This window comes from Paenibacillus sp. FSL P2-0089 (genome assembly GCF_038595095.1).
GTDB lineage: Bacteria > Bacillota > Bacilli > Paenibacillales > Paenibacillaceae > Paenibacillus_AQ > Paenibacillus_AQ silagei.
Genome location: NZ_CP152006.1, coordinates 1325167 through 1382837 on the forward strand (window position 1 = coordinate 1325167; position 57671 = coordinate 1382837).

The window sequence follows — 57671 nt, forward strand, 5'->3', positions numbered from 1 at the left end:
ACAGCCAATTTTTCAGGCGCACCCAGAGCTTTATGATAAGCTCAGAAAGAAGTCGAACGGAAATCCTGATCTAGAGTTAATTCGATTAGATGCAGTTGGATATAAACCGATTCCCGATTTACCAAAACACAGAACTTGTAAGTACAAAGACTCTTTTCTTCTTATTGATAGATACCTCAACTCAATGGTTCCTTCTTATTTAATACATAAATATGGCACCAAAAAATTATACATTCGAGTCGATCCACACATTGTATCTAAAAAGGCGCCGCCACTATCATTAGAAGAAGAGTTTATTCAACCCCCTAACCCGTATTGGATCGAACGATTAATAATTCATCCTGATCAACATGAAGGTAGCGAGTTGTTTTTACCAGAATATACTGCTGAAGATATACAAGGAGATGAATGGAAACGAAAGCAGTGGTGGGAATACCAAATTGATGGCATTCGTAAATTACAAATTGTAGCCACGATGAAGAATGAAGGCAACCAGAAACATTTCAGCATGTCACTAGAGGAACTTTCCGAAGAATCAATTGGTGACGGGATGCTGATTGGAAGAATGATTCACTTGGATGCAATGGATTCGTATGACACACCATTCGATCAGGTGAGACTTAATCATTTGGATCTTGCGATTAACATTTATACAGGGGACAGTATCGAAGAGCGAATGAATTCTACCTTGACCAAAGGCAAGCGAATTACAGACGCGAATTATCGCACTCATCTGATTCGAGCTGACGACATTATGTTCTCCGACCTGCTCGTGATAACCCAAATCTTTTTTCAATCAAAGACAATGGTTAAGGAATGGATTGATAGTCAGTTTCAGTTCCGTTCCGAGTAATGCTTACAAGGTGCAGGGAAAATCTGCACCTCTTTTCTTGTTTGCGTGCCCAGAGGCACGCATTACCTAGTTGGTGAAAGTCCAACCAAAGGAGGGACCAAGCCACCTTTGTAGCTAGGATGCTTGCGCATGGCGAAATCTGTGTGTAAAAGCGCATCGACAAAAGTACCAGTCAGAGACTGGGCGAGCAACAATCCAGGCCGCAACATGAAGTGAATCTTGCCGCGTCGTCAAAAAGGCCCTGCGAAGGGGAAGAGAGGATGCCGAGTCTCGAAACAATAGACGAAGGCCAAGGAAACTGTTCAGAACTTGGAACAGCAGTGAAGAATCCTCCGGCGTATAGGGAACGGCATGGATTGAAAGATAATGCAGTGAACTGGGGAGACCCTCCCCACACGGGAGAAAAAAATTTTTTTTAAGGAACCCGTAGAGAGACGCTCTATAAGTCCAGAAGACGAAGTGAACCGTCTGTGGGAAGGGAGTCCGAGGGGCTTATAGTACCGAAGAACCTAAGGACAACATAACCTTAGGGAGGGAAGGAGCCCTGCTTTGTTTACGCTTTTGGAGGAGGTACGAGTGAGTGAATGCCAAACGGCTAACGACACCCAAGGAAAAAGTTCAAGAACTCCAAGAAAAGCTAGGTCATGCGGCCAAGGAGAACAACAAGCGTAAATTCCACGCCTTGTATGACAAAGTCTACCGGTGGGATGTGCTGTGCGAAGCCTGGAGACGGGTGAAAGCGAATAAGGGAGCTGCGGGAGTAGATGCCGTAACGCTCGCTGAAATCGAGAAACAGGGAGTGACGAGATTTCTCAAAAGATGTGAGCGAGAACTGAAAGCAGGCAGCTACCATCCGCAGCCGGTACGGCGGCACTATATCCCGAAGAAAGACGGGAAGCCAAGACCGCTAGGCATCCCCACCGTGCGTGACCGAGTAGTGCAGATGGCAACCAAGCTGGTGATTGAACCCATCTTTGAAGCCGATTTTAAAGAAGTCTCCTACGGATTTCGTCCGAAGCGAAGTGCGAAAGGAGCGCTGGAACGAATCCGGAAAGCCTGCAACCGCAAAGAAAATTGGGTAGTCGACGTCGATATCCAAGGCTACTTCGACAACATTAATCAGGAGAAGCTCATGAAATGGGTACAAATGCGTATCAATGACAGGCGAATCCTGAAATTAATACGGAAGTGGCTTCATGCGGGAGTGATGGAAGAAGGAAACCTACGGCGCTCCGATCTAGGTACACCCCAAGGTGGCGTCATCTCGCCACTGTTGGCGAATAGATATTTGAACTACTTTGACCGGTTATGGGAGAAACACGGAAGTAGGTTGGGAGAACTGACGAGGTATGCAGACGACTTTGTCGTGGTCTGTAAAACCAAAAAGGATGCAGAACATGCATATGAACTCATCCGCAACATTATGGAATGTCTAGAACTCACGCTACATCCGACCAAAACCCGCATTGTAGGTCTGTGGACAGGAGACGAAGGCTTCGACTTCTTAGGAATGCACCACCGAAAAACGAAAGCAGAAACTTCTCAAGGGAAGTTGTACTATACCACCCAGCAGTGGCTAACGAAGAAGGCAGAGGAACGCATCCGAGGCGTGGTCAAAGACCGATTAGCACCGCCTGGCATGCGCTGGAAATCGTTTGAGGAACACGTGGAATGGCTCAATCCAAAGATACAGGGATGGAGAAATTATTACTACACGAACTACAGCCAAAAGAGGTTAGCGAAGCTGGATTGGTATATTTTGCAGCGATTCACCCGGTGGTATGCAAAGAAGAGAAATCGGAGGAGATGGATGAGTTCATTCCCGGAGGTCAAGTATATGGCCAATAAGTGTGGACTAAAAACGCTATTGTAATCTGCATGCCCATGAATGACAAACATCGGAAAGCCGTATGAGGGAAAACCTCACGTACGGTTTGATGAGGAGGGGCTGGGTCATACCAGCCCTTTACTCTAGATGACTTGTGTACTGTGTTTAATCCTAATCCTAGACTCACATAGTTCAATCACAACTGTGAATCACATATCTCCAATTACTTATGCAAATGCTTCCAGTTCAGTATAATGAGCTTATGCCAATATTCTAAGGTGGTTATCCGAATGAAAGCATCGCAGGAATTTATCAAGCAATTGGAGCTATTATATGAGCAGTATGAGCAAGAAGTAACGGAGAAGCTGAAGGCGGGTCAACTTGAACCTAGCGCGGCTAAGACGTACCTACGTCATTCATCTACATTTGTCAGATGGTGTCGGAATGACTTTGAGACAGGGGTAAGAAAAGCAGGCAGGGGTTAAACTCAAAAGAACAGGGGCGGTGTTATAAGAGTCACCATCCCTGTTCTTTTAATTTATAAAGTTGATTACAGCTTTTCGTACATTTGCTGATTCTGCGGCGTTTTCCCTAATATCTTAAGGGAATTGCTTGCATGCTTCTCAGCGTAGTTTAGGAACATGGAGCCAAGCTTAGTACGATTACCCTTTGCGATCCGGTTCCACTCAAAGCCCCGAAACAGATCTTTGACAAGGAAGACCTCACCTTGAACCAGACTTGGAACAGTTGCTTTGGCAATGTTCATCAAGTCTTCCAAAGAAGTGTTCTTATCGATTAGCATTTTACATCCTCCGTTCTGTTCGAGATTTTCTCGTAGTAGCTAATAGCATATAGCTAGTAGCTATATGCTACACCTGTCATACATATCCGTCAATCCGTTTATCAGGGCATGCTCGATAATTTACTTGCATTAAACCTCCGTCCAAGTTAGAACGGTTACAACCTCAATGGAAGGGGTTATCCCCAAGCTCGTTGAGAACATCGATTCTAATTGGAGGTTAATATGGACCGAAAAGAAGTCGTTAAGGCGCTGAGCGACCATCTAGGAATAGAGCCTAAGTACATGGGAGTTCCGAGCTTCGCTTACCAGATTGAGACTGATACGGAGATTTACTGGATTGACAGAGCGGGTAAAATCACCACATCGAATGGCACGGAGGTTGCTCTCGACAGCTTACTGACCAGTCAGGTTATTGAGAAACAAGAGAAACCTTTAAAATCAGAAGAACCAGTCAGACTAGTCGGACATGTTGATTCAGGTACTCCAGACAAGCCCGCGGCAAACACGAATGTTTCACTGGAAGTAGTTGTCCCGCTGGAAGGTCACACAGGGATAACACTTAGAAATTTGATTAATTTGCTTTACGGCAAACAAGTACTTGTAAAGAGATCGCTTGGTATTGAAGCGAATTTTATCGAAGATAGTTTTGCTAAAGCCATCAATGATGCTAATGTCGATACAATGGAAAAATTCAAGACAGCGATATTTGAAATTGGCAAACAATATTACCCAGGCATCACCTTCAGTTTTGACAGCAGCACGATCAGTTTTGAATTTTTCCCAACTGAACGCACACCCGAGGAGATGCATGTCTATACGCAGCTTGTTGGATTGCTGAACCAGACCGCGATGAATAATGTCTGCAATCGCATCATATGAGTTGCAACTGATAAGAAAAAGGACGATCCGAGGCAGATTGGGAAAAGTTAGAAATGATAAGAAGATTATGCCCATGCGTGTAGCCCCATTTGGTTTTGATAAGTATGAGGAAGGTCAACTAGTAGTAAATGAAACTGAACGTCAGTATGTTCAAATGATTTATGAATGGTATGTACTTGAGAAACTTACTTTGCGTCAAATCGGAGACCGTCTTTACGGTAAAGTTAAACCTAAACGAGCCGAAAGTTCAAACTGGGGAGCATCCAGTATCAGTAAGATCTTGACTTCAGAAATTTATATTGGAAAGTACTATTACAATCGCTGAGAAACTAAGAAGGTTAAAGGCGAACTCACTGATGGAGGTAATCCCAAAAAATCATACACCTTTCGAGACCGTAAGGATTGGTTGACCGTCGATGTTCCCCCGCTTATAGATAGCGAGATGTGGAAACTGGCACAGATGCAACGAGTTCAAAATGATACAAATAAATACGTAGGCAATAAGAAGTATCAGTACTTATTAAAGTCTTTATTGAAATGTGGACATTGCGGAAGAACATATGATGCGACCACTACTAAAGGTGCTAAAGATAAGGAAACCGGTGAGATTGGTAAAAGTCGAAGATATCGTTGCCCTAATACGGTTCCCAAGAAATATGGACCCGAGATTGAAAAATGTATAGCACCTTCTTTTAATGCTGAGCAAATTGAGGACTACATTTGGGGGCAGGTAATCTGAATAATAACTGATCCTGTGAAGTTTGTTAATCAGATCAAGGGTTCCCCCTCCCCCAGAAACACTACACCCCCAACCCGTAACCCCGGGGAGGTACTTCTACTTCTCTTACACAAACTTCTTGACGCTACCCTTGCGGCTTTAAGATATCGGTTAAGTTATATAAAAAACTTATCGAGTATCTATCATGACTGTCCAATAATATCTCAGCAACTATCCGATCAGAGATATCGCTTGTTTTTTACTTGCAAAAAACAGTATGAAGAGCAGAGACAGCCGAATGTACGGTGGTGTGAGAGGAGGGAGGCTCACCGCCTCCTCCTACTCGATTTATAGCATATTCTTGGCGACAAAGCCTATGGCTCCGAAGCGATTCGGAATTGGATCACAGCTAAACAGGCATCCTACACCATCCCGCTTAAAGCGAATAGTCAAAACCCATGGAACGTCGATTGGTATCGGTATAAAGAACGCCACTTAGTGGAGTGCTTTTTCAATAAAATCAAGCACTTTCGCCGTGTGGCTACTCGCTACGATAGACAAGCCAAGTCATTCTTGGCATTTGTATACGTGGCTTCCATTTTTAAATTGACTCAATGAAGAGTTTTCAGACACGACCTAAATGTGAATAGTATAAAAAATTCTTTCTCACAGAAGTAAAAAAGGCTTAAGCTTCCGTTTATCTTAATTAGGAGAGAAAAACTGTGGACATTATTTGTATAAGATTTACATTACTTGAACAAATAACTTCAATAAGTGAATATATGGTTTACTTAAAGTTTTTACCTGAAGAAAAGTGTGAACGTTTAAGTCGATACATTCGTAAAGGGGACTTTCTCCGGTCGCTGGCCGCAGACCTTCTTATCCGTGTACTTCTCGGTAAGCAATTAGGTTTGAAAAATTCAGATATTCAAATTGAATCAAATGCTTATGGTAAGCCATATTTAGCGACATATCCGGTAGAATTCAATGTGTCTCATTCTGGAGAATGGGTTGTAGCTGTAGTTGGTCAAAGTCCTGTCGGTATAGACGTGGAGAAGATTCAACCAATAGAGATGGATATTGCTAAAAGGTTCTTCGCGGAGAAATAATATAAAGAATTAATTTTAAAGGATGAAAAGGAGAAAATTCAGTATTTTTATGATTTATGGACATTAAAGGAAAGCTATATTAAAGCTTATGGTCAAGGCTTGACCATCCCATTAAATTTAGTATCATTTTCGGTTAACGGTAATGATATTTTATTTGAGAATAGGCACAGCCCTGAGCGTTATTATTTTCGTCAATATCAGGTACATCCTCAGTACAAGTTAGCTGTGTGCAGCTTAAGTGAGGATTTTCCGCCAAAATTCATAATATGGGGTCTTGATCAATTATTAGACGCTGTAAGGCAGTTGGAAGATAGTTTTGGAGAGCATGTTTGAGTAAGGGATGAACAAATATTGATCCAATTTGTCTTATACCTGATGCCCTCACGCCCTGATATGAACAAGGTGGGGGCATCAGGTATTTGTATTATCAATAAAATAACAGGGTTTGGGAAATATGATATTTAGTACATTAAACTTTAAAAAAACAAAGTAATATGAATAATAAGGAAATATTTTGATTAATATGGGGGGGATATTATTAGGGAGGCAAGAGTTTGGAAATTAAATTGTATATGAAGTATCCAATTATTGATTGCTATCCAAATCATGCAAACTTACTATCGATAATCTCACAAAATAAGAATTATTTAGACTGGGTTTTTAATATTTATCTGCAATTATTCGCCGACAAAAATGACTATATAAAAGATATTCTGAGATTAGACTTTTATACAAATAATCATTTCCATTTTTGCTCATGGATTAATCTGCAAAAAGTGTCAAGAAAAATGGTGGATAGGCTTTACAGGTCTTTCACTGATTTTCTTAAAGATATTCTAAAAAGTCTTATGTGTATCTGCTGGTTGATACTTTTTATATTTCGAAATACACCGACACTTTCCAACAAACACATCAGGAACATGATATTTTATCTTTGGAGTAGATACTGACAGAATGGTATTTTATACTGCAGATAACTATGCTAATGGAAGACATAGCTATACAGAAGTTTTGTTTAGCGAATTGAATGCAGCCTACGAAAGTTTTAATATTTTGGATCTTGAAGATTGGTTGGAAGGAATTAAACTTGTCAATTACGAGGTGGAAAACTACTTTGGGATTTAAAGAATGGGAACCGTAGAGAGATATTGTAATCCTAATGATCAATGGATGAGTCATGTAAGTGATATGGGGTTTATATGGGAAAATATCACATTATGGTTAACTTTTTAATGTGTGCCAAAGAGGTTTGGAATAAATGTCCTTTATATGTATTGTGGCAGCACAAAAAAGTTATGTTAATGAGATTAGAATATTTGGAACCAAAAAGAATAGTTACGAATTCCTATATTAGCGATTACTTGGAGATTGAACGTGATTCTCACTTGGTCAGCAAATTATATATTAAGTATATATTTACAAAGAATGAATCGTTAAAGATAAAATAATCAATAACCTACAAAAAATTCAGTCGCACGAAAGGGAAGTACTAGCTAAAGTATTGAATGAATTGATGTGTGAACGCGATATATCTGACATTGCTGCAATACAATAATCATACTGAAGAATTTAATATTGTAAACGCAAACATTGGACTAATAAAGTTGGAACAATTCCCTGCCAGTAAAGCCAATACTCTTAAATTAGTGAAGGTGATCTCCTGTGGGTTGGTACGCATTGTATGTTGAAAGCGGTAAGGAAGAAATAGTAACCGACTATTTAATGAAGCAGCATCCGAGTTACAAGTTTGTCCTGCCTAGACGTTATTTGACGGAAAGGAGAGGCGGAGAAACGGTTGCAACGTTAAAATTATTATTTCCAGGCTATATTTTTGCGAATATCGATTCAGGACTAAACTTCCAGAAGTATTACGACTTAAAAAAAACACCTCATTTATACCGTTTAATTAATTACGATACAGAATATTTAAAGCTAGAGTTAAAAAACGTGAAGAAAGTTAACAAAGAGTACTGTGAAACTTTAAAAAGTGAAGCATTTCAAAATAGTTATTTTAAAGAGGTGGATGAAAAGGATTTATTATTTATAACTAACTTGCTCGATGATGGCCATATTATTCAGCCCTCTAATTTTAGAATTAAAGACGGTATAATAGAAGTGGTTTCCGGGCCTCTGGTAGGAAAAGAATATTTGATAAAAAAGATTGATAAGCGCAAGCACAAGGTGAAAATACATGTCTCATTACTTTACGAAGAAAAGGATTTTTACATAGAAGGTAATTATATAGACAACTAATAAGTGTAGTAGAGTTTTTTGAAGTTTCCCGCAGAATTAACACATTTTAAAAATGTTCCATTTTTGTCGAATTTATCTATTGATATATATATAATTCAAGCTGATAATTTAATAGAAGTCTCTATAAGTTATACGTTGTTTCGGCACGATAACCGCTAATGGAGATCATATATTTATAGTTCCCGTAGTGCAGGTGGATACTTGGATGACATGGTGAAACTATGTCTTTATAAGGCAATCAATTAATAAATGCATCTCTGAAACGAAAAAGGTGAGACACCCAGTGTCTTGTCTTTTTTTTATATTATTATATGTACGGAGGTAGTTAGTTATGGAGGAAAGGGACGTACAATATTATCCTTTAACCCATCCTCAACGCAGGGTTTGGGTTATTGAGGAAATTTATTCAGGAACATCCGTCCATAATATTGGCGGCCCGGTAAACATTGGAGGGATGGTTAACTTCAAATTAATGGAGCAAGCTATAAAATCCGTCATCAGAAGCAACGAAGGAATCCGGGTACAGCTAAAAAAAGTAAACGGCGTTGTCATGCAGTTTATAGCGGAATATAGAAGTGAGGATATTGACATCCCTATTATTGATTTCCGCAGTCATAAAGTACCGGAACAAGCATTCGATGACTGGGTGAAGGAAGAAGCGCAACTGCCATTCTTCAAAGAAAACAGTAATCTTTTCCGTTTTGTGATGTACATATTAAATGATAGACAATGCGGTTATTTTGTTAAATTACATCATATTATAGCGGATGGCTGGTCCATCCATTTGTTAACAAATCAGATTGCAGATCACTATAAGCAATTTACAGGAATTCAGGAATATGCGGGTGCAGACGCACTGCCGTTCAGTGAGTATATTGCAATTGAAAACAATTATTTATCTTCAAAGCGGCGTTTAAAGGATAAAGCGTTCTGGTGTGACAAGTTTAACATCATACCAGAAGATTGTAGCTCAGTCCATTTAGAGGTAAAGAAAGGGTGTAGAGAATCATTTATTCTAGACCCGCATACAGCTGCTCAATGGAAACAATATGTTAGAGATAATGAAATTACAATTAACACATTCTTTATAAGTATGTTCGTTGCGTATTTTTATTTGTATTTAAACAAGTCTGAACTGGTAATCGGAACTCCGGTATTGAACCGTTCAGGGAAAAAGGAAAAAGGAATCTTCGGTATGTTCACAAGTACGATGCCGTTCAGGTTCAGGGTGGAGCCTAGTACATCTGTATTGGAGACATTTAAATCCATCCAAAGGGAACTCAAGGAATGCTACTTCCACCAGAAGTATCCCTATGACATGATGATTCACGACCTCAAAGAACGACACCCACATATAAACGGACTGATGAAAATAAGCATCAATTATTACAATACGGCGTTGCCTAATGCTATCAATGATCTGAAAGTTGAAAATAAGGAATTCTACAATGGATGTCAGCTGTACGACCTGCATGTCATCATCAGAGATTGGGACGCAGACGGCGCTCTTACAATTGATATTGACTACAAAACAGATTTGTATTGCAGGGATCAGATCAATCATATGTATGGGACAATTACAGATATCGCGGAACAAATGATAAAGCATCCTCTTAATAGCATACTTGGCCTTCATGTCCCGACTGAGAGTGATAATATCCGGGAAGAGTATAACCGTACAGAATCCGCATATCCCCGGAATAAGCTTGTCTATCAATTATTTGAAGAGTATGTGGATGAATGTCCGGATGCACGGGCTGTAAGCTTCGGCTCAGAGGTTATGACGTATGACCAACTGAACCGGAAGGCCAACCAGCTTGGAAGATTTCTGAGGTCAAGGAATGTGGGTGTGGAATCGGTAGTAGGCATCCTTACCCGACATTCCATTGAGACGGTTATCAGTATACTTGCAGTCTTGAAGACGGGAGGCGCATATCTTCCTTTGGACCCGTCTTATCCGCCGGATCGAATAAAGTATATGCTGCAGGATGCGAATGTACAGATACTTCTTGTTAATAATACATCGTTTCCCGACAATGATTTCTGGGGGGAAGTCGTCCATGTTCAAGACTCATCCCTGTACAATGGGGAAGACAGGAATTTGAACGTTGTGAATTCCCCAGAAGATCTTGCGTATGTGATCTATACTTCGGGATCAACCGGGAGACCCAAAGGTGTCATGATTGAGCATCGCAATTTGGTGAACTATATCTGGTGGGCAAAGCAAGTTTATGTTAAAGCACCCCGCGAGGTGTTTGCATTCTATTCTTCACTCGCCTTTGATCTAACAGTAACCTCCGTCTTTACGCCATTGTTGAGCGGCGGCGAGATCGCAGTGTATGAGGATAATGCGTATGAATATGTTTTTTATCGGATATTTAAAGACAAACATGCGACGGTTGTGAAGGCCACACCCTCACATTTGAACTTAATAAAGGACAAAATATATAAGGAGTCCTGTGTCCATACATTAATCGTCGGCGGTGAGGATTTGAAGCAGGCGTTGGCACAGGCCGTCTATGACAATTTTGACGGGAACATCCGCATTTACAACGAATATGGTCCGACAGAAACGACGGTAGGTTGTATGATCCACCGCTTTGAGCCGCAACTGGAAAGGGCTGCGTCGGTCTCTATCGGGAAACCCAGCCATAATAACCGAATCTATATACTCGATGAAAAACAAAGGCCAGTTCCTACAGGGGTATCCGGGGAGATTTATATCTCAGGGGATAGTGTCGGGAGAGGCTATATGAATCAACCAGAGACAACTAAAGATAAATTTATGGAAGATCCGTTTAATAAAGGGAACCGGATGTACCGCACAGGAGACTTGGGAAAATTATTAGCCTCAGCCAGTTGCTTGGAGTATCTCGGGCGGATGGACCAGCAAGTGAAGATTAGAGGCTTCAGGGTGGAATTACCGGAAATTGAGAACCTTTTGCTGAAGCACAGGAATATTGAGCATGTGACGATTGTTGACCATAATATCAACGGGGCTGTTGCTTTAGTCGCTTATTATGTTGCCAAGAAGGATATTAACGATAAGGACCTTCGACGTTTTGTATCCGGGCAGCTGCCGGATTATATGTGTCCGCTTTACTTTATCAGGATGGATACAATGCCCCTTACCCCCAACGGGAAAATTGACCGTTCGGCACTTCCGGTTCCTGAGCAGGGTGCTTCTGATTCAACGGAGCGCCTAGTGACAGAGAGGGGAGCAGCGGAACATGACATCAGCGGGTTATTTCTTTCTGTCGTCCAAAATATTCTCAATGTCTCCCAATTATCCCTAAAGGATAACTTTTACCATGTGGGGGGCGATTCCATAAAAGCTATTCAAATTGCTTCCGCATTATTAGACCAGTTCGGCTTAAAAATAAGTGTACGGGATATCTTGTCGTTTCCTGTTATTGAACAGATGATAGATTGTTTAGAATTGAATACTGGTAGCGTACAGGAAGTGCTTCAAGGAAATATTGAGGATACACCGATTGTGCGCTGGTTTAAGTCGCAGCAGTTAGCCAGCCCGGGGCACTATATGCAATCGGTGGTACTTAACATGAAGCGGAACACCGATAAGAATATGCTGCAACGGGCGGTTCAAGAGCTCATCCGTGTACATGATGGCTTAAGAATTAACCTGGACAAAGAATCGGGTAGCATGTTCTATAATAACCGGCATTTAAACGTTCCGTTAGTAGTTGGCTCTTATGACCTCAGCGGGCTGTCCGCAGGGGAGCAAGCTGAGCAAATGGACCACATCAGTTTCCAGTTAAACAGGGCTTTTGACCTGAATAATGACCTCTTATTGAGAGTATGCTTGGCGGATTTAGGCGCACAGAGACAAGTATGTATGATCGTGGCCCATCATCTTATCATAGACGGAGTATCCTGGCGGATCCTCTTGCGCGACCTGGACGGACTGATCGGGAAAGGGGGAGCTTTTTCTGCCAATTCCTTGGTGAGAACCCATTCGCTTAAAGAATGGTCCGATGCGATGATTTGCAGGCTGGACGATCTGGAGCAGGAAGAGCAAGAATATTGGAGCGTGGTTGCCGCTAAGTCGGCTTCTTTTCAAGGGGATGATCAGGAAGTAGCCCGGGAAGATGATATCATCGCAAATTGTATTGTGCATGAATGGGGATTCAGTGAGGAAACCACGCTTCATTTGACCACTGCAGCCAACGTGAGGCTTCATTCTTCTATGAATGAATTGCTATTGTTGTCCTTTATAAGGACCATGAACGATTTAACAGGGGAACTCGATATAGTCTTTGAATTAGAAGGGCATGGACGAGATGGCCTGGATACGGATATTGATTTGAGCAGGACGGTGGGATGGTTCACTTCCATTTATCCGGTGAGAATAACGTTAGGGTCAGGCAGCCTGCAGAACCAACTGGGCGAGTTGAGAGACCAACTCCAGGCAATTCCGAATAAGGGTAACGGATTTGGTCTTTTACAATATCATAAGGGTTTGTTTACAGGGACATGCCAGAAATATATCCGGTTCAATTATCTGGGAGATCTGGCGCTTGACATGGACAGTTTTGATCTCGACCTAACCAAGCGGAAATATGAGAATCACCCGGGCAATCAATGTACATCCCTGATGGACATCAATATTTATATAATCAACCGCCGGCTTTTTACAGAAATATGCTATAACCATAAGCGCTATACAATGAAGTCTATTCACCGGTTAGCGGCAATCTTCAAGGAGAATATTGAGAGGATCGCCCAATGGGGGGCAGATTCAGGGGCAGCAGGCAGACGTTCCAATTTAGATTTTCATTCCGTCGATTTAACGCAGGATGAGGTGAATTACATTCTAGATTCATTATAAGTGAGGAAGGAACGTCATAATGAAGAGGATTGTTTTTAGCAATGGGGTTATAGTTGCGGCTGTTTGCATTATCCTTTTGATGTCTGTATGTACAGGGTATGCATTTGCTTCCGGAGGCAATAGTGGCGATCCTTCCAGTCAACTCGAAGAGATTGAAGGGTATATCAATAAACAAATGCGCGAGGGGAGAATACCCGGTATTTCCGTTGTCGTAGTGAAGGATAACAAAACTATATTAAAAAAGGGTTACGGATATGCGGATAAGCAGAACAAAGTCAAGGTGTCTCCTGATACTCTCTTTGAATTGGGCTCGACAAGCAAAGCTTTTACAGCGATAGGAGTTCTTCAATTAGTAGAAAACGGATTAATCCGCTTAGAGGATCCTGTGACCAAATATCTGCCGTGGTTTGAGGCAAGCTATTCCGGTGAATATAAAGGGCACCAAATATCGGAGAAGGTCCCAATTACCCTTGAACAGCTGCTTCATCACACAAGTGGCATTCCTTTTAAAACGATTGGGGATATCCCTATTGACAGCACATCCATGGCGCTGGAGAACACTGTTAAAAATGTGAGTGGCGTTCATCTTGATTTTTATCCGGGTGAGCGTTTTTTGTATGCGACTATTAATTATGACATTCTTGGGCTCATCATAGAGAAATGTACCGGCCAGTCCTTCGAGGACTATCTGCAGAATGAAGTCATGCTGAAACTGGGAATGAATCAAACCTACCTAGGCCGAAATAAATCGGACAGTGGACGGATTGCAGAGGGCTATAAGCTGAAATTTTTAAGAGCTGCAGCCTATCAGGCGCCGGAATACCGCGGAAATACACCTGCAGGCTATATTATTTCTAACGCAAGTGACACTGAGCGTTGGCTGCAGATCCAGCTTGGAAAAGCCGAACTGCCATCTTCATTGGCAAAACTGATTAGTGCATCTCATGAGCCGGACAGATCGGTTATGCCTGGGCCGAACGGTTCTTCCTATGCCGCAGGGTGGAACGTTTTTCAGAAGGGCGGAGGGGAGCTTTCACATGCTGGCTCGAACCCCAATTATTCTTCATTCTTTTCAATTCGTCCCTCGGATGGCGTGGGAGTAGCTGTCTTGGCAAATCTGAACAGCTCATATACAGAGCTGATCGGGCAAGGAATTACAGAAATTCTACAGGGCTATGAACCTTCGAATGCTATAACCGGAGATACTTACAAGTCGGCTGACACAATATCCTTTGTAATCTTTTGTGTAGCGGTACCGGCATCTTTAGCTATTATGTTCTTTTTGATCATGTCTCTGATTCAAATTCACAGGCAAGGCTGGAGAGCAAAGGGGAATTTCATTCAATCCTTTTTAAAAGTATTATTTGCCCTTATTGTTCTTCTCTCCGTCGGTTTTTCCTTATACAAAATGCCGGCCCTCTTGTTTTGGGGATTGCCTTGGAGTTTTGTTAACGTATGGGCACCAAACAGCGTAATTTACGCTGTTGCTCTGCTATACGTTACGGTGGGTTTGTTTGTTGTCTATAGTCTGATTTCTTCAATCTTTGAAGCGAAAGAAAAAAGACAAGGATTGATATTCTCTCTGATCTCCTTAAGTTTACTAAGCGGGTTTGGCAACGCCCTAATCATCTTTGTCATCAACGAAGCGCTGAATCGTAATGGTGATACAGATACAGCTTTGGTTATGTATTTTGTTCTGGGGATCTTGATTTATGTATTCGGTCAGAGGATTGTAAGATCTAAATTTATTCATATAACAAATAACCTGGTGTACGAAAAAAGATCCGAGCTGATTACCAAAATTCTAGGTTCGGATTATGAGCAGTTCGAGAAGATCGATAACGGCAAGCTGTATGCCGGGCTTAATAACGATACAGAGAACATCAGCAATTTTGTGAATATTTTCGTTTCGTTGATTACAAATATTGTAACGTTGCTTTGTTGCTTTATCTATCTCGGTGTTATCAACTTTTATGGTCTTTTATCCTCAATCATTTTTATTGCTATTGCTGCGGGTTTGTATTTTGCCACCGGTAAATCAGCGAATAAATTATGGGAGGAAACCCGAGATTCGCAGAACCTTTTCTTCGGTTTCATTCGTGACATGGTCGACGGATTTAAAGAACTCAACTTGAATAGGAGAAAACGCTCCGAATTTCATGAGGATATGATGGAATGTTGCGATAATTACAAAAGAAAGCAAATTGCCGGGAATTTGAAATTCACGAACGTTTTTGTTATTGGGGAGCTATTGTTTACTTTTGTAATTGGTGTCGTAGTATTTTTGTTTCCGGTCATATTTGATAATGTGCAAAATAACTCTTTGCGCAGCTATGTATTGGTCTTTCTTTACATGACAGGTCCTGTTAACGGAGTTCTGAATGCGATCCCTAACCTGTTTCAGATCAGAATTAGCTGGAACAGATTAAATCAATTGATTGATCTGCTGGGGAACGGGACGGTGGATTCAATAGAACCCGCTCCGGCAACCCCTGACAGAGAGCGAAAGAGAATAGACCTCCAGTTAAAGGAAGTTGCATTCAGATATAATACCGAAAGTGGGCATGAGTTTCTGCTCGGTCCCCTCTCTTGTTCGTTTAAGTCTGGAGAGGTAACTTTCATAACAGGAGGAAACGGGAGCGGCAAATCCACTCTGGCCAAAATAATCACAGGGTTGTATTCCCAACATTCCGGCAGCATCTCGCTTAACGGGGAGGAGTCAGGGTCAGAGCAATTGAAGGGTTTATACACAACCGTCTTCAACGACTATTATCTGTTCAAAAAGCTGTATGGAATGAACGAAGATAACCGGTTGAAGGATGCCTTAGTAGATGATCTGCTTGCTGAATTGCAGGTTGCGGACAAAGTAAGAATTGAAAACGGAGAGTTTAGCACCGTAGATCTCTCTACCGGACAACGAAAAAGATTGGCGCTGTTTGTAAGTTATATAGAGGATAAACCGATTTTTCTTTTTGACGAATGGGCGTCTGATCAAGACCCCGAATTCCGCAGCTACTTCTACAGTCATTTGTTGTTTCAGTTGAAGGAAAAATCGAAATGTGTAATTGTCATTACTCATGATGATCAATACTTCCATCTGGCAGATCAAATTATAAAGATGGATTTGGGGAAAATTGTGCCCCAATCGCAATACATAGCATCAGCTCTTATCTTTGCCGCAAAGGATGAATTAGTTCAATGAATGAAAAAATGCGCATCTATTGTCTTCCTCATGCCGGGGGTTCAGCGATGATGTACCACAAGTGGAAAAAATATTTCAATCCGGAGATAGGGATCATGCCTATCGAATTGGCCGGAAGGGGCAAACGGTTTACAAATGCTTTGTATGATCGGTTTGATGAGGCGGTCGAAGATGTATTCCAACAAATAACGTCAACCTTGGACTCCGCCCCTTTCTTTCTATTTGGACATAGTATGGGTAGCTGGCTGGCACTCGAGGTAACCTATCAGCTGATTGAGCACGGTTATCCTGAACCCAAAGGATTATTTCTGTCAGGCAGAAGGCCTCCTCACGTAGCGGGCGATAAAACAGTGTATCACACTCTTTCCAACGATAAATTTATCGAAGCGGTGTTGAAACTGGGAGGCGCGAACCCGGAGGTATTTGAGAATGAGGATTTAGCCAAAATCTTTATCCCCATTTTACGGTCCGACTTTAAGATGCTTGAGAATTACACATATAACAAGAAGAATAAGCTTACCTGTGATCTGTATGCTTTGATGGGTGAAGAGGATGCACTGGTTTCTTATCCGATCATGGAGCAATGGAAGGAATATTCAGATGGACCTACGGAGATTCGGTTATTCAACGGCGGACATTTCTACCTAAATGATAGAGAAGAGGAACTGATCCGATACCTGAACAGCCGAATCCTTGTGTCACAATAAGAGGGTGGGGATGAAATTGGCGCCTAGCCGCGAAATCGAGGACATATTGGCATTAACGCCCTTACAGAAGGGGATACTCTTCAATTGCATCAGCAACCCTGATAGCCAATTGTATTACCAGCAGTTATCATTGCAGCTGATAGGCACTCTTGATGTGAATATGTTTACGGCAGCTTGGAATATGGTTGTACAGCGGAATGAAATGTTGCGGACGATATTCCGCTGGGAAAATATTAAAGAGCCGGTACAAATCATTTTGAAACATATGCAGGTCCCTGTGAAGGTCTATGAATATTCAGCTGTTGAGGCTGAGACAAGGAATTCCTTGGTCAATGATTTGAAGACGAAAGACCGGAGGGAATTGATTGATCTCCAAAAAGAACCATTGCGGCTGAAGCTGATAAGACTGGCAAAGGATACTTATGAAGTATTGCTTACCTATCACCATATCTTGTTTGATGGTTGGAGTAATGTGATTTTAATAGATGATCTATTTACTGCTTATGAAAGTTTAGCGGGCTATTCCGAGTATTCCAATAACAAGAGCAGCTTTAAGGATTATGTTAAAGCCAGTAAACAGAGCAATACAGCAGAACAGCGGGAATATTGGCGTGCTCATTTAATTGATTTACAAGAACAGGTACTCCTGTTTCCCGATAAGGACTCCAGGAGACAAGAACATAACCTTAATCTCAAGCATACACATGTCGTTTCTACGGAAATTAAAGAAAAGATGGAGAGCGTATGCAGAAATCTTGAACTGACTGCAGCTTCTTTTCTATATTCCGCTTGGGCTATTGTCATAAGTAAGTATAAAAATACCGATTCCGTGATATTCGGAACAACTATAAGCGACAGACCCGTCAGCATCCCGAGAGTAGAGCAAATGATTGGACTGTTCATCAATACGGTACCTATGCAAATCAATCTCATTGAAGAGCTAACGGTGCAAGAGCTATTGCTGAAAGTGAAAGGAGAATTAATCGAACGGAGGCAATATCATAACACACCGCTGATTGACATCAAACAATTCTGCAATGCCACTGTTCCCGGGGAACTGTTTGATACCAATATCATCATTGAGAACTACCCCATTGATTATATAAACAAAAAAACATACAATCTGCCGTTTCGGTTGGGAAATTACTCGATGTTTGAAGGCAGTGATTTCGATATTACCTTGCAAGTGGTCCTGACCGATGTCATAGAATTGCATTTCCTAGGGGGACCCAAAACACAAGTTACGGCAGAGGCCTTATCCGGCCTTGCAATGCAATTTGAAAATACACTGAGACAAATGGCCGCTGATCCAAATGAATGGGTGGAGTCCATTGACATACTAACAACAGCCGAACGGCATAAGCTAATTCATGATTTCAACCAAACGGATAACGGGGACGGGGAAAATACTTCATTTCTTAGTCTTCTTCAGGATTCAGTCAAACAATATCCGAATTCCATCGCAGTGGAGCAAGGGGAGAACCGATATACATACGAGTATATTGATAAAAAATCAAACCAGGCTGCCCGATTGCTGCGTCGCCATGGAATAGGGGCCAATCAGGTTGTCGGTTTATTGGTTGGCAGGAAGCCGGAACTGCTCATTGCCCTTTTGGGCATTCTCAAAGCCGGCGGATCGTACTTGCCGCTTGATCCTCAATATCCTAAGGAAAGAATTACAAGTATTCTTGAGGATAGCGGGACAAAGCTTATCATTACCGACAAGAGCGGATATGAAGATGTATGTTCAAAGTTTGATACAATTTCTATGGAAGAACTCGTTCAATCTTCCGAGGATGACTCCGTGCTTACCCATGGGCATCCTCTTCCTTCGGATATAATGTATTTGATATACACTTCCGGTTCAACCGGGACTCCCAAGGGGGTAATGATTCAACATAAGGCATTTTATAATTTCATAGAGGGCATGCTACAACGCATTCCAATGGATGAGACTAGTGTAGTTGCCGCAGTCACTACGATTTCATTCGATATTTTTGCCCTGGAGGGTTTGCTGCCGCTGGCAGTCGGAGCAAAAATCGTTCTTGCCAGTGAAGTTGAGCAGACGGATATGGAACGGTTGGGCCAAATGATTACGGAAAAGAAGATTGATTTTCTTCAGAGCACCCCGTCCCGCTTAAGGCTGTTGCTGAACAAAAATGCAGGTAAAGAATCACTAAACGCGATCAAGCATTTGTTGATCGGCGGGGAGCCCCTTCATGAACCGCTCCTGGAAGAGTTAAAAAATAGCATGAAGGGCGAAATATATAATATGTACGGTCCGACGGAAACAACTATATGGTCCACAGTCAAGCGGCTGACTGACAGCGCGGAACTCAGCATAGGAACCCCGATCCGTAATACACAGATCTATATTCTGAATCATAAGTTTCAACCGCAACCAATTGGAGTGGCCGGTGAATTGTATATCTCCGGTGAGGGACTGTCACAAGGCTACTTTAACCGCCCGGATTTAACAAAAGAAAGGTTTATAGAGCATCCCTTTAAAGAAAACTGCAGAATGTATAAAACCGGAGATGCCGCAAGGTGGCTTCCGAATGGGAGTGTCGAGATTCTTGGAAGGCTCGATAACCAGATTAAAATCAGAGGTTTCCGGGTTGAGCTTGAGGAAATTGAAAGGTTTATAGCAAGGTTCGGGGGCGTAAAAGAGGCGGTTGTGATTGCGAAGAAGAACAAGCATGGAGAGGACAATCTTCATGCATTTTTTACATCCGATCAACCGCTGGATACAACCGGCCTGCGTAATTATTTGGTTAGCTTCCTGCCCGTTTATATGATTCCTTCGACTCTGGTACAGCTTAATGATATCCCTAAAACTCCAAACGGTAAAATAAACCGTCAAGGACTGTTTCAGATAACCCGTCCAGAGGAGAAGAGGATTGAGCGGTCTGCTCCCAAGAGCAGTTACGAACAAAAGGTAATGGAATTATGGCGGGAAGAGCTGGAATGCAGTGAGATCAATACGCAGCATAATTTTTTTGATCTTGGCGGCAATTCCTTCTCCGTAATGAGGATCATGAACCGGATCAATCAGGAATACCAGTTGAATCTGCCGGTAACAACGTTGTTCCAGTATCCTACGATAGAGGCATTATCGTCACATTTGAGTGGCTTGACCATGGCTGAGTCTGACGTTCGGCTTCCAGTTCATAAGATGGGCCCTCATCATGAAACAGACATAGCCATTATCGGTATATCAGGCATATTTCCTGGAGCGGGAGACCTTGATACATTCTGGAGCAATCTGGTGAACGGCGTTGACAGTATTAGCGTTTTCCCGAAAGAGCCGGGGAGCGCAGCGAGAACATATTCTTCGGGAGTCATTTCTGACATCGATATGTTTGACGCCGGTTTTTTTGGCTATACGCCGATGGAAGCGCAGTTAATGGACCCGCAGCATCGTATTTTTTTGGAATGTGCCTACCATGCCCTTGAGAATGCGGGTTATCATTCAGAGATGTATTCCGGTGAGATAGGTGTATTTGCCACCACAGGAATGAATACATATCTGTTAAACTCCAGCCAAGCTTGGGGCATCGCAAAAAAACATGGGGTTCTGCAGACCATGCTTATGAACGACAAGGATTTCCTCTCCACCAAATTGTCTTATAAGTTGAATCTTAGCGGGCCAAGCATTAATATTCAAACAGCTTGCTCATCATCATTGGTGTGTGTCCATGAGGCCTGCCTAAGTCTTATTAACGATGAGTGCAGCATGGCTCTGGCCGGCGGTGTGGCTGTGAAAATTCCGCAGGATGAAATTGTGTATCATGACGAAGGCGGAGTTATTTCTAAAGACGGGCAGTGCAGGGCTTTCGATGAACGCGCGAATGGAACTGTCAGCGGGAACGGTGCAGGTGTTGTTGTACTGAAACGGTTGGAGGATGCTCTCCACGATCATGATCACATATATGCTGTGATCAAGGGTTCAGCCATTAATAATGATGGAGCCGAGAAAATCGGATACACTGCTCCTAGTGTCAACAGGCAATCCAAGGTAATTGACAAGGCAATTGCACGTGCAGGTGTGGACCCCCAATCCATCCAATATGTCGAAGCGCATGGAACCGGAACGATATTGGGTGATCCGATAGAGGTTGCGGCATTAACCCAGACTTACCGGAACTATACAAATGAAATCCAATACTGTGCAATCGGATCGGTAAAAACCAATATCGGCCATCTTGATGCAGCGGCGGGTATTGCCGGGTTAATAAAAACAACCCTTATGCTTAAAAACGCAATGCTTGTCCCAAGTTTGCACTATCAGTCTGCGAATCCGAACATTGATTTTCAAACAAGCCCCTTCTACGTTATCGACCAAGCGAAGCCGTGGAATGTTCATGAGGGCCCGCGGAGGGCGGCTGTCAGTTCGTTTGGTATTGGCGGAACGAATGCGCATCTTATTCTGGAGGAAGCACCAGCTGTACATTCGTCAAAAGAATCCAGGAGGTATCTGCCAGTTATTCTGTCCGCCCAAAAGTGGGAGAGCTTAACCGATACAGTGGAGGGGGTTATCGGTCATCTTCGAAACCATGCGGAGTTATCGCTTGCGGATGTCGCCTACACTTTGGCTGTGGGGAGAAAGAGATTCAAAGAATCCTATATGCTTGTTTGCAGTGATGTAAATGAGCTGATCGAAGTACTCGAAACCAAAGACCCGCTGGAACTTCATTATCTGAAGCGTGCAGATACGCAGCATGGCGTCGCATTTATGTTCCCGGGCTTAGGTGAGCATTATACCGGTATGGGACAGGATTTGTACGAGAACGAGCTTGTTTTCCGTGAAGCAGTTGACCGCTGCGCTAAGATTATTATGCAGCATGCTCGGTTTGATATCAGAGACATAATGTTTAGACGGCAAGCGGATGAATGGAGTACATGTCAAATACACCTTTCTCTATTTGTATTGGAATACGCAATTAGTGTTCTCTACATTCACTGGGGCGTTGTACCGAAAGCAATGATTGGGTACAGCATTGGCGAATACGTAGCGGCATGTTTGTCAGAGGTCATTACGCTTCAAGATGCCTTATTTCTCATTATGAAGCGCGGACAGATAATAGACAGGGTCACGGAAAAGGGAGGGATGCTTGCTGTTTGCATGGGTGTTGAGGAGACACTTCCGATCTTAACCTTGACGCCGGGACTGTCCGTTGCAGCAGTAAATAGCCCTAGTATAACAGTTGTGGCAGGTTCATTAGACGAACTTGATATTCTTAAGGTGTCACTTCAGCAACAGGGAGTGGCCTATCAGGCCATTAAAGGTTCCAAGGCTTTTCATTCACACATGATGAAATCTGCCCGGGAACAGTTTTTGGAGCTCCTTCAAAGCATTCCGTTAAAAAAACCCACGATACCTTATATTTCAAATGTAACGGGTCATTGGATGAAGGATGAAGATGCGGCAGACCCAGAGTATTGGATCAGGCATATGTGTGAGACTGTGAACTTTTCAAAGGGGATTCAGTCGCTTTTGAGAGAAGGCTTAGGTGTTGCGCTAGAAGTAGGTCCAGGACGTTTTTTATCAAGCCTGATTCAACAAAATGTCGAGGAGCCATCGGCTGATGTCCCATGTATTGCCTCCATGGGACATGTCGTCCGGGGATACAGTGAGCATTATAGTCTCATAAAATCGGCAGGGATGCTAGCGGGAATGCATGTTCCGTTTAATTGGGAACGTTTTTATCAGAATGAAGAGCGCAGGAGGGTGCCTTTGGTACCATACCCCTTCTTCAAACAAAGATATTGGCTTCCTCAAGACACGCTTAGCCGCCGTGAGGGAGATGAATCACAATCGCTGTATTCACTTACCTGGAAGAGAGCTTCGTTGGGGGGCTTGCGGGTTAAGCAAAATACCAGACGGGTATGTATCTTCGGGTACCCTTCAGAGCTTATTGACTCCATTCAAAGGCAATTGGTTGACGAAGGAAATGAGGTATACTGCATTTTCCCTGCAGAGGACTTCTCTGAGGCGGACGGGATATATTACATCAACTCCACAAGAATGAATGATTATATCAGCATCATGGATCGAATTGGCTCCCTGCCGGATGAAATATTGTATATGTGGGGTCTCAATGAGGAGGAGGCAGTTGTAGAACAGTCGCTGTCCATTCTGGAACGGCTCTTCCGGGAGGTGCTGGTTAATGAGATTCTCCGGATCTATCTCATCGGGTCAAGATTGTTCCATGTGATAGGAAATGAACCGACAAGAACGGATGCGTCCATCTACAACAAGTGCTGCTTAACACTCAATAACATATCAAAGAATCTACGCTGCAAGCTGATTGATATGGAGATCGAACAGCAATACCAGCAGTGTGCGGCGCAGCTTCTTATGGAGCTTGAGCAGGGACAGGATTCGACCATCGCGGTATACCGCAACGGCTATCGATGGGTTATAGAATGGACCGAAGAGAACAGCGTCTGTTCAAGCTCTGCCGGAGATGAAGCTATGTCCTTGTTTATTATGGGGGATATCAAGCAACGGGAAGCGGAAATGATCGCCTTACTCACAGAGATGGGCTGCAGAATTGCTGCGGTGGCTGACAGTTCGAGCGGAGAGTATAGAAGCTTAGATGGAGTCAGATGGGAACAGATTCAGAGAAATGATGAGGAGCATACGCTTAGAATTTACCGCGATGCTTGTGAATCCGAATTCGGTGTTAATGGCATCATTTGTTTCTCCGATTCATCAGAGGGTTCTGCACCAAACCTGCGTTGGACTGACAAGGACTACGGGATGAAGCCTATGCTGCATTTACACCTCCACTTATTTGACAAGGATATCAGCAGCGGCTTACCGGCTTGGTTGTTGTTGAACAACTGCTCTTATGCAAGTCGTCCATATCAGACGGCCGCGTGGGAGTGGGGTTCGGATAAGCGACAAACTCTAAATATTCTGCGGAGTATACTTAGCATGAGCGATGGAGCGTATCTTATTACTGCTCAGGACAAGGTCTCCTGGATGAATGTGCATTTGAACACCAGCGGCACGGATGTACCGAACATCACTACGTTGTATCAAAGACCGGAGTTAAGTGTAAGATATGCCCCGCCCAGTAATAACCTTGAGAAGGCTATTAGTGAGTTGTGGCAGGATATATTCGGGGTTGAGAACATTGGAATGTATGATGATTTCTTTGATTTGGGCGGTAATTCATTGGTTGGCATAAGCTTGATTAATGCCATCAATAACAAGTTTCATCTGGAACTGAAAGTACAGGATGTGTTTCTTTACCCTACGATTCATCACATTTCGGGCAAAATTATTGAATTTTTCGGCGATCTGGATACCGTGGATGAATTTTTAGAGGAGCTCTCAAAGTGGGAAGAACAGTATCAGGGCATGTTGTGATTATGATAATTACAAGCGAAGCCTACTATGGGCAGGAGGAATAAAATGAGATTTAACACCGAACAAATGTCTCCTACGCTGGTTGTTGGTTTTAGAAATGGAGAAGATATTCGAGTCAGAAGTATTACACATGATGAGGTTATTATTGAAAGCCCTTCCATAATAGAAAAGGAAGCTTTTGGGTTGGATATACAAATGTTTGATTATGCCGATTTCCAGTATAAAAAATTCCGCCTTTGTTGTAAGACATCACATATAGAAGATATGCGGTTCTATAAGATAATTATCGCTTCCTTTCAGATTGAGGGTCAGGATGGAGCGGAATTTCATGAGTTTTTATCCAGAATCAACCGGATAATGAACGTTGCCAAACAAGCTAGTGCGGATGGATTGAATGACTTAGACTTTTTGGATGCCAAGCAACCGAAGTATCCCTTTGAAGAGGATGCCGTTTTTTCAGAGCAATACCAGGAGCATCTGCAAGGCCTGTTCTCCTTTACCTTATCGGAAGAAGAGAAGCAACAATTTCGTTCCCTATCGGAAAAAACAGATTTAGCTATTTCAATATCAGGATTTTTCCAATATATTGATTTTTTTCAAATGGATTTCTCTGCGTTTAAGTACAAGATGCTTACTAAGTTAAATCTTCAAGAGCATGAATTGTTCACTCAAGCGGTCCGTACAATCTATATTGGAAACGAATTCTGTCACAATCTATTTCCGGCAAAGCCATTGCTGGAAAAAATTCTTGCTAAAGCCCATGGCTTGGGACTGAAAATTGTGATTTCATATCCCTATTTGCTTGAGAATTCTGTGGAAAGCGTTGAGCGAATCATCCAATTTATCGACAATTGGTGCATCGAGCAGGACACAGAGGTGGAATTCAGCGTCAATGACTGGGGAATGTTGGGGATAATCAACGAACAAACGACACGTCTCAAGCCCATTCTTGGCCGGCTGCTGAATAAGCGAAAGAAAGATTCCAGAGTAGGCTTTATGTGGGGCTTCAAAGAAAGGTCCATTGCTTTTGAAGAGAATAATCTAAACACAGAGCATTTAAGACAATTTCTGCTGAAACACCGGATCGAGAGATACGAATTCGAGTCGCATAAGCTGAAAAATCGTATTCCGGAGGGGAATCATAGCTTACATTTTCCCTTTTACCAGATCAATACTTCGGTTTATTGTCCCTTGTATGCTGAGTGTACCAGTACAAACCGCAGCGACCAGAGACTTGCCGTAAAATGCCAGCAGTATTGCAATGAGTTTTATTTCAGCTATCCGAAGCATTTGGATATATTCGGATTCGGCAACAGTATTATCGGGGTTGAAACGTCATTGCTGCAGGATTCATCCTGCTTGGATGATTATATCGCCAGCGGGATTGATAGGATTGTTTTGTCAGTGTATTAACTATCATTGGAGGATACTGGTATGCAAATTTTATCTCCTTTATCAGAGATCAGGAACTTTGAACCGTTGGCCGAAGCTGGAGCGGATGAATTTTTTTGCGGATTTATTCCTTTTGAGTGGCTCAATAAATTTTCTTCCGTTATTCCGTTGAACCGGAGAGAAAATCTGGCGAAGGCAACCAATATGACCAGCTATAGCAGCATGAAGATCCTGAAGCGAATGGCGGATTCCTATGGAATTCCCGTTAAAATAACTTTTAATGCACATTATTACCAAAATGAGTTATATCCCTATATTACCAAAATTGTAAACAGTTTAATGGACATCGGATTTGAAACGTTCATTATTGCCGATTTGGCTTTGGTCATTTATCTGCGGGAAGCTGGAATTAAATGCACGGTTCATTTCAGCGGCGAGATTGAAGCCATTAATCACCGGACGATTCAGCTGTTAAACCAATTTGAGGTCTCAAGGTATGTGTTCCCGAGAAAAATACCCATTGCGAATATGGAACAACTGATTAATGGTTCGGGCGTGAAAGGCCAGATCGAGTTCGAAGCGTTTATACTCAACGCACTTTGTTCGTTTTCCGGAGGTTTTTGTAATTCGCTGCATTGTGACGAGCTTTTACCGGCATGTTATATCCCGCAAAAAACCTCTAAGTTGGACGATGAATCGAATATTTTTCCAAAGGTTGGAGATAAGCTGAAAAGTATGGAGATGTTCAGAGACCGTCTAAAACTCGCGGACCCGGAAAAGAAAAGAGGTTATGATTATCCGAGGTTTGGAAACGAGGGCTGCGGTGTATGCAAGATCAGAAAGCTTATGGATATAGGGGTTACCCATTTGAAGGTTGTAGGACGAGGCTATGTACTGGAGTACATGATTGAAGATATCAAGATTATGAAGAGCCTGATTCGTCTGGCAAACGAAATAACCGACCCGCACGAATACGAGGTCAGAGTCAAAGCGGAAATATTCAATAACCGCTGCCCGGCATTTTGTTATTATCCTGATTAATGAAATCAAACCTTAGGCTGGAGGTATTGGCAATGAAAGATGGATATTACTTATCGGCTTATATAGATATCAATACACAGGCACATATTCTGGATTTGGAAATCAGGCATGATCAAAATGTATCGTTATGGAAAAAAGAGGGGGATCATGTCCAGCTTATTCATTATTGGGAATTGGAACGATTGACGGGCTATAAACAACATTCCACTTCATTTCTGGACATTGATCAGGCGAGAAGAGTGATTAATTCCCTGTTGGATACGTACCAGTTATCGCTGAATGATATGAATGAGGTTTGGGGTTCACCCGGGCTGGACACCGTAGATGATTACCATTCTGTCGAAGATTTTCCCGAATATGCATATCACAGCGTAGCACATTTATTTTCCGCTATTTATTCCGAAACTCGGCTTCTTCAACATGACAACATTATCGGTCTTGCGGTTGACCACGGTCCCGATCATGTTAATGATCCAAATGTTTATCGAGATAATAAATATTGCTATATTGGTTGCATAGTGAAGAATGGACAAATCGAGTTTTATCCGCTTTACTCGCCGGCATTGCTGTGGGCCTATTGCAGACTTCGGTACAATCTGCGGGAGGGAACGCTAATGGCGCTTGCTTCGGCAAGTACCAGTGAGCTTCTTGATGTGGAAGAAGAAACTTTCTTATTCCAAACGACCGGAGTTCTCAATAATTCTTATCAAGTCATTTCCGATTATATTGACGGTTTAGAGAAAAACATTGATCAGGCAACGGAACAAGATATCGGCATTGTATTCAATGGTTTCGACAAAGCCTTTGACTACCAGGACAATAAAATCAGTATGGTAATGAAAGAAATTCAGAAGATGTCAATTCGGATCATGGACCTAAATGTCAAGAATTTATTAGAGCGGTCCGGCATAGAGGGAAAAGATACCTATCTTTCCATTACTGGTGGTTTTGCGCTGAATTGCCCGACAAATACTTATTTAATGCAAAAATATAATTTTAAAGGGTTTATTAGTACACCTTGTGTCAGTGATACCGGTATGTCCATGGGGATTGCACTATATGCTTTCTACAAAAAAATACATACCTTTCATTTTTCATTGGGAAACAGCTATTACGGTAATCAGCACAACGGATTATTAACTGTTATAGAATCAGAGCCATATCAGAAGCACATTCTTTCCATAAGTGAGTTCAATCCGGAAGAGGCTGTCCGGGACCTGATCAATGGGCCTTTTATATGGTTTTATGGAAGGTCCGAAATAGGCCCAAGGGCACTAGGAAATCGAAGCATTATTGCCGACCCGAGGTACAATGATGCCAAAACGCTGTTGAATCAGGTTAAAGACAGACAATGGTGGAGGCCCGTTGCTCCGATTATTTTAGAAGAGCATTTAAAGGAATGGTTTGATGGTTCAGAAAAATCACCTTACATGCTTCATACTTACCACATCAGAGAGGATAAAAAGAATCAGGTACCTGCCATCCTGCATTTGGATAACAGTGCGAGAATACAAACGATAAAAAAAGATGAGAAGGATCTCTTGTATGGACTGATAGAGAAATTTAACGAAGAGACCGGTGTGCCGATTGTATGCAATACCTCTTTAAATGATAAAGGTGAACCCATCATCGACCGGATTGAGGAAGCGATTAACTTTGCACTCCGGAAAAATTTCAAGATTATTTATGTTAATGGTATGAGGGTTGAACTTCACCGTCACGGCGAATACGAAGAGAATAGACCTTTACCAAGGCCTTTAAGAACGTTTCATTCTGTCGGAAGAATGAAGGAAATTTACACCAAGCTGTACAATCCCTTCAACGTCTCGAAACGCGCTTTAATTTTTTATTACATGCTGCCAGATCTTATGAACCGGTATGACATAATGAGAAAGGAAGATGTTCAAGAATTGGAAAATTATGCAGATGACTGCATCAACAAACTGAGGATAGCAGCTTTTTTCGATAAAATCGCTGGCAAATAAAAGTAAACAAATTGGGGTGAAGATGTGGAGCTTACTGATCCATTGGAACGCTATGCTTTTGAGAAGGCTAAATTCGTGAAGAAATTTATGGAGAAAAAAGGTTTGAAGTCAAAGGATATTCATCCTATATCCATAAGAGATCGCAACATAAATCCAAGTGTGTCTTTTTCACAGCAGAGACTGTGGATCATGGATCAGCTTCAGCCGGGTAACCCGGCTTATATCATCCCAATGGCTCTTTTATTGCGCGGACCGGTTGTTGTGTCCCATATCGAAGAGTGCTTCAAGGAGATTATCCGCAGGCATGAAACCTTAAGAACATCCTTTGTAGCAGATGGAGAAAAGGTGCTTCAGCAAATAGAGGAAGTAGTTCCGTTTCAGATGCAGCTGGTCAGTCTTGAAAATGTGCCCAAAGAAGCAAGGCAGGCAGCTGCAGATGAATGGATCATGCGTGAAACTCGGGCTCCGTTCGACTTGTCACAGGCTCCGCTAATTCGTGTACTTCTGATAAAGTGCAGTGATGATGAGCATATATTGGTAGCAAGCGTACACCATATTGTTTCAGACGGGTGGTCAGTAGGCATTCTTCAACGGGAGTTGACCCAGTTATACCGGTATTATCAGGAGAGAGGAAATAAATTACCTGAGTTGCTTATTCAATACACCGACTATTCTGAATGGCAGCGGAAAAAGTATACAACGAATGAGCTGAGTGCTGAAATGGACTATTGGAAGAGTAAACTCCAAGAGGCTCCGGGCTTTTTGGATTTGCCTACCGATTTGTTGCGCCCTGCAATTCAATCCTTTCAGGGGGACACCCTCTATTTTGATATAGAGCAGGATACCGCCAACACACTGCAGCAACTTGCCAGAGAAGAGAATACCACGCTTTTTGTGGTGTTGCTGTCCTTATTCAGTATCTTATTGTATAAGTATTCGGGTAATCCTGATCTTATTATTGGAACTCCGGTAGCCGGCAGGGATGCAAAAGAAGTGGAAAACCTGGTCGGCTTGTTCATTAATACTTTGCCGCTACGGATCGGGTTGTCGGGAAATCCCGCCATCCGTGACGTCATAAGGCAAGTAATTAGAACTACCGCGGAAGCGATGTCAAATGCGACACTCCCGTTTGACCGGATAATCGGCGGACTTCGGCTGGAACGTGAATTGTCCCATTCCGCCTTGTATCAAGTGATGCTGATCATGCAAGATTCACCGATGCAGCCAATGAAGCTTGGTCAAGCTACGGTGGAGATTCTTGAGATCGACAATAATACGTCCAAATGTGACTTGACACTTTATATGAGAAGAACAAACGAGGGACTTAAGGGTTCCTTCGAATATTGCAGCGAATTGTTCCATCGTTCCAGCATTGAACGAATGACAGAGCACTTCAAACATTTGATCGGTACAGTTATTACCCATCAGCATCTTGGCATTGATGAAATCAGCATGTTGACCCATAAAGAATATAATGAGTTGGCATCATGGAACCTTACCGGATCAGAATATGACACAGATACAACTGTGTATGATCTCTTTGAGAGACAAGTAGAAGATACTCCTGATAGCATCGCGGTTATCTGCGGAGAAGCTGCGATAACCTACCATGATTTATATGAGAAGACAGAGCGGCTTGCACGATACCTCATTAAGCAAGATATACAACCGGGTATGCTTATCGGAATATGCATGGAGCGCAGCATTGATATGATTGTGTCAATATTGGCAGTAATCAGAACGGGGGCTGCTTACGTTCCTCTGGATATCGGGTACCCGGCAGACAGACTCAACCATATGATTGAAGATTCGGGCATGCTGTTTATCCTCACCCGGAATGATTTGACAGCTGATTGTGGGCACCAGGTACGGAACATCTTTTTGGAGCAGTACCCTGAGCATATGATGGATTACGAACCGGCGGAGTTCCCCGCGCCTGTACCTGAGGATCTCATGTACGTGATTTATACCTCCGGGTCAACGGGGAAACCAAAAGGGGTAAAGATTACCCACCGATCTGTGATGAACTTCATTCATGGGCTTACCAAAGAAATCGGCTTCTCAAGTAAGAAGAGTATACTTGCCGTTACGAGTATGTCTTTTGACATATTTCTTGTTGAATCGCTTTTGCCGCTTACCCGTGGAATGAAGATCATCTTGGCTACTGATGACGAGCAGAGGAATCCTGAGCGGTTGAAATCTGCTATTAAGAAATATCAGATCAAGATGCTTCAGATGACGCCTTCCCGCTTGAACTTGCTGATTCAGGGCACAGAGGATACAGGTTTCCTGCAAGGCGTTCAAGAGATTCTGCTGGGAGGAGAGACTTTTCCATTACAATTGCTGATTTATTTGAATCAACATACCAATGCCCGGATATATAACCTCTTCGGTCCAACTGAAACTACAGTCTGGTCAACCATTAAGGAATTAACCGGGGATATGAAGATTTCTGTAGGAAGACCCATCGCCAATACGCAGATCGTTATTGTGGATGAATTCGGAAATCTCGTGCCTCCGGGCATTAAAGGAGAAATTTGCATTGGCGGGGATGGTTTATCTCCAGGATATTATAACCAACCGGAGCTGTCAGATAGCAGGTTTGTATCACTACGAGCAGATGGAACAAAGGTATATAAGACAGGGGATCTGGGGAAATGGCTCCCCGGCGGAGACATACAACACTTAGGGCGTCTTGACAGTCAGGTCAAGCTTCGAGGTTACCGTATTGAGTTGACAGAGGTTGAAATGCATATCGGCTCCCATCCCCATATTAAGGAATGCGCTGTCATTATGGGCAAGGATCCATTTAACGAGGATTGCCTGCTTGGCTATTATGTAACCGACAACGACAATCCCTTACGGTCCGCTGAAATCGTCTCGTATTTATCGGAACAACTGCCGGAGTATATGATTCCCCAATATTGGATGCAGCTTCAGCAGCTTCCGCTTACACCCAACGGAAAGGTTGACAAGAGATCTCTCCCGCAGATTGAACCAGTATCAGTCTATAAGGATAGTGAGGGTATTCAACCAGAGAACGAAATTCAGCTGTTTCTGCGGGATGGATGGGAGCAAGCGCTTGGGGCAGGCGGCTTTGGAATGGAGGATAACTTCTTCCAGATCGGCGGCAATTCGGTCATGCTGGTAAGATTATTTAACTATATTGAGAAAACATATCCGGGAACGGTTAAAATAACGGATTTGTTCACTTCTCCCACAATTAAGGCCCAATCTCTGCTGATCACAAGTCAAAACAACAAACGAGCCGATCTGTCTTTCAAGGAAACGGCCATTTCCGAAGGCGTTGAAATCCTCAGGGAAGACCATCCTGTTTCGGACAAGGGACATTTAAGTATAAGGTATATGCAGATACCGGAAAGCTTGACCCGGAGGTTAGAGCAAGGAGCTGCGGAAAATATAATCGAGCCGACGGAAATCATAATGTCGGCCTACATTTATGTTCTCTATCAGATAGCAGCCTCTGAGCAGATTTATCTCTATACGATGGTTCATTCCTTAGACAGTATCACACCGGTTGCAGTGGACTTCGGCAATATAGACCATATCCAACAGCTGGTCAACGAATTACGGAGGCAAACAATGGGGAATGGAAGAATAATTCCGCTCTCACATGTCATAAAGAGCAAGGTGAAAAATACGCTGCTTCCCATGGTGTATCTCAAAGAATGCTGTAGGTCGGAATCGGAGCTGAATTCGTTATTCGATCTTCTATTGATGGTTGATAAGCCGGTTAAGGGAACCATTAAGCTGAAATGGACTTTTCATTCGTTACTAGATAATGCTGAAGAAATATCCTCGTTGCTTGAAATGTATTTGACAACGATTGATCAAATCTTATGCGAATATAGTATTTGAAGGAATGTAAAATCTTACTACTAGGATGAAATAATATGAAAAAGAATCTGTTCACGAAAGAGCCTGTAACAAAAAACTGGGAAGCGGAATGGGACGGGCGGTCGATTAACGGGAAAGACATCGCCATTATCGGTATTTCCGGCAGACTTCCTCAAGCGAACTCGATTCATGACTTTTGGAACAATCTAAAGGGAGGAATCGACTCCATCAGTCATATTCCGGATATCCGAAGAAAAGACCTTGAATCGTCCTTCACCGGCGGTCAGCGGTTTAAATATGCCCGTATGGGATACTTGGACCGTATTGATACTTTTGACTTTCTTTATTTTAATTTATCGCCCAAAGAAGCTGAATTAATGGATCCGAATCAGCGGGTCTTTCTGGAGACCGCCTACGCAGCCTTAGAGGATGCGGGTTATGGAGGGAGAACGTTAGCCGGCAGCATGACCGGGGTGTATGTTGGTTACGGTGCCGATAATGATTACATCCATATGATTTCAGAGTTGGGCAAAGATTCGCTAACTTACGCTGTACCCGGTAACTTATCGGCGATCATTGCAAGCAGGGTATCTTATCAATTGGACTTGCGGGGGCCAAGTGTTGTATTTAACACAACTTGTTCATCCTCATTGGTAGCCGCTCACTATGCTTGCCAGGGGCTGCGCAACGGGGAGTGTGATACAGCTATTGTCGGCAGTATCAAATTGCATGTTCTGCCCGTGGAAAGCACGGAGAAGTACGGTATAGAAGCAAAAGACGGCCGCTGTAAAGCATTTGACGATCAATCCGATGGAATTGGTGTGGGAGAGGGGTCCATAGCTGTTGTCCTCAAAACTTTAAGCAAAGCGGTGGATGATGGCGATCATATATATGCAGTCATAAAAGGCAGTGCAATAAATCAGGATGGGAATACCATTGGGATAACAGCTCCTAACCCCGCTGCCCAGGAAGACGTCATTTGCAGAGCATGGAAGGATGCCGGTATAGATCCTGCGACGGTGACATATGTGGAAGCACATGGAACCGGAACGAAATTGGGTGATCCGATAGAAATTGAAGGACTCAAAAATGCCTTCTCTAAATTTACCGATAAAAAACAATTCTGTGCACTCGGCTCCGTCAAAAGTAATATCGGACATTTGGATAACTGCGCAGGTATGGCCGGATTAGTCAAAGCCGTTCTATCGCTGATGCACAGACAAATTCCGCCAACATTGCATGTGCGTTATCCCAATCAGAATATTCCTTTCGTACATACGCCCATCTATCTTAACGATGGGCTGAATGACTGGGATACTGACCAATTGCCAAGAAGATGCGGGATCAGTTCATTTGGGGTGAGCGGTACAAACAGTCACATTGTTCTTGAGGAATATAATGACCATTACCAAATGCAGTCCAATCCGAATAATAGTGCTCCGATATTCACATTGTCCGCGAAATCCCATACTGCTTTTCAGCGGTTGGTGAAGAACTATATGGTCTATTTAACCGAGAATCCTGATATTTGTTACCACGATCTCTGTTACACAACAAATGTCGGGCGGGGGCATTACGAGATCCGTATGGCGGTTGCTGTCTCAAGTACTGAAGAACTGTTAGCAGCCCTGCAAAGCGTAATTGCCGATGGTGAATACCTGCAGTCAGGCAGAGGGATTTATTATGGTGTGCATAAAATTGTTTTTGAGAAGGATGAACGGAATCCGCATCATCTCTCTGAGCTCCAGATCAAAGAAATGACGCTTGAAGCAAACCGGCTGCTGGCCGAAATGGCCCGGGCAAGGGAGTGCTCGGAAGATGCTGTGAATCAGATATGCAGCTTGTATGTACAAGGAGCGAGACCGGATTGGCAGACGATGTATTCGGGTACATTTCGCCGCAGACTGAGTCTTCCGACATATTCCTTCGATGATCTAAGGTGCTGGTTAGAAGGCAATGTTGCGGTACGTAGCAATGAGCAGCCTTTGCAGAGTTTTTACGAGGCACAATGGATAGAAAAACAAAGCCCGCATAAGCAAGCCCGGGAGACCGGAAGTATTGTGCTATTAAAAAATAAATCTCCTCTATGTGGGCAAGTTACGAAGAGATTAACGGACAATGGATTCAATGTCACAGAGATTGACTTGGAAAGTCCTGATTGGGAGCGGACTTTGCATGAAATTCCGTTTGGTGCTGTAGACCGAGTCATTCATATGGCAACCCTACACAAAAGAACACCTGAAACTTTGGAGGAATTAGACAACAGCCAGCGAAATGGTGTGCTCGGATTGTTGCCGTTGGTCCAGAGACTTGCCCAGACCCATAGAAAGCATGAAATTATTATTATTTCGGATCATGTGCATGAAGTAGACGGCCGGGAAAAAGCGATCAAGCCTGAGAATGCTTCTCTCTTCGGGCTTGCCAAAGTAATCGAGATGGAGCATTACCTGTGCCGATGCAGATGTGTGGATATCGATGCTTCAACAACAGCTGAAATAGTTGCGAGAGAGATTGCTTCTGCTGCCTCCGATTTTAAAGTTGCTTATCGTGACGGTATCCGCTATACAGAAATTTTAGCGGAAGCCGATAACCAGGTTGGATCTGCGGCACCTATTGAAATCAGGGGAAATGGCGTTTATTTGATAACCGGCGGACTTGGCAGAATCGGCTTGCGGGTCGCGCAATTTCTTTCCGCACAGCAAAATGTTACTTTATGTTTAGTCAACCGGTCCGTATTTCCGGACAGAGCCGAATGGCATACAGTGCGAAACGAGCGGCACCGGGAAATAGTGAAGCAAATCGAAGAAATCGAGGCCAATGGCTCCGTGGTTGAGATCTACCGGGGGAATATAGCTGATGAGTTGCAATTGGAGGAGGCCATCTCTGCAATAAGAGAAAAGCATGGTATCATTCACGGGATTATGCATTGTGCGGGAGTCGGGTTCGACAGGGAAGGGATTCCAGTGACGGAACAGACCGTGGATGAATTCCGGGCGACATTGCTTCCCAAAGTTCATGGGACATGGCTGTTACATAAAAAAACATTAGATATGAGGCTGGACTTTTTCATTCCCTTCTCCTCTGTCATTACGATACTGGCTCAGGCTGGCTCAGGGGATTACACGGCGGCGAATGCCTATCTGGACTCCTTCAGCACATACGGGCGAAGAGCAGGGACCCCAGCGGTAACCATCGGATGGCCGATTTGGAACGAGACTGTAAGCAATCCGCACATGGTGTATGAGAACCGCTTATTGTTTAATATGATCTCCACTGATTCGGCATTAAGCGGATTGGCAGATATTCTTCGGTCTCCGTGCACGACAGTATATCTTGGCGAACTGAACTATAACAGTGAAATATTCATATTGGACAATCTGCCGTTCTCTCTATCAAACAGTTTGAGTAAGAGGGTTAGACAATATCGTCAATTATATGGAAGGGATTCTCAGGATGGGACCATCCATGCCTTTGAATTCACCGGAAGAGAGGATAACACTTACACTCCAGAGGAGCATGCCGTGGCCGGTATATGGGGTAAAATACTGGGCCTCAAAAAGATAGATCTCTATGATCACTTTTTTGAAATCGGCGGAGACTCCATCAGTGCCATGAAAATCATCAATCAGTGCAATAAGAGCTTCACTATCGACATAATGATCTCGGATCTTTTTCAGCATGGAACTTTGGAGCAATTCTCTAAATTCGTTGCGGAAGTTTCTTCAAAAAAGAGAAGGGCGAATACTCCCCCTCTCAAAAAAATAGCAGATCGTGAGTACTATCCTTCCTCTTCCGCCCAAAAACGGTTGTATATATTAAATCAGGTCAATGAACAGGACTTGAGCTATAATATGACAATTGTCAGAAGGCTTGAAGGTGAAATTAATTATGCCAGACTTGAAAGCGCGTACAAAAAAATGGTTCAACGGCATGCTATTCTGCGGACTTCCTTCCACTTTAGAGATGGAGAAGTGGTTCAGAAGGTCAATCCGGATGCAGACATCAAACTGGAGTTTGCGCAAGTCAATTATGCTTCTGTTGCAGAGGAAATCAGTCAACTCGTAAGACAGTTTCAATTAGGGCAGGTGCCGTTGTTCCGAATCAAATTACTAAAGCTTCGTGATGTATGCAATACGCATATGTTGATTTTGGATATGCATCATATAATTTCGGATGCCATCTCCATGAACATTTTCACCCGGGAATTAATCGATATTTATTTGGGCAAGGCCTTACAGGATCCCGGCTATCAGTACAAGGATTTCGCCAATTGGCAGCGTTCGCTGCTGCAGAATGATGCGTTAAAGAAGCAAGCCGACTTTTGGCAGTTGCAGTTGGAAGGTGATATTCCACTGCTGGAGTTGCCGTTCGCACATGCACGCACTAACGAGCGGAGCTTCACAGGGAACACGATCATCTATGATATTGATAGTGAGCTGTACCAAAGAATCAACACTTATTTACAGACCTCTAAAACCACTTTATTTATGGTTTTACTTGCCGGATTATACACGCTGCTTATGCGATATACCTCTCAGGAGGATATTGTGGTTGGAACTCCTGTATCAGGTCGTTCTATATCGGACCTTGAAGATATTATCGGGATGTTTGTCAATACGCTGCCGATGCGTGCCAAGGTAAACGGTGAGCTTTCATTTAATGAGTTTCTGGAGTACGTGAAGAGGATGTCCTTATCAGCGTATGATAACCAAGATTATCAATTCGAGGATATGGTGACAAATTTCTATAAGTACAGGGATGTAAGCCGCAATCCGATTTTCGATGTGATGTTTGTGCTGCAGAATGCCTTCGGAGAACAGGAGACGGTAGAGGGGCTGCATATTAGCGATTATCCCTACAAAAAGCAGACTTCCCGGTTGGATCTAACGCTCGAAATCGTCCAGAAGAACGACTCGTTAACCCTATATTTGGAGTATTGCACGGATCTTTATGAAGAAGCTGATATGTCAAGATTTGTTGATCATTATGTACGTCTTCTCCATGAAATTATTCATAAACCGGCTAAAAAGCTGCTGGAATTTGAATTTATGTCCCAAGCTGAAACAAGTTTGCTTCTTGATGAGTGGAACTCGACTCACTGTACCTATAAGGAGAATGAGACGATTGTAGACCTTTTTGAGCAGCAGGCAACAGCCAACCCGTCATCTATTGCTGTAAAGACCAATGCTGCACAGATGACATACGGGGAGTTAGACATTATTTCCGGGCGTATAGCAAGTATGCTGCATAAGCAGGAGGTTGGGGCTAATGATGTGATCGGCATCATGACAGATCACTCGGTTGAGACAGTTGCAGGTATATTGGGAATTCTTAAAGCGGGATGCGCCTATATGCCAATTGACCCCGAATATCCGGCCGAACGAAAGAATTTTATGCTGGAAGATAGCCGAAGCCAGATCCTGTTGTCACCAAAACAGGACTATTTGAAGGGAATTGAATTTACAGGCCGCGTGCTGGCTATTGACACTCACAGGTTGACCAATGGATACAGCACACCATTTAAGACTGGGGTTAGACCGAGCGACACTGCTTATGTCATTTACACTTCGGGGACAACCGGTTATCCCAAGGGAGTTCTGATCTCTCATCAGGGGATACATAACTCAATTTCATGGTTTAGAGCGGAATATCAGTTGAAGCAGGAAGACAGCTTCATTCAATTGTTCTCTCCGGCCTTCGACGGTTATGTAGCCAGTTTATTCACGCCGTTGACAAGTGGTGTTAAGTCGGTTTTTGTGAATGATCCACGAAATGTATTTGAAGTAAGAGACCTAATCAAAAGCGAGCAAGTTACCCACTTCATCACGGTTCCGGCAATGATGAGGCTGCTTCTGGATTGTTCTGAACCGGAGCACCTCCAATCGTTGAAAGTCATTACGTTGGCCGGTGACCAGGTAAATGAAAAGCTCGTGAAAAAATGTGTAGAGCTGATGCCCCATATAGAAATTGTAAACGCGTACGGACCAACAGAAAACAGCGTAGTAGCGACATACCAACGCCGGTTGGAGTGCGAGACAACAATAACTATCGGGATCCCAGTTGCCAACACAAAGGTCTATATTCTTAATGAAATGCTGGTTCCGCAACCTGTGGGAATACCTGGAGAGCTCTATTTAACCGGAACGGGCATAGCTAAGGGGTATCAGAACAGAGATGAGCTTCAAATGGAGAAGTTTATTCCAAGTCCATTCATAAAGGGCGAAGTTCTGTACAGAACTGGCGATGCTGCAAGATGGCTGTCAAATGGGCGTATCGATTTCATCGGAAGAACTGATAATCAAGTCAAAGTCAGGGGTTACCGGATTGACCTTAAGGAGATTGAACGCGTAATTGGAAATGTCAGCGGTGTAGAATCCGTCATAGTTACAGTGGAGACGATGGATGGCGAAGACAATATCGTTGCTTATACAGTCGCAGAAGAACGCCCTAAAATGATCAGGGAGAGTATCCGCTCACGGCTGCCGCATTATATGATTCCCAATTTTATTACCTTAATCAGCAAGATTCCTTTAACGGCCAACGGCAAAGTCGATTATAAGCAATTGCGGGAAGTCCAAAAGTTGGCAGAAGAGACGGCAGGCCAATTCTCGCCTCCGGAGACAGCAACGGAAACCTTCATCGTTGACTTATGGAAGAGGATATTGGGAAGAGACAAGATAAGCGTATACGATCATTTCTTTGAGCTTGGAGGTAATTCGATCCAGGTAATCCATATGTACGACGAAATTAACAGAATGTACCCCGGCAAGATTGTTGTTGCCGATTTATTTACTTACCCGACCATTAAAAGCTTGGTAAATATATTGGATACTACATCGGGAGGTCTTGATCCAAGCAAAGCCTCTTTGAAGCAGCTGGCCGTCCCGGATAACTTCCTGGCAGGTAAAACTGATTATGTGGATACAGTGTCGATATCCACTGAATTGGACAGCGATTCTGTTACATCGTTAAAGCTGATTGCGCAGCAGATAGATGTTGGCTTATTCGATATACTCGTATCTATGTTCGCTTATGGTCTGCTGGATCAGACCGGCTACGGGCAAGTGATGGTCTATGGCAGCTATGATCATAATTCATCCATTGTTCCATTGCCTTTTGAAAAGGCTGATTTTGCCGACATTCTGCAGACAGTCCGATCTGCCTATAAAGAGCGGAAGTGTGAAACAGACAATCATTACGACAGAGATACGTTTATGAATCATTTAAAGCAGCCGGTTGATAAGGATCGGATGATTCCTGTCTTTACCCGTCACAATCAAGCAATGCGGACGGATCTAGTGGTTACAGTGATAGAGCAAAGAAACGGTGTAGTCAAGATCGTCTGCCATTTCAACAACGCGAAGCTTAAGAAGCAACGAATGATGGAACTTATCCGCTTCTATGCAAAATCGTTAGTTATACTGTCACGAAAAGGACGGGGTGAGTCGAACTGATGATATGTCTGCTGTTTCCAGGTCAAGGCTCTCCATACAAGGGTATGGGAAGCAAGCTGATGTCGCGTTTTCCTTCCACTAAGCGGGTGTTTGAAGAAGCAAGCGATATTCTTCATCGGAATGTAGCGCAAATATGTTTAGATGAAGAGATGGATTTGTCCCAAGGCACACATTTGAATCAAATTGCAATTTATATCATGGGTGTTGCATCCTTCCATGCGTACATGACAGAAACGAATGCGGCTCCTTCATTCATGGCAGGGCATAGCTTAGGCGAATATACAGCGATTACATGCTCCGGCGGTATCTCGTATGCGGATGGCTTACGCCTAATAGATGCAAGGGGCCGATATATGGAGGAAGTTGCTGCTTCACGGACCGGTTCCATGGCAGCAGTTATGGGAGTACCGCTGTCTACTGTTAATAACTTGTGCCATGAACACTCCGAACAAGGAGTGTTCGTTTCTGTTGCAAATTACAATTCTAAGGAACAATACGTCATCGCAGGTCATACTGAAGCTCTGTCCACAGCGGCGAGAGCCTTAGAGAGAGAAGGGGCGTCGGTTGTTCCCTTAAAAGTGCCTGCACCTTTTCATACTGTTTTAATGGCAACTGCCGCTGAACGCTTCGCCACTGATTTGCTGGAAATAAAGTGGAGGCCTACGAAGTGGCCGGTTATATCCAATGTTACAGCCAAACCGTATCAGGAACCGGAAGATATCAGATTTTCGCTGCTCCGGCAAATGACCCGGCCAGTGCAATGGGAACAAATAATGGCTTATCTTGTTCAAGCCGGGGCGGATCTATTTGTTGAAATGGGACCCAAAGATGTACTGACAAAATTAATCCGCAAATCATCATGGAACGCGGACGCCTTCTCCTTTGACAATGATCAAGACCTTGCAGAGCTAAAGGACAAGCTGGCAAGCAGGCTGTGCAAGTCTGTACCCTCTACCCGGTCTGCAGGGTTTGTGGAGAGGTGCATGGCCGTTGCTGTCTCAACTATCAATGATAATTGGGACACTCAGGCATATTCCGAAGGTGTCATTGAATCTTATAAGAAGCTGGTCGAAATTCAAGGAGCCATTGAGAGGGAGAACAGAACGGTCACCCATGATGAGACGGATACCTGCTTGATGCTGCTTGAAAGAATACTGGTAACCAAAGGAGTATCTGCAGAGGAACAAATAGAACTGAAATCGCAGATAGAGTGTAATGTTTAAGGAGGGTGAACATGATAAACTTTTCGGATTTGGATTTGGAGGGCCTGGAGAAGGAGGTGGTCGTAGAGAGTGAAACGATAAAGGACATGGCTATAATTGGTGTGTCTTGTCAGATCGGCGACATGGAATCGGCCGAACAGCTGTGGGAGGCATTGGTTGAAGGCCGAGACTGCATTGGGAAATTCCCTGAAGACCGCTGCGACGATATGGAAGCTTATTTTAGAGCAAGTGGAAACCAAGTCACTGATAACCAGTATATGGAAGGTTCCTATTTTAATAGAATAGACGGTTTCGACTACCGTTTTTTCAACCTATCCTACCAGGAGTCACGGTTGATGGATCCGCAACAGAGGATCTTTCTGCAGACCGTGTGGAGTGCAATTGAGGATGCGGGATACGGGGGGGACCGGATCAGGGGGACAAAAACAGGGGTTTATGTAGGCCATAACAGCGATTCGCCTTTGGAATACAAGCGAGTTGTTTATGATATGGAACAAGAATTATCCCATTTGGCAACGGCGGGAAATATAAAATCGGTTATCGCCGGCAGGATCAGCTATCTTTTGAATCTTAGAGGCCCCAGCCTTCTTGTTGATACGGCGTGTTCATCGTCCCTGGTAGCTCTTCATACCGCTTGTAAGGCGATAAGAAACGGCGATTGTGAGATGGCCATCGTCGGGGGGGTCAAAATTACGCTTGCGCCTATTGCAGATTTGCAGGACAGCATCGGCATTTTGTCATCCGACGGCAGATCCAGGTCATTCAGCGATGACTGTGAGGGGATTGGCCTGGGTGAGGGAAGCATTGCTCTGATCGTTAAATCCTATGATCGGGCAGTTGAAGATAAAGACCCTATCTATGCTATTATCAAGGGCTCAAGCGTTAACCAAGATGGCGCTTCAGCCGGTTTAACTGCTCCGAACCCCCTAGCCCAGGAAGAGCTTCATCTTCGCGTATGGAGAGATGCAGGGATTAAACCGGAATCTTTATCCTACATTGAAGCCCATGGAACAGCTACTAAGCTAGGTGACCCTATTGAAATAGACGGAATCAAAAGGGCCTTTGATCACTATACGGAAAAGCAGCAGTTCTGCGCGATCGGTTCCGTAAAAAGCAACCTGGGGCACTTGGACAGCTTATCCGGTTTGGCTGGTGTTGTGAAAGCTGTTATGTCTTTGCAAAAGAAGAAAATACCGCCTTCCATACACTTCAAACGTCCGAACCGAAAAATACCGTTCCACAAATCGCCGGTTTATATTAATGACATATTAATGGATTGGGAAGAGGGTGCTCTCCCCAGAAGATGCGGCGTAAGTTCATTTGGAATCAGCGGGACCAACTGTCATGTCATACTCGAGGAGTATGTTGAGCATCAGGAGGTTAACCAAACGGATCAGCACTGCCAGCTTTTCGTGTTATCTGCGAAAACTGAAAATAGTCTTACTGCTCTAATCAACGAATATGCAAACGCGCTACATCGTGACAGGCGGTTAAGGCTGCTGGATATTTGCTATACTGCATCGACTGGAAGGGATCATCATCCGTGCAGATTGTCGATTGTCTGTGACAGTCTCGATGATTTACTCCACAAGCTAAACCATGTTCACAAACATGGGCTTGATGCTGCTGCAGATCAGTCCATACACTGGGGGTTTTACACAGTTGCTCCGGCGGAGAAGCCTGAACTTGACCCATGGGAAATGACTTTGCCAAAGAAACAGAAAATAGACATGGAGCTTGCATCAGAGGTCCAATTGTTTCTGCAGGGAGAAGGAGATCTCAATAGGATAGGGCTGCTCTATTCGCTGGGGGCGGACACGAATTGGAATATGTTATATGAGGGGGACGTTCAGCGGGTCCATTTGCCTTCCTATGTGTTTGAAATGGATCGGTGCTGGGTCCGGTATCCGGATGAACCGGGCTTTATGTATCGCACTTCATGGAGTGTGAATGAGTCGGAAGATCCCAGGGCCCCTTTTGAAGCCTCTATAGTCCTTATATTTAAGGACCGTTCAGGGTATGCCGGTGAACTGGCATCGGGATTAAGGAATTACGGGTGTGAACGGGTTGTAGAGGTTGAGTACGGCCATGGATTTCAGCGGGCCGGTGATAACCGCTACATTATCGGATATTCGGAGAATGACATCTTCCGGTTATTAGATGAAATCCAGCCGGCGTCTTCGTTGCGGATTGTTCATATGGCCACGATTGGCAATTCAATTGCAGGGGAAAGAGATGAACAACCGGAGCTTGGAGTGTACAGCCTGTTCCATATATCAAAGGCGATAGAAGCACTGAGCCATATCAATAAAGCGGAGTTGTATCTTATTACCCAGAATGCAAATGAAATCACATCCTTTAAAGAGAACATGAATCCTGGGAATGCAGCTTTTCTGGGACTTGGCAAAGCAGTAAATCTCGAAAATCATCGTTTACAGGTAAGTGCGATTGATTTTGACCAGCATGTATTTATTAATAAAATTATTGATGAAATGGGAGCACGGCATACGGCGCTGGATGTTGCTTACAGAGAAGGAAAGCGGTATACAGGTTCGCTGGAGAGCGTAAGCATAAATATGGTGGATGACCATCATCCAGTCGTGTATAAGGAGAATGGAGTATACGTTATTACTGGGGGGACAGGCTCACTTGGACTTCTATTCGCGAAACATTTAGCTTCGCAGGCCAAAGTTAATCTTGCGTTGATCAATCGATCGGAACTGCCGCCAAAAGATGCTTGGACTGCCTTAGTGCGTGATGAAGCCCAAAGCAAGGCCTTGAGGAATAAAATTGAAGACTTGCTGCAAATTGAATCAACCGGTGCGTCCGTAACTGTCTATGCGGGTGATGTAACCATTGAATCCGATATGAGCGCGATTCTGAATGATCTCCGGAGAAAGTTCGGGACAATTAACGGTATTATACATGGTGCGGGGGTCGCGGGCCGTGAGCTTGTTCTACTAAAAGATGAGAGCAGGGATTCACTTGAAAGGGTGATGGAGCCGAAGGTAAAAGGTGCAGTGATTCTCGATAGATTGACCGAAAAGGATCAACTGGACTTTTTTGTACTCTTCTCATCTGTTGTAGCACTTACCGGAGGCATTGGTGTTGGAGGCTACACTGCAGCTAATGCTTATCTCGATGGATTCGCTTCCTGGCGGAGCCGGAGAGGGAAAAGAACACTATCTATTAATTGGCCGACTTGGAGGCACTCGGTTGAACACACGCTTACTACTTTTGACGAATCGAAGCATTTATTTAAGCTTCTGAAAGTGGATGATGCTTTACGTGGATTTCAGGCTGCGGTTTCCAAGAGTGTCAGCCGGTTGATTATAGGTGAGCTTAATTATTCCGGGAATCTGATGTACCTTGAACGCTTTTTGCCGATAGAATTCTCGCCTGAGATCAAAAGGAAGCTTGCCAGGCTTGAAAAGCGTCAAACTAAGCATAGAACCCCTGCTGTTGACAAACAGGCGGCCCAATCAGGGGGCGGTAATAAATGCTCAACGACCGAGCAGAGGTTGTCGGAAATATGGTCGAGAGTGCTGGGCGTTGAGGAGATCAGCATATATGACCATTTCGATGATCTGGGCGGAGATTCTATCATGGTTGCCCAATTGTTTAAAGAGCTGGAACTTGAATACCCGGGGAGACTCGAGATAGTAGATGTCTTCTCCTATTCATCGATTTCTAGCATGGCTCAATTCTTAGACCGGAATTCGGGACAAGCAGAGCAGGAAGAAAAAAATGAAGCGATGGACCTGGATGAGCTGTTTAGGCAAATTACCGAAGGTGAAGTATCGGAGGAGCAATTTGGCGAGTATTTAAAGATGGTTGGTGAAGATAGTTGGAACACCTAAAAAAATATATTTATTCGCAAATTACATCGGGTGCTTTGTCCAAAGAAGAGTCAAAGAAAATATTAGCTGAAATGATGCAGATGCAGGATCAACGGAAAGAAGCCATGGATGTGGCAATCGTTGGTATGGCCTGCAGACTGCCTTTATCGGAATCGGTTAATGAATATTGGAAGCAGCTCTCAGAAGGCCGGAGCTGTCTGGCTCCGTTTCCCCAAGCAAGATGGGCGGATACGAAGGAGCTATTAGCTAAAGACGCTAAGCGTGAGGATTGTGTAGGCGGATACTTAAGAGAGATCGATAAGTTCGACGCCGGTTTTTTTAAGATATCGCCTAGAGAAGCACAGGTAATGGATCCTTGCCAGAGGCTGTTTCTTGAAGTCGCCTGGGAGGCAGTAGAAGATGCAGGGCTTACCCAGCAATTAACAGGAACCAGAACCGGTGTTTTTGTCGGACAGGATACAAGTGCTTTGCGTTACGTTAATGTAATTGATACATCTGATCCCCTGCTGGCAACAGGAGCGAACACCAGCATTGCTGCCAGCAGAATTGCCTACTTGCTGAACCTGACCGGTCCAAGCCTTGTCTTGGACAGCGCATGCTCCTCAAGTCTGGTTGCGCTTCATACCGCATATCGAAGCCTGGTGGACCAGCAATGTGAGAGTGCGATTGTAGGCGGTATTTCAGTTACACTGACCCCGGAGCAAAATGAAATGCTGAATTCGCCGGAGGGTAAGGTGCGTTTTTTTGATAGAAGAGCGGATGGTACAGTGTGGGGTGAAGGTATATGTGCCATTGTAATTAAGCCCCTGGATAAAGCGTTAAAGGACAGAGATCAAATATATGCGGTGATTAAGGGCAGTGCGATAAATAATGACGGATCCTCAAACGGATTAACAGCACCTAACCCCGTTGCTCAGACAGAGGTAATCGAGAAGGCATGGAAAGCGTCGCGGATAAATCCCGAAACCATCAGCTATATTGAGGCTCATGGGACCGGGACAAAGCTGGGTGATCCGGTAGAGCTGAAGGGCCTGAATGTGGCCTTCAGAAGATTCACCGACAAACGTAATTTTTGCGGGATAGGTTCTGTAAAGACTAATATCGGTCATACCAAAGGGGTATCAGGCCTGGCATCAGTGGTCAAGGTGGCGTTAGCACTTAAGCATCAAATGCTTCCGCCTACCCTTCATTTTCAAGAAGCCAGCCCGATGGTGAAGCTTATCCAATCGCCCATGTATATCGTTGACCGGTTGACTCCTTGGGAGCCGGCCCACTTCCCTAGAAGATGTGGCGTTAGTTCCTTCGGTTTTAGCGGAACTAATTGTCATATGGTCTTTGAGGAAGCACCTTCACTTGAAAAACGTGTGATTCCGGAGAGCGAATCGGGCAGCTCTGTGTTTGTATTGTCTGCTTACAGTGAAAAAGGATTAATGCAGTATATTAAGAAATATTTACTTTTTCTGGAGAAAAACGAATCGAGTCTGGGGGACATTTGTTTTACAGCTAACACCGGCAGACAACACTACAATCATCGTATGGCTTTGCTTGCGAAGGATTTGGATGAATTGAAGTCGCTGCTGATTTTGATTAATGGAATAGGATTGGAAGCGGCAAGCAGAACAAATCAACAAATTCATTATGGCCATTTTAATTTAGTTTTTAATAAGAAGGCTTTATCCGTGAACGATCTGACCGAGGATATGAAAAAAAGCCTTAGCGGAACGGTCGATCATTGGTTAGAGATGATGGAATCTCAAGAGACTCAGGAGTCCATGCTTACAGAGCTTTGCCGATTGTATATTAGTGGTGCTGATGTTCGCTGGGAAGTACTGTACCTTAAACAGGGGTACCGGAAGACATCCCTGCCAACCTATCCGTTTGAATCCAAACGGCACTGGCTGCAGCTCCGGCGGTATGGGGAAAAGGAATCTGCCGGCACCGACAAATCGCAGGACTCCTTCTATAGAATAAATTGGATGGAAGCGCCGGTGGAAGCAAGCGGGAATCTAACTCCCGAGGAATCCGTATTGCTGATTCATGACGGAAACCCGACAGCAGCTTCTTTGCTGCAGAGCATCCCCGGGGTGCTCGATATAACGTTAGGCAAGCAATTTCAACGGCTGGAAGCCGAGCGTTATATGGTAGACCTATCGGAGGACAGCTTCAAGAGGCTCATCTCTTCCGTTAAGGGTTCAGGACCTTATAAGATCATCCTGTCAGTCTTCATGGAAACGACGGTTGCTTCATTGAATGACATCCACTGCTTCGAGGATAAAAGCATCCAAAGCCTGTTGAATTTAATCAAATCGCTGGTTCACAATAATGTCAGTTCAAATATTGATCTGGTTCTGTTAACGAAGTCGTCGCATGAAGTGACAGGGACGGAGCCGTATATTATTCCCGAATATGCTCTACTGGTTGGCCTGGGCCGGGTAATCCATCAGGAATTGCCTCATATCTCCTGCAGATGTGTTGATTATGATGAGTTAACCTCCCTGCAACAACTTACCAGTGAAATTATGCATCATTCAGAGTCGTACCTGACCGCTTATAGGGAAGGGCGCAGATATGTTGAAATCATTGAAGCTGAAAAGTCTAATCCCGTTCAAGCTCGCGGGCACTGGATTCATGAATTTGGCGTATATTTAATTACCGGAGGATTTGGCGGAATAGGCTTCTGCTTGGCGCAGGCTATAGCCGCCTTGCGCCCGGTTCACCTTATCTTGCTTGGCAGACAGCAATTTCCTGCTCAATCAGAGGACGCTGAATGGCTGGATAAGCATAATGCTATTCTTGAAATGAAACGAAATGGATCAACTGTAGATTATTTCTCTGCCGACGTGTCGGATGAAGAACAAGTTGCGGCTGTTCTGCAGGAGGCCAGAAGCAGATACGGAAGGATCTCGGGAGTCTTCCATGCCGCGGGTATTTCCGGGACGAATATGATCTATCATAAGAGCTATGCCGATATATCCGGCGTACTTCAGGCAAAAGTAGATGGGACATGGATTCTGGACAAGTTAACGGCAAAGGATGAACTGGACTTTATGGTCTTATTCTCCTCCATTGCATCGTTTGCCGGAGGGCTGGGGATGGCCGATTATGCAGCAGCCAATGCCTACATGGATGCTTATGCTATGAAGCGGAGTAAGACAGGGCGCAAAACTGTTTCGGTGAATTTGGCTACATGGAAACATGTAGGGATGTCTGTCCGGCACGGGGTTAACAAAGATACATTGTTCCATGCATTAGAAAAGGAAGGGGGTATCTCCTTAATACTGCAGTCACTCAACCACACAGGCGCACGGATTATTGCGGCACGGGTGAATTATAACGATGCCTTGTTCCTGCATGCCGATGACCCGGCTAAGTTGGGTATCAGGTTATCCGAGGACATTGTATCGGCGATCGAGCGGGTTCGCATGAATCAGGATGGAGTGCCTTCTGCTCCCGTGCCCATCGAATCAGTAACATTGATGGGAAGAAACGAAATTCATTATTCTGAGACGGAAATCACTGTCTCCTCTTTATGGGGAAAGGTGCTGGATATCTATGAGATTGATGTCGATATGAATTTTTACGAGCTTGGAGGGGACTCCAGGCTGGCTATCGACTTGCTCAAAGAATTGGAGCTTAGATTTCCTGGCGTAATCAATATTTCGGATATATTCACCTATCCGACGGTGTCGCTGCTCTCCGAATATATTGAACAACAGCTAGAGGCTGCTTCAAATAAAAGGCCGGAACCGAATAAAGCAGAACAGCGGGGACTAACTGCCGCTCTGGATAATGAGGGCTTAAGAGCTCTGATCGGTAGTGTGAAAGCAGGAGCGGTATCCGTTGAAAATGGGTTGCAGATTCTGAAGCAGCACAGAAAGGAGAACTAAGCTGTGGAAATCGAAATGCTGAATAAATATATTCTGGACCAGTTGCAAAAAGGCGGGTTAAATGAAGACACCGCTTTGACGCTTCTTACAACAATCAATGAACAGGATGAAGCCCAGCATGAACACCAAGACGAAGACATTGCCATTATCGGATTGAGCTGTAGATTCCCTGAGGCGGATAATGAACAGGAATACTGGTCGAATCTCAAAAATGGCAAATCGATGATACGGGACTTTCCCTTTACGCGCAAAAAGGATACAGATTGCTTTATCCCCGAGGGGGATTCTCCAGAGGATTTTTACGGCAGAGGGGGATATTTGGAGCATATTGATCAGTTTGATCCAGCATTCTTCCGGATCTCACCGAGAGAAGCATTATTAATGGATCCCCACCAGCGGGTTTTCCTAGAAGTGGCATGGGAAACACTTGAGAACGCAGGCTCCGCCGGAAAGCAGATTCATGGGAAAAAGGTTGGTGTCTTTGCTGGACGGGATCATTCGAGCGATACGATATACAAGCGGTTGGTGCATGATTCGGATTTTTTAGCGATAACCGGATCGACTGCCGGCATTATGGCAAGCCGGATTTCATATTACTTGAATTTAAAGGGTCCAAGCATCGTCGTCGATACAGCATGCTCTTCTGGTCTGGTGGCGCTTCACATGGCCTGTCAGGCACTGAAGAATAAGGACTGTGAGATGGCTTTGGCCGGAGGAATAAATCTTTCTCTGTTTCCTGTAAGTGGAGACAGTATGATAGAATCGGCGGAAAGCTTGGTGCGCACCTTCGATAAAAATGCGAACGGCACCGTGTGGGGAGAAGGGATAGGCATTGTCATGCTGAAACCTTTGAAACAGGCGCTAAAGGACAGGGATCATATAAGGGCTGTAATTAAAAGCAGCGCCATCAACAATGATGGCACCTCCAATGGGATTTCGGCCCCAAATGCCGAGGCGCAGGAAGATGTCATTGTTACTGCATGGCAGAGGGCGGGTATCAATCCGGAGGATATTACCTATATTGAGACCCACGGAACCGGAACGAAATTAGGCGATCCTATTGAAGTGAGGGCGCTTTCCAATGCGTTCAGAAGGTACACCTCCAAAAGCCAATTTTGCGGCATCGGGTCTGTAAAGCCGAATATTGGCCATTTGGTGGGAGCTTCCGGAATGTCTTCATTAATTAAATTGATCTTATCTTTGGAAAATAAGCAGATACCGCCTACTGTTAATTTTGAGTCGCCCAATCCTTTCATTGATTTCTGCCAATCGCCTCTATATGTGAACAGTCGGCTTAAAGAATGGAAACAGCCGGACAAGCCTCTTTTGGCGGGTGTCAGCTCTTTTGGTTTCAGTGGAACGAATTGCCACGTTGTTCTGCAGGAAGCCCCCCGGGAGGCTGCTGCAGAGAACGACGTCAAAGCGAGGGTTCTGACCCTGTCAGCAAGGGACAATAATTCCTTGGTTCAGTATGTCGAGCGGTTCGTTAAATTCATCATTGGCACAGATTCCTTGCCTTTGGACAATATTTCGTATAGTGCTTCAGTAGGAAGGCCGCATTTTTCAAACAGGCTGGCAATTCTCTACACCGATTGGATTGATTTGCGGAAAAAACTGATACATGTATATATTCACGGGCTAACGAAAGAGGGCCGGGGGATTTTTACCGGGACACATCATGTGACAAAGAACAATCGACACTTAGCGGAGGAGGGGGGCATTACCGTCCGGGAACTGGACAGACTAAATCGGTTATCGTCCGAGATACTGGACCGGGCCGCGTTAGCAGGTGGTGTGGACTCTTCTCTGTTGACCTCTCTTTGCCAATTATACATACAGGGGGCGGACGTGAATTGGGACAGGCTCTACTCGCAGCAATGTACTAAGTTTCCCTTACCGGCGTATCCTTTAAAAAAAGAGCGCTATTGGGTCGCCCCGGAAGGTATCGGGCAGAGAGCTGAGCAGAGGTTCAATAAGGCGCCGTTCATTAAAGAGAGAATAAAGAGTAGTGAATCTGAAACAATCTTTCGTCTGGACATGGAGACCAAGGCAAGTTGGGTATTGAATGAGCATAAATGGCATGAGCGAAGTATGCTGCCGGGCACTGGTTATTTGGAAATGGCGCTGGAGGCTGTGAACGAGAGGTGGAAGGGGGAATCCTTTGAGCTGAGGGATGTTACCTTTTTGAGCCCGTATTTTGTTGACGCTCCAGGCAAGAAAAAGCTAGTGGCCGCTATTCATTCTGGTCCGCAGGATGCTCTGACGTTCGCAATTGAGTCTGTTGATGACGGTGGTGTGCGGACAGTTCATGCTAAGGGCGCTTTCCGGCGGGGAGCGGAAATTCCCCCGGACAAGAAAGCGGTAGGGATATTAAAGCAAGCCTTCAGAGAAGAGCAGCAGCCGATTAATATAAGCTCTATGGGGGGACCTTTCGTATTCGGCAAGCATTGGCATGGCAATGAACTGATGCTACAGCAGACGAAGGATAGCCTGCTGCTGGAGGTGCAAGCTGCCGGGGATGTTCTTCGGGAATTGGGGCAGTTTCATCTGCATCCTTCCTTGATGGATATTGGTATAAACTTTGCAGGGAAATTAATCGACGAGGGCCTGTATGTTCCTTATAGCTATAAAAAATTGGTTGCATATGCACCGATCCCTTCCCGTTTTTTGAGCTATATCAGACGAAAGGAGGGTTCTCCTTCCCGCATGGCCTTGTTTGACATTACCTTTCTTGATACGGATGGGAATGTCATATTAGAAGTAACGGATTATGGAATGCGCCGGCTACAAAATCATGAAAGCGGGTTCATTCAAGAACGGGAACAACAAAAGTTACACCGGATCAGCTGGAAGAAGAAGGAGGAGGCTCCCAGGGAATCAGCGCCCAGGTTAGGTGTAACGGTAATTATGAAAGACAGGCAGGGCATATCGGAAGAATTGATTACACAGTTTACAGGCCATGGCTTCCCGGTGATTCATGTGGAAAGGGGCCCGGTCTATCAGAAGACGGATGAGGAGCATTATACGATTAGTTCAAGCGAGGACGACTTTCAGCGGCTGTTCCAAGACCTGAAGCGAAACCAGATAAACAGTATCTTGTATCTGTTCTCTCTGAATACCGGACAGGAGCCGGACACCTTGGATGAGCTGGAGGACGCCCAAGCAGACGGGATTGACAGTCTCTTCTTCTGTGCTAAAGCCATTGCTCAGCATCTACATGCTCAGCCAATTCATGTGACCGTTATTACGAAATATGCATTTTCCGTAACCGGAAATGAGCGGACGGTAATTCCCATAAATGCAACAATGGCAGGATTCGGAAAAGTGATTCAGAAAGAGTACGCCAATCTGACAGTCAAGTGCATCGATCTGGATGATGAGACATCAGTTCCTTCATTAGTTACAGAAATCGGACGCACACCGTCATCCTACCTTACCGCTATGAGGAATGACTTAGCGTATGAGGAGGAAATAGCGGAAATCGAAGTCATGGAGCACTCTTCTTCGATAAAAGTGAAAAAAGACGGAGTCTACCTGATTACAGGCGGAACCGGTGGGATTGGCTTAGAGGTTGCTTTGGAAATGGCGAGAAGCGGCCCGGTCTCGCTGGCTTTTGTGAGCCGTACTGCCATTCCATCCAAGGAGGAGTGGGCTGGGATTCTCGCCGCAGGCATCGATAGCAAACTGATGAGCATAATCAGGAAGCTGCGGGAAATCGAGAGTCTAGGCGCACGAATCGTTTTCTATGCCGGGGATGTTTCCCATTATGAATCGATGCGTGAAATCGTTGGAAGGGTCCGCCAAGAGTTCCACCGCATTAACGCCGTCATACATGCTGCCGGAGTTCCGGGAGAGGGTGTAATAGGCCGAAAGGATAGGAATAAGCTGCGGGCGGTTCTACAACCCAAGGTTAACGGGACATGGATCCTTCATCAGTTGACGAAGGACGATGAGCTTGATTATTTTATGATGTTCTCCTCTGTCGCGAGTCTGGCCGGCGGAGCAGGCCAGAGCGATTATACAGCGGCGAATACTTATTTAGATTCATTTGCCGACTATCTTAGGAACTGTAAGAAAGTTCCTGCAATAAGTGTAAAATGGACTACATGGAAATTTGTTGGCATGGCTGCCGGAAGCGCCTTGGAACACGATCAGGCAATCATTCATCCGATCGATCCACAGGAAGGAGTAGCGGCGTATAAAGATATTTTAAGCTTGAATGAGCATCAAGTCATGGTCGGTGAACTTAATTATCCACTATTAGGAAGCTTGGACAGAATCCCATATCGGTTTTGCGAAAATATTGAAAGCCGGCTTGTTAACTACAGAAGTCTGCAGGCCGATTTCCAAGAGCAGGCGCGACCACTGGAGAAACTGGAACTGAAAGGAAGAGCCAATGGGGTCTATAGCCCGCTTGAAACGAGGATTGGCCAAATATGGGGAGAAGTATTGGGTTTGAAGACCATTAATGTATTTGATGATTTTTATGAGCTTGGTGGGGACTCCATTCAAGCCATAAAAATTTCAAATGTTTTAAACAAGGAATACGGCATTGATATAGACATGGGGGATTTGTTCATTTACACAACCATAGGGGAACTGGAGGGTCATGTCAAAGACAAACTGAACCAGGCTTCTCTTGCCGGCGAACCGGAAACCGCCCTAGTCAATATTGATTATGAGCTGTCCCATGCACAAGAGCGGATGTGGTTCCTGCAGAAGCTTCATCCGGGCTTGACTGCCTACAATCTTCCGTCATCATTCCGGCTTGAAATGGAGGTGAATACGGAGCTTGTCTGCAATGCGGTTGACAGGCTCTTGGCCCGCCATGAAACCTTGAGAACCATATTCGTAGAGGATGCTGATGGTTCTCCGCGCCAGCAAATAGTCGATCACTGCCATGCTGACATCAAGGTTATCGACCTGGCAGATGACGCAGATAAGGAAGAAACTTTGCTTGCAATGATCAATGCCGATAAAAGAATGCCGTTTGACTTGCGCAAGCCCTTGCACAGGTTCATTTTGTTCCGGCTGAACCGCCAGGATTGGTGCTTTTATGTTAATTTGCATCATTTAATTACAGACGGCTGGAGTTCAAAAATATTCTTTGAAGAATTAATGACCATGTATAAGGCGCTGGCACAAGATACAGTACCTGATTTGAGCATGCCGGCCATGCGGTATGTAGACTGGATGATGAGGCAGAAAAGCTGGTTTGAAAGCGAGCAGGCCCGTTCGATGGAATCCTACTGGTTAGGTGAATTAGTTAAGCCGCTGCCAGCATTAAATTTACCTGCCGACTACAGCCGTCCCAGCATACAGACCTTTAATGGAGGCTCCCATACGTTCCGCCTTGATGAAAAGCTGACCCAGTCGGTTAAAAGTAAACTCAGGGAATGGGGGACATCTCAGCATGTCTTCTTCCTGAGTGTGTACTTCCTTCTTCTGCATTCGGTAACGGGCGATGAGGATATCATCGTAGGTTTCCCAATCGCAGGCAGGGATTCTGAAGAGGTGGAGAATCTGATAGGTCTGTTTATCAACACGTTATGCATTCGGGCCCAATTCCGTAATCTTGAGACCTTCCAGGATGTGCTGAATGTTGTCAGAGAAAAATCAGTGCTGGCATTCAAAAACGGCAGATATCCCTTTGATTTGATGGTGAAAAAGGTTAACCCTGAAAGGGATTTGACAACATCCCCAATTTACTCGACGATGTTTCAATTTTACGAGCATGCCCAGGTTAGTGATGATACAAGTCTGATTGATTTATACCTGAGCTGCCGGGAAGTGGAGGGGATGACGGAAATCAGGTTTGAGTACAACAGTGATCTATATAGTCCGTCAACGATTGAACGATTATCCCGCTTCTACGAGAAAATGATAGACACAGTCGTGGTTAGATCCGTAAAGCTAGAAGAGATGGAGCTTCTCACTTTGGATGACAGGGAGATCTACATGAACAGATTCAATGCTACCGGCGCTCCTTATCCCAGTCACTCCAACATTGTGGAATTGTTTGAGCAGCAAGCGGAGAGAGAACCTTTCAAAGCAGCCGTTTCGGAGGATAAGCTTACGGTTACCTATTCGGAATTGCAACGGCGTGTGACTCATTTGGCTTCCCGGCTGGTGACAGAGGGAGTTAAGCGGGGAGCGATTGTCGGCATGATGACAGAGCATTCGGCGGAAACCATTATCGGGCTGCTTGCCGTTATGAAGGCGGGAGGGGCTTTCTTGCCAATTGATCCCGAATACCCTGCGGAGCGAGTGGACTACATGCTGGCTGATTCGCAAGTATGCCTGCTCCTGACCAATACGGACATGAAGGAAGACACAGCATTTGAAGGCAAGATCATAGACCTGCGATTGATAGGGGAACCGGAGACGGAGGCTACACCGGTGTTTGCCCGAATTGCTGCGGATCAGCTTGCTTATGTTATTTATACCTCGGGTTCAACAGGAAGGCCGAAGGGGGTCATGGTGGAGCATCAGGGACTGCTAAATTATATTTGGTGGGCCCAAAAAATGTATGCCAATGAGGGGGATGCGGTGTTCCCTTTGTATTCATCCCTAGCCTTTGACTTGACACTTACGTCGATCTTTACTCCGCTTATTTGCGGCGGCACAATTGAGGTATACAGAAATGATGGAAATGAATTTCTTTTGTACAAAGTAATGAAGGATAATAGGGCAACGGTTGTGAAATTGACTCCGTCTCACCTGATGCTGTTAACGGATGTTGATATCGGCAATACATCTGTTAGACGGTTTATAGTTGGAGGGGAGGATTTGAAGACTTCTCTGGCCCGCAGTATTGTTAATAAATTTCAGCACCGGATCGAGATTTACAATGAATATGGTCCAACGGAAACCGTAGTCGGATGCATGATCCACCGGTATGACGAAACGGAGGATACAGGGCGCTCTGTGCCGATCGGGAAACCTGCGGATAATGTACGGATCTACATTTTGAACCAGCACCGGGTTCCCTGTGGCGTGGGGGTCATGGGTGAGATTTATATTGCCGGTGACGGGGTTGCAAAAGGATATATAAATGACCGGGAGAAATCGGATGAATACTTCGTACCCGACCCGTTCATTCCAAACGGAAGGATGTACAAATCCGGGGATTTGGGCCGGTTCAATGCAAGAGGCCAAATCGAGTATGGCGGGAGAAAAGACAAGCAGGTTAAAGTCCGCGGCTACCGGATCGAATTAGGTGAAGTAGAGGCAAAACTCGGCGGGATTGAAGGAATTCATGAGGCGGTTGTGCTGGTGCAGCAAGGCAAGGATGAGGTCCATCAATTAAGGGCTTATTTGATTGGTGATAACCGGATGAGCCGTGAAGAGCTCCAGACCGCTTTGGCCGGCGTACTGCCTCAGTATATGATTCCGGCAAGCTTCACCTATGTGGATGAGTTACCGTTGAATGCTAACGGCAAAATTGCTGCGGATGTACTGTTTGCACTGGAAGAGCCCCTGAGGCTTGAGAATCAGAGCGGGCCTGCCGACGACGGGCTGACAGCGGAGATTACACTGATCTGGCAAGAGATTCTTCAGCTTGACCGGATTGATCCCCGGGAAAGCTTCTTCAATGTGGGAGGCGACTCTATTTCACTTGTCAGATTGCATAACCGTCTGGAGAAGGTGTTTCCGCAACAGGTTAAGCTGGTTGACTTATTCAACTACACCACCATTTCTGCATTGGCCGATTATATCGGCAAGAAGGGGGAGGGCGGCACGTTAAAGACAGTCCTGAACCAAACGGTTATACAGAATGAGATTGACCAGATGCTGGACAGTATTGACAGTGACGATTTTGATGTGGAGCAAATGCTCCAGGATTTAAAGGGTATTGGGGGAGATTAATTGGAGTCCGTCTACCGGTTCATTCTTGAGGAGACAAAAAGAGGCACTATCAACCGTACAGTTGCTTCACAGCTGTTATCCATGATGAAAGAACAGCAAATCAGAAACTTCCAGGATATTGCCGTGATCGGCTTGGCGCTCAGGGTTCCCGATGCCGACAATCAGACTGAATTCTGGAATAATCTTGTCAGTGGGAAAAATTGTGTGAAGTCACTTCCGTTAAGCCGCAGACAAGATCTCGACGACATTCTGGGCTCTATGTCTGGACAGCCCGCTGCGATCCAATATTCCCGTGGGTCGTATTTGGAGCGCATTGACCGCTTCGACTATAATTTTTTCAATCTCTCTCCCAGAGAAGCGAGTCTGATGGACCCCAATCAAAGACTTTTTTTACAGACTGTCTGGGAAGCGATCGAGGACGCAGGATATGGAGGGCACAGCTTAAAGGGGACAAGAACCGGTATATACGCCGGCTTCGGCAGCGACAGTGAATACAGCCGGCTTATTGCCGAGCTGTGTCC

General features: G+C 44.4%; 22 protein-coding genes (2 of these 22 only partly in view). 21 read left to right on the top strand and 1 reads right to left on the bottom strand.

Features of this window, described 5'->3' with window-relative positions; all coding sequences use genetic code 11:
- Nucleotides 1-853: the 3' portion of a hypothetical protein gene (locus NST69_RS05565; RefSeq protein WP_036727771.1), read on the top strand. 308 nt of this gene lie to the left of the window's left edge; 853 of the gene's 1161 nt are visible here — the last part of the coding sequence; its start codon lies off the left edge, out of view; it ends in the stop codon at nucleotides 851-853.
- Between the two features lie 580 nt (nucleotides 854-1433).
- Nucleotides 1434-2726 (top strand): group II intron reverse transcriptase/maturase, encoded by a 1293-nt coding sequence (ltrA, locus tag NST69_RS05570; protein ID WP_036727773.1) that lies wholly within the window; start codon nucleotides 1434-1436, stop codon nucleotides 2724-2726.
- Between the two features lie 505 nt (nucleotides 2727-3231).
- Here the strand turns inward: ltrA and NST69_RS05575 are convergent.
- Nucleotides 3232-3447, bottom strand: a complete 216-nt coding sequence (locus tag NST69_RS05575) for a single-stranded DNA-binding protein (RefSeq protein WP_036727966.1) — start codon at nucleotides 3445-3447, stop codon at nucleotides 3232-3234.
- Nucleotides 3448-3705: 258 nt separating this feature from the next.
- Between NST69_RS05575 and NST69_RS05580 the strand changes: the two genes are divergently transcribed.
- The 19 genes from NST69_RS05580 to NST69_RS05670 all read left to right on the top strand — a co-directional run.
- A complete protein-coding gene (locus NST69_RS05580) occupies nucleotides 3706-4362 on the top strand; it encodes a hypothetical protein (protein ID WP_051478205.1) in 657 nt (218 codons plus the stop codon).
- Nucleotides 4363-4399: 37 nt separating this feature from the next.
- Nucleotides 4400-4687, top strand: a complete 288-nt coding sequence (locus NST69_RS05585; protein WP_342548706.1) for a recombinase family protein — start codon at nucleotides 4400-4402, stop codon at nucleotides 4685-4687.
- A gap of 750 nt (nucleotides 4688-5437) precedes the next feature.
- Nucleotides 5438-5698, top strand: a complete 261-nt coding sequence (locus NST69_RS05590) for a transposase (protein WP_081751259.1) — start codon at nucleotides 5438-5440, stop codon at nucleotides 5696-5698.
- A 104-nt stretch (nucleotides 5699-5802) separates the two neighbouring features.
- Nucleotides 5803-6189, top strand: coding sequence for a hypothetical protein (locus NST69_RS05595; RefSeq protein WP_051478208.1), 387 nt, complete (start codon nucleotides 5803-5805; stop codon nucleotides 6187-6189).
- Nucleotides 6190-7851: 1662 nt separating this feature from the next.
- The gene (gene loaP, locus NST69_RS05600) at nucleotides 7852-8442 is read left to right on the top strand and encodes an antiterminator LoaP (protein ID WP_036727781.1); all 591 of its coding nucleotides are present in this window, start codon (nucleotides 7852-7854) and stop codon (nucleotides 8440-8442) included.
- 331 nt (nucleotides 8443-8773) lie between these two features.
- Nucleotides 8774-13291 carry an amino acid adenylation domain-containing protein gene (locus NST69_RS05605; RefSeq protein WP_340955298.1) on the top strand — a complete coding sequence of 1506 codons (4518 nt, stop codon included), beginning with the start codon at nucleotides 8774-8776 and terminating at the stop codon, nucleotides 13289-13291.
- Between the two features lie 19 nt (nucleotides 13292-13310).
- Entirely contained in the window at nucleotides 13311-16493 is a 3183-nt protein-coding gene (locus NST69_RS05610; RefSeq protein ID WP_340955297.1) for a cyclic peptide export ABC transporter, read from the top strand.
- Nucleotides 16490-17200 (top strand): alpha/beta fold hydrolase, encoded by a 711-nt coding sequence (locus NST69_RS05615; protein WP_036727785.1) that lies wholly within the window; start codon nucleotides 16490-16492, stop codon nucleotides 17198-17200. Before NST69_RS05610 ends, NST69_RS05615 begins: the two co-directional genes overlap by 4 nt.
- Nucleotides 17201-17210: 10 nt before the next feature.
- The gene (locus NST69_RS05620; protein ID WP_342548708.1) at nucleotides 17211-24581 is read left to right on the top strand and encodes an amino acid adenylation domain-containing protein; all 7371 of its coding nucleotides are present in this window, start codon (nucleotides 17211-17213) and stop codon (nucleotides 24579-24581) included.
- Between the two features lie 45 nt (nucleotides 24582-24626).
- Nucleotides 24627-25994 (top strand): hypothetical protein, encoded by a 1368-nt coding sequence (locus tag NST69_RS05625; protein ID WP_051478210.1) that lies wholly within the window; start codon nucleotides 24627-24629, stop codon nucleotides 25992-25994.
- 21 nt (nucleotides 25995-26015) lie between these two features.
- A complete protein-coding gene (locus tag NST69_RS05630) occupies nucleotides 26016-27014 on the top strand; it encodes a U32 family peptidase (RefSeq protein ID WP_036727789.1) in 999 nt (332 codons plus the stop codon).
- Between the two features lie 32 nt (nucleotides 27015-27046).
- On the top strand, nucleotides 27047-28999 hold the full coding sequence (locus NST69_RS05635; RefSeq protein ID WP_342548710.1) for a carbamoyltransferase C-terminal domain-containing protein: 1953 nt from the start codon (nucleotides 27047-27049) through the stop codon (nucleotides 28997-28999).
- Nucleotides 29000-29023: 24 nt separating this feature from the next.
- The gene (locus NST69_RS05640) at nucleotides 29024-32878 is read left to right on the top strand and encodes an amino acid adenylation domain-containing protein (RefSeq protein ID WP_342548711.1); all 3855 of its coding nucleotides are present in this window, start codon (nucleotides 29024-29026) and stop codon (nucleotides 32876-32878) included.
- 35 nt (nucleotides 32879-32913) lie between these two features.
- Nucleotides 32914-40311, top strand: a complete 7398-nt coding sequence (locus NST69_RS05645) for an amino acid adenylation domain-containing protein (RefSeq protein WP_342548712.1) — start codon at nucleotides 32914-32916, stop codon at nucleotides 40309-40311.
- Nucleotides 40311-41534, top strand: coding sequence for an ACP S-malonyltransferase (fabD, locus tag NST69_RS05650; RefSeq protein ID WP_036727795.1), 1224 nt, complete (start codon nucleotides 40311-40313; stop codon nucleotides 41532-41534). Before NST69_RS05645 ends, fabD begins: the two co-directional genes overlap by 1 nt.
- An 11-nt stretch (nucleotides 41535-41545) precedes the next feature.
- Nucleotides 41546-45394: an SDR family NAD(P)-dependent oxidoreductase gene (locus tag NST69_RS05655; RefSeq protein ID WP_340955287.1), complete on the top strand. Its 3849-nt coding sequence runs from the start codon at nucleotides 41546-41548 to the stop codon at nucleotides 45392-45394.
- A complete protein-coding gene (locus NST69_RS05660) occupies nucleotides 45382-49281 on the top strand; it encodes a type I polyketide synthase (protein ID WP_155991591.1) in 3900 nt (1299 codons plus the stop codon). Before NST69_RS05655 ends, NST69_RS05660 begins: the two co-directional genes overlap by 13 nt.
- A 3-nt stretch (nucleotides 49282-49284) precedes the next feature.
- Nucleotides 49285-57150, top strand: a complete 7866-nt coding sequence (locus tag NST69_RS05665; RefSeq protein WP_340955283.1) for an amino acid adenylation domain-containing protein — start codon at nucleotides 49285-49287, stop codon at nucleotides 57148-57150.
- Nucleotides 57151-57671, top strand: partial view of an SDR family NAD(P)-dependent oxidoreductase gene (locus NST69_RS05670; RefSeq protein WP_342548713.1) — the 5' portion only. The gene runs 4573 nt beyond the window's last position; the window shows 521 of its 5094 coding nt (coding positions 1-521); the start codon lies at nucleotides 57151-57153; its stop codon lies beyond the right edge, outside the window.

What these genes read in the sequence shown, in the direction of transcription:
- NST69_RS05575 (WP_036727966.1), bottom strand. Translation starts at nt 3,447, where the DNA reads ATGAACATTGCCAAAGCAACTGTTCCAAGTCTGGTTCAAGGTGAGGTC.
- NST69_RS05580 (WP_051478205.1), top strand. Translation starts at nt 3,706, where the DNA reads ATGGACCGAAAAGAAGTCGTTAAGGCGCTGAGCGACCATCTAGGAATA.
- NST69_RS05605 (WP_340955298.1), top strand. Translation starts at nt 8,774, where the DNA reads ATGGAGGAAAGGGACGTACAATATTATCCTTTAACCCATCCTCAACGC.
- NST69_RS05610 (WP_340955297.1), top strand. Translation starts at nt 13,311, where the DNA reads ATGAAGAGGATTGTTTTTAGCAATGGGGTTATAGTTGCGGCTGTTTGC.
- NST69_RS05615 (WP_036727785.1), top strand. Translation starts at nt 16,490, where the DNA reads ATGAATGAAAAAATGCGCATCTATTGTCTTCCTCATGCCGGGGGTTCA.
- NST69_RS05620 (WP_342548708.1), top strand. Translation starts at nt 17,211, where the DNA reads ATGAAATTGGCGCCTAGCCGCGAAATCGAGGACATATTGGCATTAACG.
- NST69_RS05625 (WP_051478210.1), top strand. Translation starts at nt 24,627, where the DNA reads ATGAGATTTAACACCGAACAAATGTCTCCTACGCTGGTTGTTGGTTTT.
- NST69_RS05630 (WP_036727789.1), top strand. Translation starts at nt 26,016, where the DNA reads ATGCAAATTTTATCTCCTTTATCAGAGATCAGGAACTTTGAACCGTTG.
- NST69_RS05635 (WP_342548710.1), top strand. Translation starts at nt 27,047, where the DNA reads ATGAAAGATGGATATTACTTATCGGCTTATATAGATATCAATACACAG.
- NST69_RS05645 (WP_342548712.1), top strand. Translation starts at nt 32,914, where the DNA reads ATGAAAAAGAATCTGTTCACGAAAGAGCCTGTAACAAAAAACTGGGAA.
- fabD (WP_036727795.1), top strand. Translation starts at nt 40,311, where the DNA reads ATGATATGTCTGCTGTTTCCAGGTCAAGGCTCTCCATACAAGGGTATG.
- NST69_RS05655 (WP_340955287.1), top strand. Translation starts at nt 41,546, where the DNA reads ATGATAAACTTTTCGGATTTGGATTTGGAGGGCCTGGAGAAGGAGGTG.